Source organism: Paractinoplanes aksuensis, assembly GCF_024137025.1.
Classification (GTDB): Bacteria; Actinomycetota; Actinomycetes; order Mycobacteriales; family Micromonosporaceae; genus Actinoplanes; species Actinoplanes aksuensis.
In genome coordinates, this window is the sequence record NZ_JAMYJR010000051.1 from 55413 (window position 1) to 112858 (window position 57446).

At 70.0% G+C, this 57446-nt stretch carries 53 protein-coding genes (2 of these 53 cut by a window edge); 26 read left to right on the plus strand and 27 right to left on the minus strand.

Translation table 11 applies throughout. The features are described 5' to 3' along the window. Positions 1-3177 carry the 3' portion of a S8 family serine peptidase gene (locus M1L60_RS40235; protein WP_253242851.1) on the plus strand. It extends 2892 nt beyond the left edge of the window, so 3177 of the gene's 6069 nt are visible here — the last part of the coding sequence; its start codon lies beyond the left edge, outside the window; the stop codon is at positions 3175-3177. A gap of 51 nt (positions 3178-3228) precedes the next feature. Here the strand turns inward: M1L60_RS40235 and M1L60_RS40240 are convergent, their stop codons facing one another. Next, complete coding sequence (locus tag M1L60_RS40240) at positions 3229-3549, minus strand: SAM-dependent methyltransferase (RefSeq protein WP_308208610.1); 321 nt, start codon at positions 3547-3549, stop codon at positions 3229-3231. Here M1L60_RS40240 and M1L60_RS40245 point away from each other — a divergent pair. Next, on the plus strand, positions 3519-4034 hold the full coding sequence (locus M1L60_RS40245) for a GNAT family N-acetyltransferase (RefSeq protein ID WP_253242853.1): 516 nt from the start codon (positions 3519-3521) through the stop codon (positions 4032-4034). The genes M1L60_RS40240 and M1L60_RS40245 overlap by 31 nt on opposite strands. Here the strand turns inward: M1L60_RS40245 and M1L60_RS40250 are convergent. The 6 genes from M1L60_RS40250 to M1L60_RS40275 all read right to left on the minus strand — a co-directional run bounded on the left by M1L60_RS40250 (position 4024) and on the right by M1L60_RS40275 (position 9802). Next, positions 4024-4776 carry an RlpA-like double-psi beta-barrel domain-containing protein gene (locus tag M1L60_RS40250; protein ID WP_253242854.1) on the minus strand — a complete coding sequence of 251 codons (753 nt, stop codon included), beginning with the start codon at positions 4774-4776 and terminating at the stop codon, positions 4024-4026. The genes M1L60_RS40245 and M1L60_RS40250 overlap by 11 nt on opposite strands. 382 nt (positions 4777-5158) lie before the next feature. Beyond that, positions 5159-5767, minus strand: coding sequence for an alpha/beta fold hydrolase (locus tag M1L60_RS40255; RefSeq protein WP_253242855.1), 609 nt, complete (start codon positions 5765-5767; stop codon positions 5159-5161). 303 nt (positions 5768-6070) lie between these two features. After that, positions 6071-6703, minus strand: a complete 633-nt coding sequence (locus M1L60_RS40260; protein ID WP_308208611.1) for a DedA family protein — start codon at positions 6701-6703, stop codon at positions 6071-6073. Beyond that, positions 6700-7905 carry a DUF998 domain-containing protein gene (locus M1L60_RS40265; protein WP_253242856.1) on the minus strand — a complete coding sequence of 402 codons (1206 nt, stop codon included), beginning with the start codon at positions 7903-7905 and terminating at the stop codon, positions 6700-6702. Before M1L60_RS40265 ends, M1L60_RS40260 begins: the two co-directional genes overlap by 4 nt. A 164-nt stretch (positions 7906-8069) precedes the next feature. Next, positions 8070-9254: a glycosyltransferase gene (locus tag M1L60_RS40270; protein ID WP_253242857.1), complete on the minus strand. Its 1185-nt coding sequence runs from the start codon at positions 9252-9254 to the stop codon at positions 8070-8072. Continuing rightward, positions 9170-9802 (minus strand): DedA family protein, encoded by a 633-nt coding sequence (locus tag M1L60_RS40275; protein WP_253242858.1) that lies wholly within the window; start codon positions 9800-9802, stop codon positions 9170-9172. Before M1L60_RS40275 ends, M1L60_RS40270 begins: the two co-directional genes overlap by 85 nt. Before the next feature lie 133 nt (positions 9803-9935). On the opposite strand from M1L60_RS40275, the gene M1L60_RS40280 reads away from it, so the two are divergent. The 3 genes from M1L60_RS40280 to M1L60_RS40290 all read left to right on the plus strand — a co-directional run bounded on the left by M1L60_RS40280 (position 9936) and on the right by M1L60_RS40290 (position 13070). Beyond that, positions 9936-11102 (plus strand): sensor histidine kinase, encoded by a 1167-nt coding sequence (locus tag M1L60_RS40280; RefSeq protein ID WP_253242859.1) that lies wholly within the window; start codon positions 9936-9938, stop codon positions 11100-11102. After that, complete coding sequence (locus M1L60_RS40285; protein WP_253242860.1) at positions 11099-11761, plus strand: response regulator; 663 nt, start codon at positions 11099-11101, stop codon at positions 11759-11761. Before M1L60_RS40280 ends, M1L60_RS40285 begins: the two co-directional genes overlap by 4 nt. Positions 11762-12020: 259 nt before the next feature. After that, entirely contained in the window at positions 12021-13070 is a 1050-nt protein-coding gene (locus tag M1L60_RS40290) for an SGNH/GDSL hydrolase family protein (RefSeq protein ID WP_253242861.1), read from the plus strand. Between the two features lie 296 nt (positions 13071-13366). Here M1L60_RS40290 and M1L60_RS40295 read toward each other — a convergent pair whose 3' ends face one another. Further along, positions 13367-15085 (minus strand): hypothetical protein, encoded by a 1719-nt coding sequence (locus M1L60_RS40295; RefSeq protein ID WP_438862207.1) that lies wholly within the window; start codon positions 15083-15085, stop codon positions 13367-13369. A gap of 214 nt (positions 15086-15299) precedes the next feature. Further along, a complete protein-coding gene (locus M1L60_RS40300; protein ID WP_253242863.1) occupies positions 15300-16412 on the minus strand; it encodes a glycoside hydrolase family 19 protein in 1113 nt (370 codons plus the stop codon). A gap of 189 nt (positions 16413-16601) precedes the next feature. Between M1L60_RS40300 and M1L60_RS40305 the strand changes: the two genes are divergently transcribed. Together M1L60_RS40305 and M1L60_RS40310 are read left to right on the plus strand one after the other, a co-directional pair. After that, positions 16602-17312, plus strand: a complete 711-nt coding sequence (locus tag M1L60_RS40305; RefSeq protein WP_253242864.1) for an SDR family oxidoreductase — start codon at positions 16602-16604, stop codon at positions 17310-17312. A gap of 35 nt (positions 17313-17347) precedes the next feature. Next, on the plus strand, positions 17348-17521 hold the full coding sequence (locus M1L60_RS40310; RefSeq protein WP_253242865.1) for a hypothetical protein: 174 nt from the start codon (positions 17348-17350) through the stop codon (positions 17519-17521). Positions 17522-17668: 147 nt separating this feature from the next. Here the strand turns inward: M1L60_RS40310 and M1L60_RS40315 are convergent, their stop codons facing one another. Together M1L60_RS40315 and M1L60_RS40320 are read right to left on the minus strand one after the other, a co-directional pair. After that, on the minus strand, positions 17669-18205 hold the full coding sequence (locus M1L60_RS40315; RefSeq protein WP_253242866.1) for a hypothetical protein: 537 nt from the start codon (positions 18203-18205) through the stop codon (positions 17669-17671). Beyond that, positions 18198-18497, minus strand: a complete 300-nt coding sequence (locus M1L60_RS40320; protein WP_253242867.1) for a hypothetical protein — start codon at positions 18495-18497, stop codon at positions 18198-18200. Before M1L60_RS40320 ends, M1L60_RS40315 begins: the two co-directional genes overlap by 8 nt. Before the next feature lie 216 nt (positions 18498-18713). On the opposite strand from M1L60_RS40320, the gene M1L60_RS40325 reads away from it, so the two are divergent. Continuing rightward, a complete protein-coding gene (locus tag M1L60_RS40325; RefSeq protein WP_253242868.1) occupies positions 18714-21308 on the plus strand; it encodes an ATP-binding protein in 2595 nt (864 codons plus the stop codon). 287 nt (positions 21309-21595) lie between these two features. Here M1L60_RS40325 and M1L60_RS40330 read toward each other — a convergent pair whose 3' ends face one another. After that, complete coding sequence (locus tag M1L60_RS40330; protein ID WP_253242869.1) at positions 21596-22522, minus strand: hypothetical protein; 927 nt, start codon at positions 22520-22522, stop codon at positions 21596-21598. Between the two features lie 961 nt (positions 22523-23483). Here M1L60_RS40330 and M1L60_RS40340 point away from each other — a divergent pair. After that, positions 23484-24002, plus strand: a complete 519-nt coding sequence (locus M1L60_RS40340; protein WP_253242870.1) for a hypothetical protein — start codon at positions 23484-23486, stop codon at positions 24000-24002. Between the two features lie 89 nt (positions 24003-24091). Further along, positions 24092-24439 carry a hypothetical protein gene (locus M1L60_RS40345; RefSeq protein ID WP_253242871.1) on the plus strand — a complete coding sequence of 116 codons (348 nt, stop codon included), beginning with the start codon at positions 24092-24094 and terminating at the stop codon, positions 24437-24439. Between the two features lie 140 nt (positions 24440-24579). On the opposite strand, the gene M1L60_RS40350 is transcribed toward M1L60_RS40345, so the two are convergent. The 8 genes from M1L60_RS40350 to M1L60_RS40380 are packed head-to-tail and all read right to left on the minus strand — an operon-like array spanning position 24580 to position 33922. Continuing rightward, positions 24580-25956 (minus strand): S28 family serine protease, encoded by a 1377-nt coding sequence (locus tag M1L60_RS40350; RefSeq protein ID WP_253242872.1) that lies wholly within the window; start codon positions 25954-25956, stop codon positions 24580-24582. Next, positions 25868-26119 carry a hypothetical protein gene (locus M1L60_RS48420; protein ID WP_369077256.1) on the minus strand — a complete coding sequence of 84 codons (252 nt, stop codon included), beginning with the start codon at positions 26117-26119 and terminating at the stop codon, positions 25868-25870. Before M1L60_RS48420 ends, M1L60_RS40350 begins: the two co-directional genes overlap by 89 nt. A 13-nt stretch (positions 26120-26132) precedes the next feature. Continuing rightward, positions 26133-28268: a tetratricopeptide repeat protein gene (locus M1L60_RS40355; protein ID WP_253242873.1), complete on the minus strand. Its 2136-nt coding sequence runs from the start codon at positions 28266-28268 to the stop codon at positions 26133-26135. After that, positions 28265-30433 carry a helix-turn-helix domain-containing protein gene (locus M1L60_RS40360; RefSeq protein ID WP_253242874.1) on the minus strand — a complete coding sequence of 723 codons (2169 nt, stop codon included), beginning with the start codon at positions 30431-30433 and terminating at the stop codon, positions 28265-28267. Before M1L60_RS40360 ends, M1L60_RS40355 begins: the two co-directional genes overlap by 4 nt. Positions 30434-30443: 10 nt before the next feature. Further along, positions 30444-31442 (minus strand): 4-hydroxy-2-oxovalerate aldolase, encoded by a 999-nt coding sequence (gene dmpG, locus M1L60_RS40365; protein ID WP_253242875.1) that lies wholly within the window; start codon positions 31440-31442, stop codon positions 30444-30446. Continuing rightward, positions 31439-32359 (minus strand): acetaldehyde dehydrogenase (acetylating), encoded by a 921-nt coding sequence (locus M1L60_RS40370; protein WP_253242876.1) that lies wholly within the window; start codon positions 32357-32359, stop codon positions 31439-31441. Before M1L60_RS40370 ends, dmpG begins: the two co-directional genes overlap by 4 nt. Next, positions 32359-33129 carry a 2-keto-4-pentenoate hydratase gene (locus tag M1L60_RS40375; protein WP_253242877.1) on the minus strand — a complete coding sequence of 257 codons (771 nt, stop codon included), beginning with the start codon at positions 33127-33129 and terminating at the stop codon, positions 32359-32361. The genes M1L60_RS40370 and M1L60_RS40375 overlap by 1 nt, the downstream gene beginning before the upstream one ends. Positions 33130-33178: 49 nt before the next feature. Then, entirely contained in the window at positions 33179-33922 is a 744-nt protein-coding gene (locus tag M1L60_RS40380) for an IclR family transcriptional regulator (protein WP_253242878.1), read from the minus strand. 25 nt (positions 33923-33947) lie between these two features. Between M1L60_RS40380 and M1L60_RS40385 the strand changes: the two genes are divergently transcribed. Both M1L60_RS40385 and M1L60_RS40390 read left to right on the plus strand, forming a co-directional pair. Beyond that, the gene (locus tag M1L60_RS40385) at positions 33948-34358 is read left to right on the plus strand and encodes a TIGR03618 family F420-dependent PPOX class oxidoreductase (RefSeq protein WP_253242879.1); all 411 of its coding nucleotides are present in this window, start codon (positions 33948-33950) and stop codon (positions 34356-34358) included. Beyond that, positions 34358-34999 (plus strand): hypothetical protein, encoded by a 642-nt coding sequence (locus M1L60_RS40390; protein ID WP_253242880.1) that lies wholly within the window; start codon positions 34358-34360, stop codon positions 34997-34999. The genes M1L60_RS40385 and M1L60_RS40390 overlap by 1 nt, the downstream gene beginning before the upstream one ends. 40 nt (positions 35000-35039) lie before the next feature. Here M1L60_RS40390 and M1L60_RS40395 read toward each other — a convergent pair whose 3' ends face one another. Further along, a complete protein-coding gene (locus M1L60_RS40395; RefSeq protein ID WP_253242881.1) occupies positions 35040-35462 on the minus strand; it encodes a restriction system modified-DNA reader domain-containing protein in 423 nt (140 codons plus the stop codon). Between the two features lie 88 nt (positions 35463-35550). Next, positions 35551-36156: a hypothetical protein gene (locus M1L60_RS40400; protein ID WP_253242882.1), complete on the minus strand. Its 606-nt coding sequence runs from the start codon at positions 36154-36156 to the stop codon at positions 35551-35553. A 97-nt stretch (positions 36157-36253) separates the two neighbouring features. On the opposite strand from M1L60_RS40400, the gene M1L60_RS40405 reads away from it, so the two are divergent. From M1L60_RS40405 to M1L60_RS40430, 6 genes are all read left to right on the plus strand, one after another. Further along, positions 36254-37393 carry a sensor histidine kinase gene (locus M1L60_RS40405; protein ID WP_253242883.1) on the plus strand — a complete coding sequence of 380 codons (1140 nt, stop codon included), beginning with the start codon at positions 36254-36256 and terminating at the stop codon, positions 37391-37393. Next, positions 37390-38052 carry a response regulator gene (locus tag M1L60_RS40410; protein ID WP_308208612.1) on the plus strand — a complete coding sequence of 221 codons (663 nt, stop codon included), beginning with the start codon at positions 37390-37392 and terminating at the stop codon, positions 38050-38052. Before M1L60_RS40405 ends, M1L60_RS40410 begins: the two co-directional genes overlap by 4 nt. Before the next feature lie 125 nt (positions 38053-38177). Beyond that, positions 38178-38882 (plus strand): ABC transporter ATP-binding protein, encoded by a 705-nt coding sequence (locus M1L60_RS40415; protein ID WP_253242884.1) that lies wholly within the window; start codon positions 38178-38180, stop codon positions 38880-38882. Between the two features lie 5 nt (positions 38883-38887). After that, entirely contained in the window at positions 38888-41260 is a 2373-nt protein-coding gene (locus tag M1L60_RS40420) for an FtsX-like permease family protein (protein WP_253242885.1), read from the plus strand. Between the two features lie 2002 nt (positions 41261-43262). Beyond that, positions 43263-43400: a hypothetical protein gene (locus M1L60_RS40425; protein ID WP_253242886.1), complete on the plus strand. Its 138-nt coding sequence runs from the start codon at positions 43263-43265 to the stop codon at positions 43398-43400. Between the two features lie 169 nt (positions 43401-43569). Next, positions 43570-44040, plus strand: coding sequence for a hypothetical protein (locus M1L60_RS40430; RefSeq protein ID WP_253242887.1), 471 nt, complete (start codon positions 43570-43572; stop codon positions 44038-44040). Between the two features lie 31 nt (positions 44041-44071). Here the strand turns inward: M1L60_RS40430 and M1L60_RS40435 are convergent, their stop codons facing one another. Continuing rightward, positions 44072-44611 carry an AAA family ATPase gene (locus M1L60_RS40435; RefSeq protein WP_253242888.1) on the minus strand — a complete coding sequence of 180 codons (540 nt, stop codon included), beginning with the start codon at positions 44609-44611 and terminating at the stop codon, positions 44072-44074. A 114-nt stretch (positions 44612-44725) separates the two neighbouring features. Here M1L60_RS40435 and M1L60_RS40440 point away from each other — a divergent pair, with 114 nt between their 5' ends. Beyond that, a complete protein-coding gene (locus M1L60_RS40440; RefSeq protein ID WP_253242889.1) occupies positions 44726-45109 on the plus strand; it encodes a nuclear transport factor 2 family protein in 384 nt (127 codons plus the stop codon). Positions 45110-45484: 375 nt separating this feature from the next. Here M1L60_RS40440 and M1L60_RS48095 read toward each other — a convergent pair whose 3' ends face one another. Next, positions 45485-48115, minus strand: coding sequence for a glycosyl hydrolase (locus M1L60_RS48095; protein WP_253242890.1), 2631 nt, complete (start codon positions 48113-48115; stop codon positions 45485-45487). 198 nt (positions 48116-48313) lie between these two features. Between M1L60_RS48095 and M1L60_RS40450 the strand changes: the two genes are divergently transcribed. Then, a complete protein-coding gene (locus tag M1L60_RS40450) occupies positions 48314-48523 on the plus strand; it encodes a dodecin (RefSeq protein ID WP_253242891.1) in 210 nt (69 codons plus the stop codon). 30 nt (positions 48524-48553) lie between these two features. Here M1L60_RS40450 and yidC read toward each other — a convergent pair whose 3' ends face one another. Continuing rightward, positions 48554-49333 carry a membrane protein insertase YidC gene (yidC, locus tag M1L60_RS40455; RefSeq protein WP_253242892.1) on the minus strand — a complete coding sequence of 260 codons (780 nt, stop codon included), beginning with the start codon at positions 49331-49333 and terminating at the stop codon, positions 48554-48556. A gap of 163 nt (positions 49334-49496) precedes the next feature. Next, the gene (locus M1L60_RS40460) at positions 49497-49757 is read right to left on the minus strand and encodes a DUF6412 domain-containing protein (RefSeq protein WP_253242893.1); all 261 of its coding nucleotides are present in this window, start codon (positions 49755-49757) and stop codon (positions 49497-49499) included. Positions 49758-49873: 116 nt separating this feature from the next. Here M1L60_RS40460 and M1L60_RS40465 point away from each other — a divergent pair, with 116 nt between their 5' ends. Together M1L60_RS40465 and M1L60_RS40470 are read left to right on the plus strand one after the other, a co-directional pair. After that, on the plus strand, positions 49874-51016 hold the full coding sequence (locus M1L60_RS40465; RefSeq protein ID WP_253242894.1) for an endonuclease: 1143 nt from the start codon (positions 49874-49876) through the stop codon (positions 51014-51016). Between the two features lie 100 nt (positions 51017-51116). Beyond that, the gene (locus M1L60_RS40470; RefSeq protein WP_253242895.1) at positions 51117-51767 is read left to right on the plus strand and encodes an epoxide hydrolase N-terminal domain-containing protein; all 651 of its coding nucleotides are present in this window, start codon (positions 51117-51119) and stop codon (positions 51765-51767) included. Here the strand turns inward: M1L60_RS40470 and M1L60_RS40475 are convergent. Further along, the gene (locus M1L60_RS40475) at positions 51764-53314 is read right to left on the minus strand and encodes a beta-N-acetylhexosaminidase (RefSeq protein ID WP_308208613.1); all 1551 of its coding nucleotides are present in this window, start codon (positions 53312-53314) and stop codon (positions 51764-51766) included. The two genes, M1L60_RS40470 and M1L60_RS40475, sit on opposite strands and share 4 nt — an antisense overlap. A gap of 252 nt (positions 53315-53566) precedes the next feature. On the opposite strand from M1L60_RS40475, the gene ilvA reads away from it, so the two are divergent. The 4 genes from ilvA to M1L60_RS48100 form a co-directional block, all read left to right on the plus strand. Further along, complete coding sequence (ilvA, locus tag M1L60_RS40480) at positions 53567-54805, plus strand: threonine ammonia-lyase IlvA (RefSeq protein ID WP_253242897.1); 1239 nt, start codon at positions 53567-53569, stop codon at positions 54803-54805. 114 nt (positions 54806-54919) lie between these two features. Continuing rightward, positions 54920-56119, plus strand: coding sequence for an NAD(P)/FAD-dependent oxidoreductase (locus M1L60_RS40485; RefSeq protein WP_253242898.1), 1200 nt, complete (start codon positions 54920-54922; stop codon positions 56117-56119). Further along, the gene (gene sigJ, locus M1L60_RS40490) at positions 56116-57006 is read left to right on the plus strand and encodes an RNA polymerase sigma factor SigJ (RefSeq protein ID WP_253242899.1); all 891 of its coding nucleotides are present in this window, start codon (positions 56116-56118) and stop codon (positions 57004-57006) included. Before M1L60_RS40485 ends, sigJ begins: the two co-directional genes overlap by 4 nt. Positions 57007-57037: 31 nt before the next feature. Beyond that, positions 57038-57446 carry the 5' portion of an AraC family transcriptional regulator gene (locus M1L60_RS48100; RefSeq protein WP_253242900.1) on the plus strand. It continues 362 nt past the right edge of the window, so 409 of the gene's 771 nt are visible here — the first part of the coding sequence; it begins with the start codon at positions 57038-57040; its stop codon lies off the right edge, out of view.

Sequence of the window (57446 nt, forward strand, 5' to 3'; positions counted from 1 at the left end):
CATCCCGAACTCGATGCCACCGGCGCGGGTGTGGCCAAAAAGGTCGACCTCGCCGCGTGGAAGACCGGGGCGAGCGGCATGAAGCCGTCGAGCGTCGACGGCCAGCCGGCCACGTCGAGCACGGCTGAAGCCCAAGCAGCGGCCAAGGTAGGCGCCACCTCCGGTGGCGACGTCATCACCCGGATCCCGATCCCCGGCACGATCGCGGAGAAAGAGCCCTCGGGCATCGGGTACGACGGCGACGTGTGGGTCCACGACTACATCAAGCGGACCAACACGGCCTACACGGTGACGGGTAGGCGTACGGGAAAGGTCTTCGACGCGGCGTGGAACCCCGACTACCGGGCGTTCGACATGGCATTCGACACCAAGACCGGTGACATGTGCCAGATGGAGGACAGCCCGGCCAGTTACATCCACTGTTTCAACCGCGAGACCGGTAAGGAGACGCGGCAGATCAAGGGTGACTGGTCGACGCTGCAGCTGACCGGTCTCGCCTACAACCCGGCCGACGACGTCTTCTACGTCGGCGGCCGCGTCAACGGCATGATCGGGACCGTCGCCGGCACGTCGCACGACAAGCCGGGCGCGCTCCTGTCGTTCTGCAGCCCGCCGCTGCCCGAGGTGATGGGTCTGGCCTACAACCAGGCGTCGGACACGATCTGGTACACCGACCTGACCTTCAACCGGCCCACCCGCCTGTTGCAGGTCGACCCGGACGACTGCTCACTGGTCAACGCGTGGTGGTTCCCCGGTCAGAAGCCGGGCCTGGGCGGCGGCCTCGAGACCGACGCCACCGGCGCGCTGTGGGCGACCGACCAGATCGCCGACGACGTCGTGCTCGTCGACGTCGAGGACGACCTGACCACCGACCTGCCGTGGCTGTCGCTCTCGTCGGCCGGCGGCACCCTCGCCCCCGGCCAGTCCAGGACGGTCAAGGTCTCGATCACGTCGAAGGGCGCCAAGCCCGGGGTCCAGGGCGCCAACATCGTGGTCCGGTCCGACTCCGGACGGCAGCCCAAGAGCTACGTCCCGGTGACGCTGACGACCACGAAGTACCAGGTCGGTGTCAACGCCGGCGGGGCCAAGCTGACCGACGGCTCCGGCTTCACCTGGTCGGCCGACCAGGCCGCGGGCAAGAAGTCGTGGGGCTACGAGGGCAAGACCAAGGTCGCCACCACGCGGGCCCCGATCGCGGCCCTCTTCCAATCGCAGCGCACCACGGACGACAAGCGGCTGTTCTACCGCTTCCCGGATGCGCCCCAGGGCACGTACGCCATCGACTTCGGGTTTGCCGAGATCGAGAACGCGGGTCGGGGCAAGCGGGTGTTCGACGTCCTCGTGGACGGGGAGCTGACGTACTACGCCTACGACCCGGCCGCAGCGGTCGGGCCGAACACCGCCGACTGGCGTCAGGCGGTTGTGCAGCACAAGGGCGGTCCGCTGACCGTGGAACTGCGGGGCTCGAAGGGTCTGAAGGCCCCGAGCATCGCCGCGCTGCGGGTCACCCTCGATCCGCGGGCCGATCCGGCGGAACCGGAGGAGCAGCCTTCGCCGCCCGATCCGGGTCCGGTGCCGGTGGCTCCGGCCGGACGCTCGTACGAAATGAAGGTGACTGACGGCCTCTATCGCCAGGGCACGCAGGAATCCGGCTGGTTCGGCGACGAGATGTGCGGACCGCTGTATTTCGACGCCGGCTACCTGCAGCCGTTCTACGACACCGCCTGGGACGGCGTGTGCGTGACGATGAACGGGGCGCTGACCTTCGACCGCATCGGCGGATTCGGGAACAACACGGCGCTGCCGTCCCCGAGCCCCATCGACGCGATCTATCCGTTCTGGGACGACCTCGTCGTCGATGAGGAGGGCGGCATCTACTTCGGCCGGACCGAGGTGGACGGCGTAGCGGCCCAGGTCGTCGAGTGGCGAAACGTCACCTTCTACGAGGATCCGACCGCCCGGGTCAGTTTCTCGGTCACCCTGATCGCCGACGGCCGGATCCAGATCGGCTACGGCGACGGCGTCGGCGGCGACAACCCCCTCACCCAGGGCTCGTCGGCGACGGTCGGGGTGGAGAGCCTCAACCGCAACCCCGCCAGCCAGTACGCCTTCGAGCAGCCCGTCCTGAAGGCCGGCCTCGGGTTGGAATACAGCCTCCCGGCCGCGGGCACGATCGAGGGCACGGTCACCGACAAGAACGACGGCAAGCCGATCGAGGGCGCGATCGTCACCCTTCAGGGCCGTGTGCTCACGACCGACGCCAAGGGCCGGTGGAAGGCGCAGGCGCTGGTCGGCGAGAACACCGTACGGATCGAGGCGCCGAACTACGTCGCCGTGACGCACCCGGTCACCATCACCAACAAGGACCAGGCCGAGGTACGGGACACCGCGTTGACCACGGGCATCGCCACTGTCGCCGGCGGGGAGCTGGACTGGCTCCTCGACAAGAACCAGAAGGCGACGGCCAAGGTGACCGTGACCAACAGCGGCTCCGCCCCGCTCGACGTGCGGGTCAGCGAAGCCACCGAGCTCGGATGGCTGACGCTGAAGGACGCGGCCCCGGTCAGCCTCGCGCCCGGCAAGTCCACGACAGTCACGGTGACGGCCGACAACGCCGGACTCAAACCCGGCGTGCTGACCGGCGAACTGCTGGTGGCGACGAACGCCGGCAAGGGTGACACCCAGCGCGAGCCGGTCCGCCTGGCCACGTCGGCCTACTGGAAAGCCGTGGACGCCGGCGGATCCGGCTTCGCTTCCTGGTCAGCCGATCAGACGCTGGGCTCCCGCTCGTGGGGCTACGTCGGCGGTCGGGTGCGGACCACCCGGGCTGACATCGCCGGCACGCAGGACGACGCGCTGTTCCGCACCCAGCGGACCGGCGAGACGTTCAGCTACGTGTTCAAGAACGCCCCGGCCGGGACGTACCGGATCGGCCTCGACTTCGCCGAGCTCGAGAAGGTCAAGAACGGCCAGCGCGCCTTCGATGTGCTCGCCGACGGCAAAATCGCCCTCTACGACCACGACGTGCAGGCCAAGGTCGGTGCCCTGACCGCGGACACGAACACCGTCACCGTCAAGCACACCCGCGGCGACCTGAAGCTCGTGTTCACCCGGGAGAAGGGTGAAGCCGACCCGATCCTCAACGCCCTGAAGGTTCAGGAGGATCCGCGCCTCTGAGCCACCATTGATAAGAGCCTCCCCGGCGCACTGCTGGGGAGGCTCGGCCGCTCATTTGCGGGCCAGGCCGATCAGATTGTCCAGCCGCTTCGCATCACCGGCCTCGGGGCGCCACTCGGTCACATCGACCAGACCCGGCTCGACGAACTCGAGACCGTCGAAGTAGGCGGCGATCTCCGCCGGGCTCCGCATCGCGTACGGCGGATTGGCGGTGGCATTCCAGATCTCCATGACCTTGTTGAGCTCCGGGTTGGTGTTCGCGCCATCGACGACCAGCAGATAAGCCTCAGTGTCCGCTGTGGATTCACGACGGGTGGTCCCGGTCTGGTTAGCTGTCCGGCATGAGTGGACTCGGACCTGTCGCCTGGCCACCGCCCCCGATCCGCACCGAGCGGCTCGTCCTGCGTGGATCCGAGGCCCGGGACCGGCCGTCGTTCCTCGAGCTGCTGGCCTCGGCCGAGGTGCACACCTATCTGGGCGGTCCCCAGTCGGTGGACGACCTGCCCGAGGTGCCCGAGCGGTGGCCCGGAAGCTTCGTCGTGGAGCTCGACGGGGCGATGATCGGCCAGGTCCTGCTGCGGCGGGCGACCGGGACCCGCCGCCCGGCCGCCGTGGGCCGGGTCGACCTCGGTTACCTGTTCCTGCCGCGGGCGTGGGGATCCGGATACGCCACCGAGGCGTGCGCGGCTGCGCTCGACTGGTTCGACCGCGCGCTCCCCGGCGAGCCCGTGGTGCTGTTCACCCGGAGCGCCAACGTCGCCTCGATGCGGCTGGCCGCCAAGCTGGGCTTCACCGAGGTCGAGCGGTTCGAGGCGTGGGGCGCGGAACAGTGGCTGGGCGAGCGGATCAGCCGATAGTGAGCCGGGCGCCGTGCAGGGTCACGTACCAGTCCGAGTCGGTGAAGTCCGGCCCGGTCTCGGGCCCGATGTAGGCGTCGAGGTGCCGGCTGCCACCCAGCCCCGGCGTGAACTCGTCGGTGATCAGCCAGGACGCCCGGCGCAGGGCGGCACAGGTCGTACCGGGCAGGGCCGAGCCGTCGTCCTGGCGTCCGCAGGCGCTGATGGTGAAGCGGGTGCCGTAAGGCAGCACGCCGGGGTCGGCCGCCGCCGAGACGAACGGCACCAGGGCCCGCCCGTCGGCACTGCGCGGCTGCGAATCGAGCCAGAACCCGATGTCGTACGACCAATTGAGGTACCGACCGGAGGCCGTACGCCCGGTCCCCTCGTCCTCCACCGCCTGGACGAAGTCCTCCGGGTAGGTGCCGAGATCGTCGTCGCCGTTGGAGCAGTCCAGCTTGAGGCAGCCGGTGACCGCGCGCGGGTCCCCGTCGTGGAACTTCTCGACCGCCGTGTAATAGACGGTGACCTCCCAGCCGTCGCTGACCCGACCCGAGCTACGGCTGGTCGTGCGGGACGGCGACGGCGTCGGCCCGGCGCTCGTCCGGGGTGACGGCGGCAGCCCGAAGTCCGGAAAGTCCAACGCCGGCCACGACGGCCGCACCTGCGCCGCGCTCGGCGCGACGCGCGCCGACGGGCCGACCGTGACCTCGGCCGCGCCACTCCGAGCCCCCGGATCCGTACCGCAGCTGGACGCCACCACGACCAGTCCAACCCACAAAATGCGACATAGGCGCATTAAGTGAGAATGCCAGTTCTCGACCGCCCGCGCAGAACTCCCCGGCCAACGGTCGCCAGCTCTTCTCTCCGCGCACCCATGTTGGCTGGGCCGGGCGCCGGCGGAGCCGTGCGAACCGGATCCGGCGGGTGTCACCAGTGCAAGCGCTTGGCTTTCATGTCGACGCCCCGACGGGGCCCAGACGACCGGGACCGGCGCCACAGCACCCACAGGGCACCCATCGCCACACCCTGCACCACCAAGAGGAAGGTCTCCCAGCCCGGCTGACCGTCGAAAACAAAGGCGCGCAAGCCGATCGCCCCCAGCCCTACAACGGTGGCGACGGCAATCAGTGTCCGGCGGAGTTTCATGCCCGCCCCGCCCGGACCTGCCGGACGACGTCGCGGCTCACCTCGAGCACCTCGTCGGGATGCGTGAGCTGCGCGTTGTGGTCGGCCCCGGGCCACGAGACGAGCTCGACCCAGGCCGCCCGGACATCCGGCCGGGTCGCCCGCCGAAGGTGCCGGTTCACCCCGACCGCCCCGATCAGCGGCTGCACCACCCGCCCGAGCACCGGAAGCCGATGCAGCCGTTCGACGGTCCCCATGGTCTGCGTGAGCCGCCTGGCCATGACAGCATCGTTGACCGGCGACGGATCGATCAGCACAACCCCGGCCACATCCGCCGGATAGTCCCGCGCGAACAACGCCGCCACCGCTCCACCCAGACTCTGCCCGATCACCACCACCGGACCCAGCCCCGCCTCAGCCACGGTGGCATGCAGATCAGCCGCAGCCCGAGCCAGCGACCCGCCCACACCCGAAGCACCGGTCCCCGGCCGATCGTGCAGGATCACCCGGCATCCCGGATCCGCCACGAGCCCCTCAACCAGCCCCGGAAAGAACCCGGCCACCGCCGCCGCCCCACCCGGCAGCAACAGCACCCCCGGCCCGCCCACCCCACGAATGTCGAGCATCCGCCCACCCTAAAGCCTCAACACCCGCCACCAGCACCACAGCGCCCGTGCCGACGCTCAGCGCGCCGCCGAGCAACCGCGTTCGAGAGATGCGGCTGCGGCCGGCAGAATCACGGACCCACCGCAGCCGCCCCAAGCCCAGCCCACCTCAGCTCGGCACCCTCAGCCTCAGCCCCAGCGCAGCATGCCCAACGCGGCCGGCCTCGCTCGGAACACTTAGCCCCAGCCCAACGCAGCGGGCCTCGCGCAGCCGACTCTCGCGCGGTAGGCCCTCGCGCATGGGACGCAACGGCGCCGCAGAAGTCAGGCGGACCCTTGCCGGGTCAGCTCGGGAACCCCTGGAGTGGCCGGCTCGGGCGCCACGGGCCTCTTCGACGGGCGGCGGCGGATCAGCTCGCCCAGCAGGGCGACACCCAGGGCGACACCGAGACCGGCCACCAGCCCCATCGCGGGGTTGGACTCGAAGGCGGCACCACCCAGATAACCGATGATTCCCGAGTACGTGGCCCACAGCGCAGCGGCCACGGCCGCGAACCCGGAGAAGCGAGCCAACGGGTATCCCGTGGCACCCGCTCCCGTAACCACCGCCGTACGACCGCCCGGAACGAAGCGACCCGCGATGATCAGCGCACCCCCACGACGGTGCAGATGCGAAGCCATCCGATCCGCGGCCCACCCCAGACGGCCGCCACCCCGCCCGTTCCGGAGCCACCATCGACCGAGCCCATAGCCCAAGTGATCGCCGACGAAAGCGCCCACCGCAGCCAGCAAGATGATCAGCGACAACGACGGCACTCCCGAAACCGCAAACACCGCTGCCGCAATGACAACAGTCTCCGAAGGCACGGCCGGCAGCACAGCGTCGAGCATCGCCAGCACAAAGATCACGGCGTAGATCGCCGGAGAGGCCATGGCGCCCTCGATCAGCTCCATCATTCCCGTTCCACCCCCTCGACCACCCACGCACACACCCCGACCACAACCAGCACGAGCGCCAGCAAAATGCGCTCAGCCAGCCCCGCATACGGAAAGAGCTCAGCCCCGAACAACACCGCCGGCCCATGCGCCACCCCGAACGCAACACAGGCCGCCAGGGCCGCCAATCCCACCCCCCGAAGCACCCGAACCCGCCCCGCCTCCACCCACAACCCACCCACCCACTCCCGAGGACGCTCCACCTCACCCCGCCTTCCAGCTCCCACACCCAAGACGAAACGTTCCGTCTCACTCAGCCGCCTCACCGCCCGCCGCGAAACGAAACGGCTCGTCCCGCCCTGCCGACCGGCCCGCCGCCGCAGGACGACCCGTTTCGTCTCGCCCTCCTGACCAGCCGCCCAGCGCAACACGAAACGTCTCGTCCCGCCCTCTCGACCAGCCGCCTGGCGCGAGACGAAACGGCCCGTCTCGCCTTGCTGCCCGACCGCCCGGCGCAACACGAAACGGCCCGCCTCGCCTTGCTGCCCGACCACGCCACGCGAGACGAAACGGCCCGTCTCGCCTTGCTGCCCGACCACGCGACGCGAAACGAAACGGCTCGTCCCGCCCTGGTGATCGGCCCGACGGCGCGGAACGACACGTGTCGTTTCGCCTTGCTGCCCGACCGCCCGGGGCGAAACGAAACGGCTCGTTTCGGGTTGGCGGGCGGCGGCCTCGGCGAGCAGCAGCGCGATCAGCGGCGGTAGCGCGGCCATCAAGCCCGCCCCGAGCCGGTGCACCATCGCTACCCACCCCGGTTCAGTGCCGGGCAGGTTGGTGGGGAAGAACGCCACCGCCACCATGGCCGCGCACCACACGCCGAGCAGCCACTGGACCGCCCAAGCCCGGGGCAGAGCCCGCCGCACCCCCGCGAGAAGCCACATCCCGCTGAGTGCCAGACCGCACGCCGCCACTATCAGCAGCAGCGCGCCGGGCACGGTCTGCACCGCGTCACTCAGCATCTCGTTCAGCGGGTCGGCGTCCCCGACCAGGAGCAGCGCCACCCCCGCCACGGTGGCCACCGCCAGGCTCGCCTGCGCGTTCCAGAACCAGCGCCGCCGGCCCACACCCACCCCCGCCTGCCCGTTCCAGAACCAGCGCGGCCGGGCACCGCCCGCACCCGCCCGCGCATTCCAGAACCAGCGCCGCCGGCCCACACCCACCCCCGCCTGCCCGTTCCCCAACCAGCGCCGCCGGCCAACGCCCGCACCCGCCTGGCTGGACGACTTCCGCCGAGCCGGGCCACGGCCCGGCGCCGCAGGAGCGGGATCGATCTCCAAGGGAGTCGGCTGCGAAGCGGTCGTCTGGCTGTGGACGGCCGGCGCTGTCACGCGGCGACCTCGGCCGGGCGGGGGGCCTTGCGGATCGCGTACAGCTGCTCGAAAGCCGCCACAGTCCGCGACTCGTCGTGCTGCTCGGCCACCGCCCGGGCCTTGCGGCCCATCGCCTCGGCCTGTTGCGGGTCGCACAGCAGCGTCACCAACCGGTCGGCCAGCGCGTCGCTGTCGCCGGGCGGGAAGAGGTACCCCGTCACGTCGTTCTCGACCAGGTGGGGCAGGGCGGCCGCGTCCGCGCCGACGACCGGGCGGCCGCTGGCCATCGCCTCGAGCGTCACCAGGCTCTGCAATTCGGCCGTCCCGGCGTTCACGAAGACCGTCGTGGCCGCGTACGCCGAAGCCAGGTCGGTATCGGCGACGTAGCCGGTGAACGTGACGTGCTCGCCCACGCCCACCGAAGCGGCCAGGGCGGTCAGCTTGCGCCGCTCCGCGCCCGAACCCACCAGCAGCAGCTGGGCGTCGATGCTGCGGCGCACGACCGCGAACGCCCGGATCACCACGTCCAGGTTCTTCTCGGCGTCGAGCCTTCCCACGTACGTGATGGCCGGCTTGTCGGGGACGCCGTAGCGCAGCCGGAACTCCCCGGCCGCGCCCGGCTGGAACCGGGTGAGGTCGACGCCGTTCGAGATGGGGAGCACCGGCCCGGGCACGCCGGCCACCGTGGCCAGCGCCGCCGCGTACGGGGTCGGCGCCGTGACGATGTCGGCCCGGGCCAGCACCCGGGCGGCGTCACGCCAGGCCCACCCGTGCACGCTTTGCCGGGCCGCCGCGCCGATCGGCAGGTAGTGCACCAGGTTCTCGGGCATGAAGTGGTTGGTCGCCACGATCAGGATCCCGCGCGAACTCGCAACCTCGATCAGCGCGCGGCACAGCGGGAAGTGGCTCTGCACGTGCAGCACGTCCGGCTGCACCTCGTCGAGGATCCGCCGCGCCTCGGCCTTGAGCCCCAGCGGCGGGCAGAACCGGAACCCGGGGTGGCCGGGCACCGCCAGCGACCGCACCCGGTGCTCGACGACGCCGTGGCGGTTCACGACGCTGTGACTCCGCCTGTCAAGAGACGGCGCGGCGACGTGCACCGAGTGCCGGGCGGTCAGCGCCACGGCCAGGCGCTCGGCAAACGCGGCGGCTCCGTTGACGTGGGGCGAGTAGGTGTCGGCTCCGATGAGGATGCGCATTTGTTGCCCTTTCTGCGGTGAATTCGACGGACGACGAGATGGAAGAGCACGACCGGCACAGCGACGGCCGCGGTGAGCAGGAAGATGCCGCCGGGCTGGTCGAGCAGCCCGGTGAGCCGGCTGCCGAGCAGCGCGCCCAGACCGATCAGGACCAGACCGCGTACGGCCGCGGTGGCCCCGACCCAGGCCGCGAACCGGCCGTAAGGGATCCGGGCCAGCCCGGCCGAGACGAAGGCGGGCAGAGCCATGACGTCGACGAGCTTGGCCGTGATGACCAGCCGGGGCAGCGGCATCGCGGCCAGCCGGTCGACCCGCAGCTTGCGCAGCACGCGGGCCACCCACGGCCGCTGCGCCCACCGGCCGAGCAGGTAGAGCAGGCTGTCCCCGACCACCTCGGCCAGCACGACGATCGCCCAGATCGGCCAGAACACGGCCATCCCGGCCCCGACGAGCGTGCCCGCGGTGATCGTCGCGGCCGGCCCCTCGACGAGCACGAGCGGCCCGAGCACCAGGTACGGGTGCTCCAGCACGGCCTGCGTCAGATCCATGCCGAGAAGATTCAGACCCAGGTTCCGTACGGTGCGTCCGTCTGTGGGGTTCTTGGCCGTAGCTCCGTGGTAGGGGGTCGGATGGCTCGCGAGCGGGACGCCGCGACCGCTCCCGGTCGGTAACGTCGCTCGTGTGGAACCGGTGAGACGGCTGTGGGTGCTGGTCGTGGGGGCGGTGGCCGGCGTCCTGCTGGTCACCACCTCACTGCTGATGACCTCGCTGTTCGACGTGCCGCTGCTGGTGTCGTACGCCGCCGCCACCGCTCAGTGCGTGGCGCTCCCCCTGGCCCTGCGCCGGCCCTGGCTGGCGCTGGTTCTGCAGTTGGCCGGCGTGACCACGTTCGCCTGGGTGCAGCCGGACAGCACCGACCTGTGGCCGCTGCCCCTGCCGGTGATGTTCCTGCTGATCACGCACGTCGGGCTGATGGCCGCGACCCGCCCGTGGCGCGACGCCGTCATCGCCTGGTGGGCCAGCGCGCTCGCGACCATCCTGCTGGTGCTGGCCGATCCGCGCTCGCGGCCGCTCGACGACGCCGATGTCGCGCTGGTCCTGTACGCGACGACGTCGGTGCTGGTGCTGTTCGGCGCCATCGCGTGGCGGCAGCGCGACGAGGCCCGCCGTCAGCTGGCCGAGGCGTACCGCGATGTCGAGCTGGAGCAGGCGCAGCGGGCCCTCGTCGAGGAGCGCAACCGGATCGCCCGCGAACTGCACGACGTCGTGGCCCACAGCATGTCGGTCATCCACATGCAGGCCACCTCCGCGGCGTACCGAATAAAGGATCTCGACCCGGAGTCGAAGGCCGAGTTCGGGCGGATCGCCGCGGGCACCCGGGGCGCGCTGCGCGAGATGCGGCAACTGCTGGCCCTGCTGCGCGACGAGGACGCCGAGAGCGACCTGCGGCCGATGCCCGACCTCAAGCATCTGGGCGAGCTCGCCGATTCCGTACGCCGTGGGGGCGTCCCGGTCGAGCTCGAGGTGGCCGACACCGAGCTGCCCGACACCGTGGGGCTGGCCGCGTACCGGATCGTGCAGGAGTCGCTGAGCAACGTCGTGCGCCACGCCCCCGGCGCGCCGACCCGGATCAGCGTCACGGTCGACGACGGTTCCCTGGTCGTGGTCGTCGAGAACGGCCTGCCGACCGAGGTCCCGCGCTCGATCGAGGAGACTCCCGGCCCCAGCCACGGCCTGGTCGGCATGCGCGAGCGGGCCCGCCTCGCCGACGGCACACTGCAGGCCGGCCCACGCCCCGAGGGTGGCTACCGTGTCACCGCGACGTTCCCGCTGGAGGTCTCCGAATGATCCGCGTGCTCGTGGTCGACGACCAGCCGATGATCCGGGCCGGGATCCACGCGATCCTCGACTCGCAGCCCGACCTGTCGGTGATCGGCGAGGCCGAGAACGGCCGGGTGGCCATCGACAAGGCGCGCACGCTGCGGCCCGATGTGGTGCTCATGGACGTACGCATGCCTGAGCTCGACGGGTTGGCCGCCACGCGCGAACTGCTGGCCGGCTCGGGTGGGACGCCGAAGGTGCTGATGCTCACGACTTTCGACATCGACGACTACGTGTACGAGGCGTTGCGCGCCGGGGCCAGCGGTTTCCTGCTGAAGGACAGCGAACCCGAAGAGCTGATGCGAGCCGTACGAGTTGTGGCCAACAGCGAGTCGCTGCTGTCCCCCAGCATCACCCGGCGCCTGATCGAGAACTTCGTCGAGGCCCAGCCCACTCCCCCGACGACGGCCCTGAACGCGCTGACCGACCGCGAGCGCGAGGTGCTGCGGCACGTGGCGATGGGCATGTCCAACGCCGAGATCGCCCAGGAGCTGTTCATCGCCGAGCAGACCACCAAGACCCACGTGAGCCGGATCCTGCACAAGCTGAGCCTGCGCGACCGGGTCCACGCGGTCGTCTTCGGCTACGAGAACGGGCTGGTGACGCCCGGACGCCGGAAAGCTTAGGGTCGACTGCGGGTTCATCTGCCACTAACCTGACAGCCCGGGAAACGCCAGGTTACGCCATCAACCTGGGCACGCTGGTCGCCGCCTGCCAGCTCGGCGACGACCACCACGTCGCGGTGTTCCTCGACCATCCGTCGTCGGTGATCGCCGACCAGTTGCTGGCGGCCGGCGTCCCCGCCCACCGCCTGCGGCACATCAACACCTGACCCGCACCCTGGGGGCACCCGGCCGCACACCGGTGCCGGCCGAACCCCTCGACGTGACCATCCGCCGTGCCCTCGCCGCCGCTCTCGTCCTGACCGCCACGCTTTTCGCGCCGGCCACCCCGGCGTCAGCCTCGGCCCCGGCCGGGCCGCTCAAGGTGATGCCGCTCGGCGACTCGATCACCTGGGGCAGCGGCAGCGCGGACTCGCGCGTCGGCAACCGGACCGGTGCCCGCACGGCCAGCGGCTACCGCATCGACCTGCAGAAGCGGCTCGCCGCGGCCGGCCTCGACGTGGACTTCGTCGGCTCCCAGCAGGCCGGCCCGGCCGGCACCGACCGCGACAACGAGGGCCACCCCGGCTGGCGCATCGACCAGATCGCGGCCAACGTCGACAACTGGCTCGCCACCTACCAGCCCGACGTGGTGCTGCTGCACATCGGCACCAACGACATGGCCCAGAACCGGAGCGTCGCGGCCACGACGGCCGGGCTGTCCGCGCTGATCGACCGGATCCGCGCCGCCCGCCCCGACGCCGCCATCTTCGTGCAGCAGCTCGTCCAGGGCCACGGCGAGCCGTACCGCAGCCGGATCGCGGCCTACAACGCCACGATCCCCGGCCTGCTGGCAGCCAAGGACGACAACGTGTACCTGGTCGACCAGTCGTCGATCGGCGGCCTGTCGACGTTCGACAACCTGCACCCCAACGACAACGGCTACGCCAAGATGGCCTACAACCTCTACCAGGCCCTGGCCACGGTGCTGCCGGGCGGCGACACCTGGCCCACCGGCACCAACCCGTACGACGCCACCACGGCCACGCTGTGCTTCCGCATCAACCAGACCGTGGCCGGCCGGCAGACCTGGCACGCCGACTGCAGCCGCTGGACGCTGCGCACGGTCTGGCAGCGCCCCGGCACCGTCACCCAGACCTACCTGGTGCGCATCAAGGCCCGCTACGTCACCACCACCATCCGAGCCAAGGTCAAGGGCAAGCCCCAGGCCCGCCGCGTCACCCGGCTCGTCGCCGCCCGCTACATCCCGCGTACACGCCTGATCCCGACCTGGCTCTCCGACGACCCCTACCTGACCAACGCGGCCAAGTAGATTTCAACCACCTGCAAACGCGGAACGATGGACCCTGCAAATGCGGAACCCGGTGCCCTCAGAAACGTGAAGCACCCTTCCGCACGCTCCCGCCGATCGGCTGGGACGCCCTGTCATCGACTGCGACGACCCCGCCACCCGGGCCGCGGTCCGCGCCGGTCCCGGGTGCCTCAACAGCGGGCCCGGCCCGATCTTCATCGACGAGTAGCGACCTGGTGCTGTAACAGGTACGCCTTGACGTTCCGATTCGACGACGGCACCCTGGTGCGCCTGCTGGACACACTCTGGTCGAACTCTCAGCCCAGCCGGTAGAGGATTCGGCCGTCGATGTCCTCGCGGGTGATGCCGAGGCCGTCGATGGGGCGGTTCGCCATGCCCTCCCACGGGCTTCCGGGCAGCCATTCGGGCAGGACGAGGACCGACTTGATGCCGTCGGCCCGCAGCGCCGCGATGCTCGGCGCGTCCGGGAAGGTCTTGCTGGCCGCGCGGACCCGGTCCTGGCCGGTCGGGACGAAGGTGACGATGCCGTTCGTGATGCGGGGGAAGCCGTTCGTCGACCACAGCATCATCGACATCTCGAGGCTGCCGTCGCTGGGCAGAATCAGCATCGGCTCCGGCGCGACGGCCATCGCGGCCGGGTACTTCAGCACCTCGGGGTGGTCGGTCTTGTTCACCCCTTCGACGGTGACCAGCAGCAGCGGGATCAGCAGGCCGAGTCGCAGCGCGACGAACTTCGCCCGGGCCAGGGCGCCGGCCTTCGGCCAGGACGAGACACCCCGTACGGCCAGGGCGAGCGCACTGACCGCGCCGGCGGCCAGGATGGCCAGCAACAACGTGATCCAGATCTGCAGGCGCCCGGGAGTGCGCAGGGCGGCCCAGCCCGGCAGGTGCTTCGAGAACGTCAGATAACCGGGGTCGCCGTGCCAGGGCAGGTTGGAGCCGAGCGCCAGCACCACCGCCACGGCGACGCCGATGGCCAGCAGCACCCGGTGCCGCAGCCGGAAGACCGAGAAGAACACCCCCGCCGTGCCCAGCGCGATCAGGGTCACCCCGGCCAGCAGCGCCATCTCCGGCGGCCACGACAGCTCGGCCCGGACCGCGGCGTGCCGGTCGCCCCACAGCCACGACGAGTCGGGCGCGATGAAGAAACCCCGCCAGGGTGGCGAGTACGCCTCGGTCCAGTTCAGGCCCCGGTCGGCCTGCGGGTTGAGCTCCACCACGCGGGAGAAGGCCAGACCGATATAGACCGTGACCGCGCCGAAGACCAGCCCGCCGGCCAGGTCGGCCACCAGCAGCCGCCGCCCGAAGACGGGCCGGCCGCGCCGCCACCACGTCCAGCCGTACCACCCGGCCACGACCAGGCAAAGAGCGATCATGACGTACGCGAACACGAGCCCGATGGCCAGGCCGAGCGAGATCTGCCAGGCCGCGACCAGCCAGCCCGCCAGCGCCCACCCGGGCCGGTGCCGGTCGGGGCGATGGCCGCGGCGCAACGACCAGCCGTGGCCGCGAGCGATCATGGCGAGGCTGAGCGCGATGCCGCCGGTCGAGATCACGTTGAGGTGCCCGACGTGGGCGAGCCGCCACGGCGCGAACGCCCACGCGACGCCGGCCACCGCCGCGCCGAGCGGGTGCGAGCCCAGCTGGCGGGTCAGGGCGTAAGCGCCGACGAAGGCGAGCGCGTGCAGCAACACGTACAGAAGGTTGTAGCGCAGGAGGGCCGCCTCCATGCCCGAACCGATCATGCCAAGCGGCATGTACCCGAGCACGGTGTCGGTGAAGGCCAGCGAGTGCGGATCCGGGTAGAACGTGTTCGAGTCCCAGAAGTGCAACGGGTTGTGCAGCAGCGCGTGCCCGCCCCAGGCGATCTGCCAGGCGAACATGGCCGGGTCGCCGATGTCGCCGGGCACGGTGCTGAGCGGGTGCCGCAGCGTCGGCCAGGTCAGCGCGGCGGCCAGGGCCAGGCTGCCGAGGACCACCAGGATCCACTCGCGGCGCGCCCACACCCGCCGCAGCGTTCCCTTGGACTTCGGAGCACTCGCGCCCGCGTCCTTCTCGTCGCGGACGTCAGCCGTGGCGACGTCCGCTGACGGGCTCTCGATTGAGCTCACCCAAGCCCCCGGATCTCTGTGGGTCGATCGCGCAAATATTGTCACACATCGATGTCAGACCGATACGACGAGCAAAGGGCCGCCCCGCATCGCGGGACGGCCCTGACGATCGCGTCTGTCAGCAGGACAGGTTACTGCCCGGGGTCACGCCCAGGATGCCCGCGAACCTGTTGTACGCATTGATCCGGCTTTGCACCTGGTCGCGGTTGCCACCGTTGCACTCGAGCGCGCCGTTGATGCTGCGGATGGTCTCGCCGAACCCACGCCCGTTGACCATCGCCTCGTGCGGCGTCATCGTGCCCGGTCCGCGCTGGGTCATCCAGTACCAGACCGCGGTCTGGTAGGCCACGGACGCCTCGTTCTTGACCCGGTCCGGCTTGTTGAGCAGGTCGAGCCCGAGCGCGTCACCCGCCGCCTTGTAGTTGAAGTTCCAGCTCAGCTGGATCGGACCGCGCCCGTGATAGGCGCTCTGACCGGCCGGGCAGCCGTACGACTGGTTCCGGTCGCAGTACAGCGGCCAGTTGGCCTGGTTGATCTCCTCGACGTAGACCAGCCCGCCCGACTCGTGGTTGATGTTGGCCAGGAACGCCGCGGCCTCCTGCTTGCGGACCGTGTCGCTGCCGGTCTTGGTGAACGCCGGGAACTTCTTCGTGGCGTCGATCAGACCCGAGTACGAGTAGAACGGGATCCGCCCCGGGAACATCTGGTTGAACTGGGCCTCACTGACCGGGAACCCACCCGTGCTGGGCGGCGGCGGCGCCGTCGTCCCCCCACCGCCACCGCTGCAGGCGACCGGCGACCAGTACCAGGTGCTGATGACCGGGTCGTACCCCGGATTGGCGTTCGTCGCCTTGTAGTACTTGCCGTTGGTGTACCGAACGATGGCGCCGGCGTTGTAGTACTGCCCCGCCACCCAGTTCGGGTGATTGCAGGTCGTGCCGCCACCGTTGCCGGGCGGGGGCGGCGTGGTGCCACCACCGCAGGCGCCGTTGTCGGCCCAGACCCCGGAGCCCCCGGTGCTGGGTGCCTCACCCTGGGTCCACCACTTGGCGGTCCAGTTACGCCCGTTGTACGAAGCCCGCGTATTACCGGTGTAGACCGCCGAATTGTTGTACGCGGCCACACAGGCCTCGGCCGCGTTCGACGACGCCATGGGCAGGATGGCCGCAGCAGCGCCGGCCACACCGACGCTGACCACAGCCAGGATCGAAAGAAGCCTTTTTCTGGACATGACAAACCTTCCGCACGCCGGGGGAAGACGCGCTGGCATGAGGGGGAAGAGAGCGACACCGACTCAACTGCACCCGCCCGCACCCCGTCAAGGAATCTGTAAAGAAACTTGAATAATTTGCCCGCGCACCCCGTGATCTGGCTCGCAGTACTTGCCTCTGACGTCAGCGTGAGGTTTTAGCGTGGGGGCATGCAGATCAACGGCTCTAAAGTTCTCGTGACCGGCGCCAACCGCGGGCTCGGCAAGGCCTTCGCTCAGGAGCTCCTCGCCCGCGGCGCCACCGCTGTCTACGCCGGCGCCCGGCGGCTCGAGAGCATCGACATCCCTGGCGTGATCCCGCTGCAGCTGGACATCACGGACGCGGCGTCGATCGAAGCCGCGGCGGCCGAGGTGGGCGAGCTCGACATCCTGATCAACAACGCCGGGATCTCGACCGAGGCGCCGCTGCTCGGCCCGTCCGTGGACAACATCCGGCGCGAGTTCGAGACCAACTTCTGGGGCACCCTCAACGTCACCCGGGCCTTCGCGCCCCGCCTGGCCGGTGGCGCCATCCTCAACGTCATCTCGGCGCTGAGCTGGTACGCGTTCGCCCCGTCGAGCAACGGCTACGCCGCGTCCAAGGCGGCCGAATGGTCGCTCACCAACGGCGTACGCCTGGAGCTGGCCGACCAGAAGACCCAGGTCACCGCCCTGGCCCTGGCGATCGCCGACACCGACATGATGGCCGGCGTCGACATCCCCAAGCTTCCGCCGCGCGAGGTGGTCGTGCAGGCCTTGGACGGTTTGGAGGCCGGCCGGCTCGAGGTCGTCGCCGACAAGCCCACCGCCAACGTCAAGGCCTCCCTCTCCGCCGACCCGGCCGATTTCTACGCCGACATCCCGGCCGCCCTCTTCAGCTGAAGTTTCACGCGGACGGGGCCGGGAAGATCTAATTCATGTCCATCTGGAGCTGGTTCAAGAAGAGGCGCAGCGAAAAGATCGAACAGCAACGTCACGAGGCGGTGGCCCGGGCGATGGCCCGCGGCGCTACCCCGGAACAGGTGAAGGCCGCCGGGGACCGCGCCGCGAACGGCACCAACACAGCCGTGATCGGCGCCATCAACTCCTGACCTTCGGTCGCAGATAGATCGCGCATCTATCCGCAGGCCGGTTGCGCGCCATCACCGGCGCCCAACCGGCCTGCTTCACGATCGAGGGCGATCGCTACCCGGGTTGGTGAGACGCTTGAGCGGCCTCGAGACCTCTCTGACCACCGCTCACTCCGTGAGCGCGGACGATTTCTGTGGCAGGATCGTGGCGTCGACCTGGCGGAAGTCGTTGTATGCGACCGAGCAGGCGACGATGCGCTGCTGAGCCTCGGCCCGATAGTCGTCGAAGGCGTCGATCATCAGTTGTTTCCGATCGATGCCGGCGCTCGCCTTCAGAACGCGCTGCAGTTCTTCCTCGCAGCGGGGAATGGCCTCGCGGACGCGTTCCTGTTCGGCTCTCGACGGATTCGGCAATTTCAGTACGGCGTAGACCTCGTAGCGGTGCGGCGACGTGCAGGGCAGCACTCGGCGCCGCTGTCCGGAGTCAGTGGCGTCGGTCCCGTTCAGGCATGCGCCCTCGGCCATTTCCGCCGGCTCCGTCAACTGTCCCTCGGAAGCGTTCGGAACGGGGGGCAGCACCATGGGCCCGGCGTCATGATGACCTTTCTCCTCGCCGGTCGCGCACCCGAGGAGGAGCAGCAGGATGAGGAGGGCCGGCGCCGCCCCAGCAGCGCGACGCCGACCCCGGTTCAGACCCTCAAGCACAGTACGTCTCGGTGTAGAAGGTGTCGGCCGTGTCGCCGTCCCATCCACCGTTGTTGTCCGCGTACCAGCCGACGTAGCTACCCGAGCGATAACGGATGTAGTGGTTGCCGGTGGTGTGCCCGTGCCCGTAGGCATTGGACGGCGCCTCGGCGCCGCTTCCGCCGTTGATTCTGATGAGGCTTCCGGAGCAGCCGCCCGACGCCATCGCTGCGGACGCAGGTAGGCCGGCGAGTACAGCTCCGAGCATCACCGTGCCGCTCAGTGCGGCGAGTGACTTTGACACCTTCGTCATAACCCCTCCTAATGACCGTCGTGAATGTCGTGCCGGATCAGTTTCGGGTGAGGACCGGCGGCGATGGCGGATTCGGGACGACTTTGGACGCGGGTATCGCTGCCGCGTTCTGAAGGGCGCGCTCGGGCAGCGCGTGGGCTGTCATGTGACTGACATCGTCGGATGTGAGTAGCTTGCTAGCCTCGAGCACTGAGGCATCGAAATGGGTGATAAGTGATGTCGCTGTCAGGGGATCCGGTGATCACGCCGGAGGATGCCTCCGGCACGCTGCCCGATCCGGCCAGGGCCGGTAGCCTCATCGATCTCGTCGAACGGCTACGCCGGTTGAAGGCCTGGGCCGGAGATCCCTCCTACGAGACGATCAAGAACCGGATCAACGCGGCCTGGACCGCAGCCGGTCGGCCGGCCGGTGAACTGACGCGCAAGTCCACCGTTGCGTACTGCTTCCAGCCCGGCCGGCGACGCCTGGACACCGCCCTGGTGCTCGCGGTGGTCGAGGCGCTGCACCCCGATACCGGATACGTGACCGCGTGGCGTCAGGCCCTAGGTGTCGTCGGCGGGGAGATCGAGGCGGTGTCCCAGGTCCGGGTGCAGGACAGCTTGCCCCCGGATCTGACCGGGTTCACCGGCCGCACCGTCGAACTCGACCAACTCCGCCACGCCGCGCGGGCGGGCGACGCGGTCGTGATTTCCGCGATCGAGGGGATGGCCGGGATCGGCAAGACCCAACTCGCTGTGCACGCCGGACACCTACTACATCAGCAGCAGCCGTTCGAGCGGGTTTTGTTCGTCAACCTGCGCGGCTTCGATCAGGCGCAGCCGCCGGCCGACCCGGCGGCGGTCCTGGACGGATTCCTGCGCCTGCTGGGAATGCCGGGCCAGCAGATCCCTCACGACCTCGAGGCACGCGCCGCCGCCTACCGTCACCAGCTCGCCGGCACCCGGGCGCTGGTGGTGCTGGACAACGCCGCCACCGCCGAGCAGGTCCGTCCGCTGCTGCCGGCCACGCCGGGCTGCGTCACCGTGGTCACCAGCCGACGCCGCTTGGCCGACCTTCACTCCGCGACCCATCTCACCGTGGACGTGTTCACCCCCGGCGAGGCCCTGGCCTTCCTCACCCGGGCCGTACCCGAGGTTCCTGTCGGCGCGGATCCGTACGCCGCGGCGCGGATCGCCCGGCGCTGCGGCCACCTGCCCCTGGCCCTGGGCCTGGTGGCCGGCCACATCCGCAACACATCGGGCTGGACGTTGACCGACCACGCCGACCGGCTCGACGAACGCCGCCACGACCGGCGCCTGGACACCGGCGTCGAATTCGCCCTCGACCTGTCCTACCAGCACCAGCCCGCGCCGCAGCGAAGACTGCTCCGACTCGCGGCGCTGCACCCCGGTCAGGACCTCGACGCCTACGCCGCCGCGGCTCTGGCCGACACCGACCTGCCCACCGCTCAGGACCACCTGCACCACCTGCACCGCGACCGCCTCCTGCAGCAGAGCACCCCCGGCCGGTACGCCTTCCACGACCTGGTTCGCGTCTACGCCACCGTCCGGGCCGCCGACGAGGACCGCCCACCCGAGCGCCGCACCGCCCTGACCCGCTTGTTCGACTACTACCTCGCCACCACCGCCACCGCGATGGACACCCTGCACCCGCAGCGCCGGCCGGCGATCCCCCCGGTCGCCGCCCCCACCCCGGACCTGACCGATCCGGACATCGCCCGGGAGTGGTTGGACACCGAACGGCCCACCCTGGTCGCGGTCGCCGCCCACACCGCCGGTCATGGCTGGCCCACCCACACCACCCGGCTCGCCCGCACCCTGTACCGGTACCTCGACGGCGGCCACTACACCGACGCCCAGACCGTGCACGGCCACGCCTGCCACGCCGCCCGCCACAACGGCGACCCGATCGGAGAAGCCCACGCCCTGACCGACCTCGGCGGCGCCGACTATCGGCTGGGCCGGTACCAGCCCGCCGCTGAACACTTCCACCAGGCCCTGGACCTGTTCCGGCAGGTCAGCGACCCGGCCGGCCAGGCCCGCGCCCTGCACAACCTCAGCGTCATCGCGATGCGGTCGGGTCGGTACCGGACGGCCACCGAGCAGATCGAGCAGGCCCTGAACCTGTACCGGCAGGCCGGCGACCGGCCCGGCGAAGCCTGGACGCTGGCCGACCTCGGCGACCTCGATGCGCTGCTGGGCCGCCGCCGGTCGGCCGTCGAGCACTACGGGCAGGCCCTGACCCTGTGCCGGCAGGCCGGTGACCGGGTCGGCGAAGCCGACACGCTGAACAGCCTCGGCGAGGTCGAGATGCGGTCGGGCCAGTACGGCGCGGCCGGCGACCACCTCCAGCAGGCCCTGACCCTGCACCGGCAACTCGGCAACCACACCGGCGAAGCCTGGACGCTGGACAACCTCGGCACCCTCCACACCCACCTCGACCAGCTCACCCAGGCCACCGAACTCCATCAGCAGGCGCTGACCATCTTCCGCGAGACCGGCGAACGTCGCGGCGAGTCCTGGGCGCTCAACGGCCTCGGCGAAGCCGCCCACGCCGCCGGCCGCGCCGCCGACGCCCTCACCCACCACAGCGCCGCCCACACCACCGCCGCCGAGACCGGCCACCGCGATCAGCAGGCCCGCGCTCAAACCGGCCTCGGCCACGCCCACCACACCCTCGGCAACCCTGCCCTCGCCCGCCAGCACTACCAGCACGCCCTGGCCTTCTACACCGACCTCGGCCTGCCCGAGGCCGACCAGATCCGCACCCACCTCACAGCCCTCGACAACACCAGCCCCGAACAGCGGTGACGGGCCCCTTCGACCGCCGAGAAACTCGTCGATACGGGGATCACGCTTATCGACCCAAGGCAGCAGACAACCACCCGAACGTCGCCAGGCGTCGATTCAGCCGGCCGAAGGCCGCCGGCCCGACAAAGGCGCCGAAGTAGCCGAAGATCACCGCGCATGTCCCATACACGGACGCGCCGGAGACCCCTCGCGGTGCGAGGGCCTCCGGCGAGGCGGTTCCGTGCGGTGGATCAGGATCCGCTAAGGATCAGATTGCCGTTGTCCGCGGCGCCGCACTCACCGCGGCTTTATCCCGCCGGCGTTTCGTTCAGACCCAGACCACGCAGGACGTCATCACGGTTCGCGTCTCCGCGCAGCGCGGTCAAGGAATTCAAACGACCCAGCAAAGTCGTGGAAGACGCGGGGCACTTCAAATCCTGAATCGCCGACAAGGTCTTCTCAAAACGCTGGATGCGGCTTTCAAGGTCCGTCCCACTCGGAAGGTTCCCATTCTTGAGCGCCACCTGCGCGTTCACCTGGGCCTGAGTGGGCGGGCAGCGACCAGGAACATTAACCCCGGTAGGCCCCACGCGGTCGGCCGTCGCGTTCGGATCGCCCGGACTGAAACCCAGCGCCGGCACCAACGCGTTGATGTCACCGGAGCCGGCTCCGGCGTTCCCCGTCTCTCCGCTCGCACCCGCGTCACCGGATCCTGCGCCGGCGGCTTTGTCCGCCGGCGTCTCGTTCACACCCAGACCACGCAGGACATCATCACGGTTCGCGTCTCCGCGCAGCGCGGTCAAGGAATTCAAACGACCCAGCAAAGTCGTGGAAGACGCGGGGCACTTCAAATCCTGAATCGCCGACAAGGTCTTCTCAAAACGCTGGATGCGGCTTTCAAGGTCCGTCCCACTCGGAAGGTTCCCATTCTTGAGCGCCACCTGCGCGTTCACCTGGGCCTGAGTGGGCGGGCAGCGACCAGGAACATTAACCCCGGTAGGCCCCACGCGGTCGGCCGTCGCGTTCGGATCGCCCGGACTGAAACCCAGCGCCGGCACCAACGCGTTGACGTTACCGGAGCCGGCTCCGGCATTGCCCTGCTCAGAGGCCTGACTCATCCCCGTGCCGACCGCGAGAGCCGAGCCGAGCAGCGCTGCGGCGGCACCTCCAATCACCAGCTTGCGCGTCCGACTGCTGGCTCCGCGTCGATAGCTGCTGACTCCGCGTCGATACATGCACGGCTCCTCTTCGTCTCGGTACTGCCTGTCCCGAGAAATACGAGCAACGATGTGCAGCAGTTCATGACGCCGAGCAAGCCTTCCTTAAAGTTTCTTTAACGAGACACCCGGGGCGGTGCAGCCGCCAGCATCGTCCCGCCCACGTCCGCAGGCACCCGGCCGCGGGTCAGCAGCGAGCCCGCCACCATCACCGTGAACGCGAGCGGCACCGTCCACACGGCCGGCCGCGCGAGCAACTCGATCTACCAGCGGCCCGAACACCGTGACCAGCACCGCGGCCTGTCCTGGTGGGCCGAACGTTGCACCATGCGAACCTGGCCGCGGTCGTTCCGGGCAACCCGATGCCAGAACTTCCGTGCAAGTCAGCGACACCTCGCGAGGCGCGCTGAGGGGCCTGTGACCCCCTCCGTTCAGGTCCTGATCCGTACCATCCGCGCCACATCGCCTCCGAGAACACCGGTCCACGACCGTTCCGATGGACAGTAGCCACTGACGAGGTCCTCGCCCAGTCCGCCTTACCCGACGCAGCATCACGAGGGCGGGGCTCGCCGAGGCGAGTGCGAAGCGGCTCGGCCTTGTCCCCGCCTCGCCTGCCAGGTATCTCGAAGGGAACTACCGCCCGGCGCCAACCCCAGCAAATGCGCACCGGGCATCACTATTTGCATACGAACAGCGATCAAACAATGGACCTAGGCAGCAACCCACCGGCTACCGACGCACGCGGACGCGTACCGCATCGAGTACGGCGATGAAGTGCCGTACAGCCCATCGCTCCTCTGGGCTGGCCGGCGCTTCCACCGCAGCTTAGGTCGGTCCCTAGGCCTCGGCGGGATCAAGCCGGGAGGAACCATGTCATGACGCGGGTTGCTGTCCGACTAGATGGCGCAGAGCCTTGCTTGCTACCGACTTTCGGAAAAGGCCGTCATACTCGAAACATGGAGCAGCGGGAAGCGGTGCGATGAGCTACGCGGCCGACAAAGCCAAGCGACGCACAAGTCGCAAGCATCGCCGCAGGTCAAGCCGGGCTGAGGTCGAGAGGGTCCTGTCCCGGGCGGGAACTCTCGAGCGGATCGCCGGCCGGATCAGCGAAGACGACCAGAGCCGCATCGAACTCCTGCGGGTCAGCCGAGACGTGCTGGACGATCTGGACCCGGTGCCGGTGTCAGTCGCAGCTTCTTTGCTCGGAGTAAGTGAGCCCACGGTCCGGAGTTGGACGCGTCGCGGCCTACTGATCTATGCCGATGGTCAAGACAGCGGCCTCGACGTGCGCCGCCTGTACGAGGTCATCGCCTTGGTCCGCGAATTGCGGGCCGCAGGCCAAGTCCACGATTTGCTCAACAAGGTGTGGCAGCGACTCGCCGACAGCGCAGTGCTTGAACGATCAGACCTCAGGGACAGCCTGGCCCAGATGCGCCGAGGTGACGGCATACCGACAGACATCGACGACCTGGAAAGGGAACTGGGGACGGCAGACTAGTCCCATGTCAATGAAGATCTTCCGGACGACGCGCTGACCAGCAGTTGAGGGGCCGGCGTAAAGACGAGCAGAAGAAGATCATCGCCTTTTTGCGTGACCTCGAAGCGAACGGGTGCGCCGCGCTCTCCTACCGCCTCACCGGGGCGGATCCGCTTGAGAGACTGTGCGACAAACATCTGAGTGCGCGCCTTCGCGTCATCGTTGCGTTCGAGTCGCAGGAGACCGCGTGGCTTCTCCTGGTGGCCGATCACGATGACAGCGACCCTGACTTCAACATCTACGCAGAGTTGTACCGCCTGGTCGGTCACGAGCCGGAGCCATCGGAGAAGCGGACCAAACCGCCGTGTTGCGACGAGGAAGGCGCTGCTCCCGCTTTCGGCCGCGCCGCCGAGGACCTCGCGCTGAAGGCGACGGAGTTACGAAGAACCCGCCGATAGCAACGCGCCGAACAGCCGGCCGGAGGCCGCAAGCCCGACGTGGGCGCGACCGGATCGCCGGGCGCGCCCACCGTAACGTGGGGTCTGGGGGTCGCCCCCAGGCAGGCTCAGTCTGGGAGTCGCCCCCAGGCGAGCTCAGCTCAGCGGTGTTCCAGCATGTCTTCGAAAGGCAGGTTGTCGGCGGCGGGGCGCTGGGTGAGGGTGCTGTCGGGGACGCCGGCCCAGCGGCGCAGGGTGGCGGTGGCTGCGGCCGCTTCGGACGGGGTGAGGCGGGAGATGTTGGCGCCGTGGTTGGCGCCCGGGGCGACGTACAGGGCCGAGTCGCGGCGGCTCGGGGTGAAGCGTTCGGCGCCCCACGGGTCGTTCTCGCCGTAGATGAACATCATGCGCTGGGAGAGGGTTCGCACCCACAGGTCGACGTCGAGCATCGGCAGGGGGTTGTGGGGGCGGCGCAGTTCCGGCGGCAGCGACGAGTTGGCCGTGTAGAGGCCCGGGTAGCGCCGCAGGTTGCGCAGGTGGTCGAAGCGCAGCGACGGCCAGCCGAGCTGGGTCGCCGCCTGGTAGTAGTACGGCCAGTAGAACTCGAGGCCCTGGTCGGTGTAGAAACTCCAGCCGGCCACCCCGTTGATCCAGTTGTAGAGCTCGTCGTCGGTGGCCGTGGCGGGCGGCACGTCGGCGCAATCCTCGGCCAGGCTGTACTGCCAGAAGGCCCACACCGTGTCGAGCACTGTCATCTCGAACGAGCGGTCGGCCGTCCCGATCGTGCGGTTGAACGTCCAGCCGCGGGCGGCCGCCTCCGCCGTCAACCGGGGCACCAGGCGGTCGCGCCGCTTCAGCGCCTCTTTCTGTACGTTGTCGAGCGCGCTGCGACAGGCCGCGTCCCCGACCGTACGGAAAAACTTGTCGTAAGCGCCGTCGAGGTCGTTGAGCGAATCGTTGGGCGCCACGTAGGCCACGACGCCGTCGATGTCGTTCGGATAGAAGCGGCGGTGGTAGACCGACGTCATGCCGCCTTTGCTGGCCCCGGTCTGGATCCACTTGGTCGCGTAGATCGACTTGAGCGCCGTCACGATCCGGTGCTCGTCGCTGGCCTCCTGCCAGATGGTCAGATCCGACCAGTCGGCGGGGCTGGGCCGCGACGGGGTGAAGAAGCGGTGCTCGACCGAGACCTGGTTGGCGTCGAGCAGCCGGGTCGGCTCGGTGCGCCCGGGCTGCGGGTTGGCGGCCAGCCCGTACCCGCCGGTGGCCAGCACGACCGGCGCGTCGGCCGACCGGTGCAGAAGGGTCAGCCGCTGCTCGTACGTGCCCTGGCCGGGATGCCGGTGGTCGGCCGGCTGGCGGTAGCTGAGCACGAAGAACCGGTACCCGGTGGGCCGGCTCTCCGACACGACAGTGAGCCCGGGAATGGCTTTCAGCCGGTCGAGAAGATCATCCGCGGTGGAAACGGCGGCGGAGGCGATGTGGGCGGGTAGCAGCAGGGCAACGACGGAACCGAGGACCACCAGCAGTCGACGCATTGACGCATGCTAATCCATTTCGGCGAGCTCGGCGCGCACCTCTCGCCGCGAGGGCATCGACCAGCGCCACCACCGTGCGGCGCTGCGGTGTCGTGCTGTGCCCGCGTTCCAGGTCGCCGATCGCTCGCACGCTGACCCCGGACGCCGCCTCCAGCCCTTCCAGCGTTCGTCCAGTCTTATTCGGCGGGCCCCACCGAGTCGGTGTGGACCTCGGTCAGGCGGGCGCGTACCTCGTTGAGCCGCAGCTCGAGACCGAGCTCCTCGAACATGCTTTCCGCGCGCCGCAACACGGTCCGGGCCTCGTCGGTCCGGCCGGCGCCGAGCAACACGATGCCCTGGGCGTGCCAGCTCAGGGCCTGGTTCTGGGGCTGGCCGTTGCTGCCGAACATCCCGGCGGCGGCGTCCAGGTGGTCGAGCGCCTCGTCGACCCGGCCGGTCTCCCCCAGGGTCCGGCCCATCTCGTACCGGATCTGGGCCGGCAGCTGGCGGGCCGCCGCTTCCAGCATCGGGGACGTGGGGTCGTCGGCGATGCGCAGCAGGCGTTCGAGGTGTGGCACGGCTTCGGCCGCCCGGCCGGCGTGGCGCAGGGCCGCGCTCAGGCTGAGCAGAATCTGGCACAGCGCGTTGTAGTCACCGAGCTCCTCGAAGATCAGGGCTGCCCGCAGCAGGTAGCCATGCGCCTCGGGGGTGCGCATACGTTCGGCCGCGGCCGCGTAGTTCAGCGCCCATCCCTGCTGCGCCCGGTCCCCGGCCCGCTCGGCCAGAGCCAGAGCGGCCAGAGCATGGCGTACGCTCTCGTCCCGCTCCGACCGGTAGAGGTGCACCCAGGCCAGGTAGTTGGTGTGGGTCGCCTCCATGCTGAGATCGCCCAGCGTGTGGGCGGCGTCGCGACCGAGGGTGAAGACCTCCTCCCAGCCGGGCCAGTTCGCCCAGTAGTCCGAGAACCAGTGCATCGCCTCGGCCGTGTCGACCACCGGCCGCGGTTCCCCGGTACGCAGCGCGGCCAGCCAGTTCTCCGCCTCCGCCCGCAGCCATGCGGCCGCCTCGTCCGCGTCCGCGAAGTCCGGCGTCGCGCCGCCCTCGAACCACTGACCGGCCGCCTTTGCCGTGTCGAGCAACCACGCCGACAGCTCCCGCGGGTCAGCCCCGGGTTCCTCCTCGGCCAGTCGTTCCCGCGCGAACAGCCGCACCAGATCGTGGAACTGATGCCGGTCGCCGGACTCCAGCAACCCCAGTTCGGCCAGCTCGTCCAGCCCGTCCTCCACCTGGTCGGCCGGGAGGCCGGCCGCGACCACGGCCAGCGCGGTGCCCGCGTCCGGTCCCGGCACCAGCGCCAGCCGGCGGAACACGGTGGCGGCGACCGGCGACAGCTGCTGATAGGACAACGCGAACGCCGCGTCCACCCGCACATCGCCGGCCACCAGCCGGTTCAGCCGCCGTTGCTCATCAGCCAGCCGATCAGCCAGATCCCGGGCCGACCAGGCCGGACGACTACGCAACCGGTTGCCGGCGATCCGCATGGCCAGCGGCAGGTAACCGCACAACCGGGCGATGTCGGCCGCCGCCTCCTCGTCGAAGCCGGGCTCGGCCACGATGGCCCGCAACAGCTCGGCCGCCTCCTCCGGCGAAAACAGACCCAGCTGCACCTGCGACACCTCGGCCAGCCCGGCCAACCGGCGACGGCTGGTCAGGATCGTCATGCTGCGAGCACCCGGCGCCAGCAGCGGACGCACCTGCTCCTCGTCGGCCACGTCGTCGAGCACGATCAACGCCCGCTTCTCACCGAGCAGCTTCCGGTAGGCGACCGGATCCGGCCGCCCGTCCACGCCCAGCGCCGACATGATCCGCGACGCCGTCTCGTCGGTCGAGGCCGACCGTTCTGACATGCCCCGCAGCCCGGCGAACACGACACCGTCCGGGAAGTCCGCGGCCAGCGCCCGGGCGGCCTGCGTGGCCAGCATCGTCTTCCCGGTGCCGGCCGGTCCGCTGATCAGCATGGTGCCGCTCGGCTTCCGCAGTCGCGCCAGCTCCTCCGTACGCCCGACGAAGTCGTCCGGGACCCGCGGCAGCCCGACCGGTCCCGGGCGCTGCCGCCGGTGCTCGCGGGCCGCCGCCAGCAACGCCCGCAGTTCCTCCTCGTCGGCCACCAGCACGTCGGCCAAAGCCTGAATGGTGCGCCGCTGCGGTGTCCGGCTGTGTCCCCGCTCCAGATCGCCGATGGCCCGCACGCTGACCCCCGACGCCTCCTCAAGCGCCTCCAGGGTCAGGTCGGCCCGCAGCCGCCACTGCCGCAGCAACTCGTTCAGCCTCATCCGGGCGACCCGGCCTCGGCCAGCTCGGTCCGGACCTCGGCCAGCCGGATTTCGAGGCCGAGCTCCTCGTACATCTGCTCCGCCTGCGACAGCGCGATCCGAGCCTCTTCGGCCCGCCCGGCCTTGAGCAGGATTCGACCCCGCGAATGCAACGTCAGAGCGACGTTCTGCGGTTGTTCGATGTCGGCGTACAGGGTGGCCGCGATCCCCAGGTTGTCCAGCCCTTCGTCGATCTGGCCGATCTGCGCCAGCAACCGGCCCCTCTCGAACCGGATGAGGGCGGGTAGTTGGCGGGCCGCCGCCTCCAGGATCGGACGCGAGTCGTCCTCGACGAGGCCCATCAGACGTTCGAGATGGGACAGAGCCTCGTCGATCTGGCCGGTGAGGCGCAGGTTCATGCTCAGGCTCAACAGGATCTGGCACAGCGCGGTCCAGTCGCCCGTCTCCTCGAAGATCGGGACCGCCCGCCGCAAGTAGTCCTCGGCCTCGGCTCCGCTGTGGCGCAGGGCGGCGGCCGCGTAGTTCAGGGCCCACCCCTGCTGCGCCCGGTCGCCGGCCCGCTCGGCCACGGCCAGACCGGCCAGGGCATACCGTTCGGCCTCCTCGAAGCTCCCGCGGTGGAGGTGAACCCACGACAGGTAGTTGGTGTGGGTGGCCTCCATCGTGAGGTCGCCCAGGGTGCGGGCGGCGTCGCGGCCGAGGGTGAACACGTCCTCCCAGCCGTGCCAGTTCGCCCAGTAGTCGGAGAACCAGTGCATCGCCTCGGCCGCGTCGACGACCGTCCGCGGGTCGCCGCTCCGCAGGGCGGCCAGCCACGTCTCCGCTTCCGCCCGCAACCAGGCGCCCGCCTGCTCGGCGTCCGCGAAGTGGTCGTCGGGCGTGCCGTCGCCCTCGAACCACCGGCCCGCTGCTGTCGCCGTCGTGAGCAGCCACCGCGTCAGCTGCTGCGGGTCGGCCCCGGGTTCCTCGTCGGCCAGCCGTTGCTGGGCGAAGAGCCGGATCAGGTCGTGGAACCGGTGCCGGTCGTCCGCGTCCGACTCGAGCAGTCCGAGCTCGACCAGTTCGTCCAGCCCGTCCTCGACCTGTTCGGCGGGCGACCCGGCCGCGGCGGTGGCTACCAGCAGGCCGACGTCCGGCCCGGGCACCAGGGCCAGCCGCCGGAAGACCTGGGCCGCCGGCGGGGACAGCTGGCTGTACGAGAGGGCGAACGCCGCGTCGACCCGGATGTCCCCGGCCACCAGGCGGTTCAGGCGGCGTTCCTCGTCGGCGAGACGGTCGGCCAGGTCGCGCGCCGACCACGCCGGACGGCTGCGCAGCCGGTTCCCGGCCACCCGAACGGCCAGCGGCAGGTGCCCACAGAGCCGGCAGATCTCGGCCGCGGTCTCCGCGTCGAGCGCGGTCCCGTCGTCGAGGATGGCCCGCAGAAGGTCCGTGGACTCCTCCGGTGAGAACGGGGCGAGCGGCACCCGGGCGACGTCGTCCAGCTCGGTCAGCCGCCGGCGACCGGTCAGCAGCAGGGCGCCGCCGACGTCCGGCCCGAGCAACGGCCGCACCTGGTCCTCGTCAGCCACGTCGTCGAGGACCACCAGCGCTTTCTTCTCGGCGACGAGCTTGTGCCACAGCGCGAGGCGGACGGCGGGGTCGGCCGGCACGGCCTCGGGCGCGACGCCCAGACCGGGCAGCAGGCGGGCCAGCGTCTCCTGGGTCGTCGCGGGCCGGCCCGACATGCCGCGCAGCCCGGCGAACACCACGCCGTCGCGGAAGGACCCGGCCGACGATCGCGCCGTCTCCACGGCCAGAGTCGTCTTCCCGGTGCCGGCCGGCCCGCAGATCAGCGTCGTCCCGCTCAGCTTCCGCAGCCGGGCCAGTTCTTCCGTACGCCCGACGAAGTCACCCGCCACCCGCGGCAACCCGGCCGGGCCCGATTGCTGCCGGCGGCTTTCCCGGGCCGCCGCCAGCAACGCCAGCCGCTCCCCCTCATCCGCCGCCAGCACGTCAGCCAGAGCCAGAATCGTGCGCCGCTGCGGCGTCCGGCTGTGGCCCCGCTCCAGGTCGCCGATGGCCCGGACGCTGACCCCGGACGCTTCCTCGAGCCCCTCCAGGGTCAGCCCGGCTCGCTGCCGTAGGCCTTTGAGCAGGTCGTTCAGTTTTGCCGGCGCGGTCACCCAGCCATGATCACACCAGGTCGAGGGCGATATCGACGATCAGGTCCTCCTGCCCGCCGACCAGGCCTCTTTTGCCCACCTCGACGAGCAGATCGCGCACATCGACGCCGTAGCGCTCGGCCGCCACCTCGGCGTGCCGCAGGAACGAGCTGTAGACGCCCGCGTACCCGAGGGTCAGCGTCTCGCGGTCGACCCGGACCGGCCTGTCCTGCAGCGGGCGCACGAGGTCCTCGGCCGCGTCCTGCAGCGCGAACAGGTCGCAGCCGTGCTCCCACCCTTGCAGGTCGGCCACGGCGATGAACGGCTCGATCGGGCAGTTGCCGGCCCCGGCCCCCTGCCCGGCCAGCGAGGCGTCGACCCGGTAGACGCCCTCCTCGACGGCGACCATCGAGTTGGCCACCGACAGCGACAGGTTCTCGTGGGCGTGGATGCCGATCTCGGTCTCGGGGTCGAGCACCTCGCGATAGGCGCGGACCCGCTCGCGGACGCCGTCCATCATCAGCCGGCCGCCGGAGTCGGTGACGTAGACGCAGTGGGCGCCGTACGACTCCATGAGTTTCGCCTGCTCAGCCAGCTTGGGGGCGGGCGCCATGTGGCTCATCATCAGGAAGCCGCTGACGTCCATGCCCAGCTCGCGGGCGGTGGCGATGTGCTGCGCGGCCACGTCGGCCTCGGTGCAGTGGGTGGCGACCCGGACCGAGCGCACCCCCAGCTCGTACGCCTTCTTGAGCTCGGAAATAGTGCCGATGCCGGGCAGCAGCAGCGTGGTCAGGCGGGCCCGCTTGATGTTGGCCGCCGCGACCTCGAGCCACTCCCAGTCGGTGTGCGAGCCCGGCCCGTACGTGAGGCTGCCGCCGGCCAGTCCGTCGCCGTGCGAGACCTCGATGCCGTCGACCCCGGCCGCGTCCAGGGCCGAGACGATCTTGGCCACGGAGTCGAGCTGCATCCGGTGCCGGACAGCGTGCATCCCGTCCCGCAACGTCACATCCTGCACAAACACCTTGGTCATGCCGCCAGCCTCTCCGCCGCGGCAATGGCCGCCGAAGTCATGATGTCGAGATTCCCGGCGTACGCCGGAAGGTAGTGAGCGGCCCCCTCGACCTCCAGGAAGACCGACACCTGATGGGTGGCCGCGGCCGACCCGGCCAGTGTGTGCACCGGCTGGTCCTCGGGGATCGGGTTGATCTGCACCTGCTGCTTGAGCCGGTAACCCGGGACGTACCCGGAGACGACCTTTACCATCTCTTCGATCGAGGCCTTGATCTGCTCGCGCGTCTCGGCGGCGGGCGCGTCGACCAGGCACAACACGGTGTCGCGCATGATCAGCGGCGGCTCGGCCGGGTTGAGCACGATCAGCGCCTTGCCCCGACCGGCCCCGCCCACCTTCTCGATGGCATGGGCCGTCGTCTCGGTGAACTCGTCGATGTTGGCCCGGGTGCCCGGACCGGCGGACTTCGACGCGATCGAGGCGACGATCTCCGCGTACGGGACCGGGGCGACCCGCGAGACGGCGGCGACGATCGGGATCGTGGCCTGGCCGCCGCAGGTGACCATGTTGATGTTGCGCACCCCGGCCTGCAGGTCGAGGTTGACCGCGGGCACCACGAACGGCCCGATGGCGGCCGGGGTCAGATCGATCAGAATCTTCCCGTACGGGTCAAGCTTGGCCGCATTGGCCACGTGGGCCCCGGCCGAGGTGGCGTCGAAGACGATCCCGATCTCGTCGAAGCCGGGCATCTCGATCAGCCCGTCGACTCCTTCGGCCGTGGTGGCGACGCCGAGCCGGGCCGCGCGGGCCAGCCCGTCCGAGGCCGGGTCGATGCCGACCATGGCCACGATCTCGAGCTTCTCCGAGAGGCGCAGCACCTTGATCATCAGATCGGTGCCGATGTTGCCCGAACCGATGACGGCGACCTTCGTACGCATCAGACCTCCCCGAAGTTGGCCGCGACCGTGCCCAGCCCGGTCAACGTGGCCGTGACCTCCATGCCCGGCACCACCGGGACCATCGGCCCGAGCGCGCCCGACAGCACCACCTGGCCCGCCCGCAGCGGGTCGCCGTGGTCGCGGGCGGCCGCGGCCAGCCAGGCCAGCGCCGCCAGGGGGTCACCCAGGCAGGCCGCGCCCGACCCCTTGGAGACGACCTCGCCGTCCACGCTCATCTCCATCTGCACGTCGACCGGCCGCAGCGTGTCGAGCCGCACCCGCGCGTCGCCCAGCACGAACAGGGCGCTGGAGGCGTTGTCGGCGATCGTGTCGGCGATGCTGATGTCCCAGCCGGCGATGCGGCTGTCGACGATCTCGAGCGCGGGCGCCATCTCGTCGACCGCGTTCCAGACGTCGTCCGGCGTGAAGTCGCCGGTCAGGTCGGCCCGCAACAGGAAAGCGACCTCGGCCTCGATCCGCGGCTGCAGCAGGCCGCCGACCGGAATGGGGTCGAGCGCGCTGACGTCCATGTCGTCGAACAGCACCCCGAAGTCGGGCTGGTCGACGCCGAGCTGCTTCTGCACGGCGGGCGAGGTCAGGCCGACCTTGTGGCCGACGATCCGGGCCGTGCGCAGCCGCAGCTCGGTCTGTTCGCGCTGGACGGCGTACGCGGCCTCGATGTCGTCGGCGCCGATGAGGTCACGGACGGGCGGGCACGGGGTCTTGGTGCGCTGCGCGTCGAGCAGGCGTTGCGCCGCGGGAGTGGTCATGCCCCGACGATGCCTGATCCGGGCCCGCGCGGCCTACCGAAGAGTTCCGCTAGCCGGAACTTTTTCGCCGGGCCAGCGTGGCCGCGATGCCGGCCGCGGCCGCCTTGACCGACCCGGCGTGCTGCTGGGGGCGGAACCGGGTGGCCGGTCCGGCCACGCTGATGGCGGCCACGGCCACGTCGTCGGGGTCGAGCACCGGGGCGCCGACGCAGACGATGCCGACCGCCGACTCCTCGGCCTCGAAGGTCACTCGCGTCTCGGCCGCCTCGTCGAGCTGCTTGCGCAGGATCAGCGCCGACGTCACGGTCCGCGGCGCGAGGCGGGCCAGCGGCGCTGCGAGGACCTCGGCCCGTACGGGATCCGGCGCGAACGCCAGCAACGCCTTGCCGATGGCCGTGGCGTGCAGCGGCATCCGCCCGCCGAGCCGCGAGGGCGCCCGGGCCTGCCGGTGGCCGCCGATCTTGGCCACGTAGACGACCTCGGCGCCCTCCCGCAGACCCAGATGCACAGTCTCGTGCGTACGTTCGTAGAGGTCCTCGAGAAACGGCGTGGCCACCTCGATCAGGCTGCGCTCGACCGAGGCCCGCATGCCGAGCGCGAACAGGTAGCCGCTGAGGTGGAACTTGCCGTCGCCGGCCCGATCGAGCAGGCGGGCCTCGACCATCTCGCCGGTCAGCCGGTGCAGCGTCGCCTTGGCCAGGCCCGTACGCCGTTGCAGCTCGGCGAACCCGAGGCCACGGTCGTCGGCACCGAAGGCGCCGAGGATGGCCGACACCTTGGCGATCACCGTCATACCGACCAAGCCTAGGGTGGAGCCCATGTCTACGACTCCCATGCCCCAGCCGGTCATCGACATGTTGCGCCTGCCGAACCCGGCCGTGATGGCCACGGTGGCCAAGGACGGCCGCCCGGTCAGCGTCGCCACCTGGTACATCCTCGAGGACGACGGCCGCATCCTGCTCGGGCTGGACGCCAAGCGCGCCCGCATCAAGCACATGGAGCGGGACCCGCGCATCTCGCTCACGGTGCTGGCCCAGGACGACTGGTACACCCACGTCAGCCTGCAGGGCAACGTCGTCTCGATCGTCCCCGACGAGGGCCTGCGCGAGATCGACCGCCTCTCCCGCCACTACGGCGGCCAGCCCTACGCCAACCGCGAGAGCCCCCGGGTCGCCGCCCACGTCGAGATCACCCACTGGCACGTGTGGGGCAAGCTGCGCAACGCCTGATGGGCGCCGACGCCGAGATCTACGTCTTCGACTACGACCGCTACCGCGCCGAGGTGGTGCCCCGCCTGCTCGAAGTGGTCGGCGGGGCCGGCCCGACCCCGTGGTTCGAGGGCGTGTGCCGCCGCCTCGGCGAACACTTCGAGGACGAGTGGCGCGACCTGGTCGAGGAGCTGCGCGAGCGGCCCGCCGACTGGTCCCGCCACTGCACCTTTCTCGGCGACGACCTGCGCCATCTGGGTCCACGCCCTGCCAACCGCGACGCGTGGGCCCGCACCGGCCGCCGGGAAGAGACCCGCCGCCTGATGGACGACCTGCGCCACAAACGCACGACGGTGGAGCCGCCCACAGCCGCGAAATGGGGCCAGCTGCGCTGCGCGTCGGTCACCTGCCCGGAACGGACGCGCTGCCTGCTGCACGAACAGGCGGGCGAGTTCGGCCCCGACATGCTCTATTGGCTGTACGAGGCCGTGGCCGCCGAATGCTGCGTCGGTGAGCGCGAGTTCCTCGGCCGCAACGCCACCCTGCACGACTTCGTGCCCACGCTGCGCGCCCTCGGCCTGTCCCCCACCGATCCGGTGTTCACCCTGCTCGAGGCGCTCGGCGACCGCGGCGGCGCGCTCGGCCACGACGTCAGCGGCTGAGCCCCCAGCCCCGTTCGGCTCATCCGGCCCGGCTCGACGGTCAGACGCCTCCGATCTCCGAGCGCAGGGTCCGCAGCGACTTCTTGGTCGGCTCGTGGATCCAGTAGGCCCACCCGTCGATAGACGTCTCGACCAGGTCACCGAGAGCCGGAGAAGGCTCCCGGTAGCTGCCCTTGTCCGTCTTGATCCAGCCATCGTCCTCGATCACGGCCGTGAACGTGCGCCCCTTCCGCACCTGGCTGTGCCGCACGATGTCACCCGCCGCCACCTTCCCGTTGTCGAGAAGCGACCGGAGCCGTCCTGGGCTGCGCGGGCCCGCGGTGGGGGCCTCGTTCACGGCACCCGCACCTGAGGGCGGCGGGTCGAGCAGCAGACGCCGCAGGACGTCGTTCGGCTGCTCGAACCCTTTGACGTTGTTCTCCAGATGCGCATAGACCTCGTCGTCGATTTCGATGCGGCGCACGGTTCCTCCTGAGATCACCTATCTCTGCCCTCTCAGATTCTGTACGGCTAGAGATTTTCTGTCAATCGGAGAATTTCCGAGGAGGGGACTACCGCTTGCGGCAGGTCCAGGTCACCGTGCCGCTGATGGTGTCGTCGGGGGCGCTGGCCTCGTGCCGGTTCTTCACGTTGGTGAAGGTCCACGAGCCGCCGCCCTTGCTGTCGGTGCTGGCTCGGGCGGTGGCGCCCTCGGACCAGTTGCTGTAGATCGCGTCCTCGACCGCGATGTACGGGCTCGGGCCGGATGCCCCGGCGAGCTGGTTCTTGGGGTACGGGCCGGGGCCGGCGTAGCCGGAGATGAACATGTCCATGGCGACACCGACGGCGCCGACTGGTTCGTCGAGCTCGCCGGCCACCGTGTACCGCTCGGCGCTGCCCTGGGCGTACTCCGCGCACGTCTTCAGCGGGCCCCGGCCGCCGGACGGGGCGGTCGCGGTGGCCTTGCCCTTGACCGTGACGGCGCCGGTGATGTCGAACTCGAGGGTGATCTTCGGGCCCAGGGTGGCCTCGAACTCGTCGGAGATCTCGCTTCCGGGCGGGCCGGTGTCGTAGATCGGGCCGGGGCCTTCCCCGGTGATGTCGTCGCTGCACGCGGCGAGGGTCGTGATCGCGATGGCGGCCACCAGGGCCGAGGCGGTCCGTCGAGCGCTGAGCATGTGCTGTCTCTCCTTGTCTGACCTGTGCGAACAGACTGGAGGAGGCCGCCAAAGAAAGACCAAAGAGCCACCCGTACGGGGCAACTATCCTCGCGGTATGCCGACCTCGCTGCGCCGCCCGCTTCTGTTCGACGTGGCCGTGTCGGCGTCGGTCGTGGCGCTGTCGACGTGGTGGTGGCATCAGTTCCGGCTGGGTGGGCTGATCTTCGGGCTGCTGGTCGGGGTGGCCCTGCTGTGGCGCCGCCGGCGGCCGGTTCTCGTCCTCGCGCTGGTGGCCCTGCTGACGGCCGCGACCGCGCCGATCGAGGTCGACGGGACCCGTCTGCACGAGGGCATGCTGCTGGTGGCCCTGGCCGTGGCGAGCCACGCCGTCCTCGCGTACGCCGAATCGCTGCGCCTGGCCGCGGTCTGCGGGCTCGCGACCCTGGTCGGCGCGGCCCTGCTCGTCGAGCGACCGCCCGTCGAGATCGAGAACGTCGGCTCCTCGGCCGTGGGTCTGCTGGGCTTCGCCGCCGTGGTGTGGGCGGCCGCGCTGAGTGTCCGGTTCTCCCGCCAGCAGCGAGCGACCGTCGAGGACCGCCGCCGGGCCGCCGAGCGCGAACGGGAGCAACTGGCCCTGGTCGCCGTGGCCGAGGAACGGGCCCGGATCGCCCGGGAGCTGCACGACATCGTCGCCCACTCGCTCTCGGTGATCGTCTTGCAGGCCAACGGCGGTGAGTACGCGTTCGAGCGCGACCCCGCCCGGGCCCGTGCGGCCCTGCGCACGATCGGCGCGACCGGCCGCGACGCGCTGGAGGAAATCCGCCAGTTGGTGCAGATCCTGCGCGGCGACGGCGACGAGCCGACCGACCACGCCGTGACCTCGGTCGTGGAGCGGGCCCGCGCCGCCGGAGTGACAGTCGACCTGGTCGTGGACGGCGACCCGCCCGAGCTGCCGGGCGGCGTGGCGCTGGCCGTCTACCGGATCGTCCAGGAGTCGCTGACCAACACGTTGAAACATGCCGGTCCGGCCCCGTCGGCCACCGTCCGCGTCAGCTACCGGGCGGGCGCGGTCGAGCTCGAGGTCACCGACACCGGCGTCGGCGGCGTGGCCGTCCCGGGCGGCGGGCACGGGCTGGTCGGCATGCGGGAGCGGGCCACCCTCTACGGCGGGACGTTCGACGCCGGGCCGGCGCTGGGTGGCGGCTGGCGGGTCCGCGCGAGCATCCCGCTGACCGGCGCGGCGGTGCCGGCGTGATCCGGGTCGTGCTGGTCGACGATCAGCAGCTGGTGCGGGCCGGGTTCCGCATGGTGCTCGACTACCAGGACGACCTCGAGGTGGTGGGTGAGGCCGGCGACGGGGCCGAGGCGCTGCGTCTGCTGCGCACCACCGAGGCCGACGTCGTGGTGATGGACCTGCGCATGCCGGTGCTGGACGGGGTGGCCGCGACCCGGCAGATCTGCGCGGCCGGGCCGGCGCCGCGGGTGCTGGTGCTGACCACGTTCGACACCGACGAGGAGGCGTTCGCGGCTTTGCAGGCGGGGGCCAGCGGGTTCCTGCTCAAGAGCGTGCCGCCGGAGGAGCTGCTGTCGGCGATCCGGGTCGTGGCCGGGGGCGAGGCCGTGGTGGCGCCGCGGGTGACCCGGCGGCTGCTCGACCGTTTCGCCGGCCGGCTGGTGCCGCGGAGCGATGCTGCGGCGGCCGCGCCCGAGCTGACCGACCGCGAGAAAGAAGTGCTGCTGCTCATCGCCCAGGGTCTGTCGAACGTCGAGATCGGCGGGCGGCTGCAGGTGGCCGAGGCCACGGTCAAGACCCACATCGGGCGGATCCTGGCCAAGCTGGGTCTGCGCGACCGGGTCCAGGCCGTCGTTTTCGCGTACGAGTCGGGTCTGGTCCGCCCGGGCCGCGATACCTGAGTCGCAGGCCCACGGCGTCGTACGACTCAGGTCGTACGCCGGGAACCAGCACCACGACGGACGCCGGGCCGGCCGGTGCTCTTTAGCGTCGAAATCACTGATCATCGACGTACGGGAGACCCAACGTGCCCGCTCTGCAGGCCATCGGCCTACACAAGGTGTACGGCCGCGGCGACGCCGCCGTGACCGCGCTCGACGACGTGGACGTCACGTTCGAGGCGGGCCGGTTCCACGCCATCATGGGCGCGTCCGGCTCCGGCAAGTCGACGCTGCTGCACTGCCTGGCCGGCCTCGACCGGCCCACCCGGGGTGTCGTACGCCTGGGCGAAGCCGATCTGACCACGCTGACCGACGAGAAGCTGACGCTGCTGCGGCGCGACCACGTGGGTTTCGTGTTCCAGAAGTTCAACCTGCTGCCGGTGCTGTCGGCCCGCGAGAACATCCTGCTGCCGCTGGCCATCGCCGGCCGCAGACCCGACCCGCAGTGGTTCGAGCAGGTGGTGGCCGCGGTCGGGCTGGCCGACCGGCTCGGGCACCGGCCCTCGGAGCTGTCCGGCGGGCAGCAGCAGCGGGTGGCCGTGGCCCGGGCGCTGATCACCCGGCCCTGGGTGGTGTTCGCCGACGAGCCGACCGGCAACCTGGACTCGCGCTCGGGCGACGAGGTGCTCGGCCTGCTGCGCGACGCGGTGACCCAGCTCGGGCAGACCGTGGTGATGGTGACGCACGACGTGCACGCGGCCGCCCGCTGCGACCGGGTCGTGTTCCTGCAGGACGGCCGGTTCGCGTACACGGTCGAGGACCCGGCCGGGCTGCTCGAAGGGGCCCGGTGACCGGCATGTTGCGGCTTACCTTGCGTACGGCCCGGGCCAACCTGACCCGGTCGTTGCTCTCGTCGCTGGCCGTGGTGCTGGGCGTCGCCTTCGTCGCGGGCAGCCTGATGTTCACCGACGGCCTGGCCCAGGCCATGACCGGCCGGGCGGCCGACCAGTACCGGGCCGTCGACGTCGAGGTGACGTCGACCGCGCGCTGGCCCGACGACATCGTCGAGCGGGTACGGAAGATCGACGGCGTGCGGGCGGCCGAGGAAACGTGGTCGCTGTACTCGGTGGGCCTGGCCGCCGCCGACGGCCGCAAGATCGGCGGCGACCACGAGGCGGTCAGCGTGCCCAGCGCCGCGTCGTTGCAGTCTCTGGTGACCAGCCAGGGCCGGGTGCCGTCGGCGTCGGGCGAGGTCGTCATCGACGAACGCACCGCCGGCCGCGAGCGCCTGCGGATCGGCGACCGGCTGCTGATCAGCAACTTCGGCGGCGAGGCCCGCACCTACACGCTGGTCGGCCTGACCCCGGCCACGGCCGGCTCGGGCGCCCTGCTCGCCCTGACCACGGCCGACACGGAAGCCGTAGCCGGTTGGCCGTCGAGCACGATCGTCGTCGACGCCGCCGACGGCGTGAGCGACGAGGACCTCGCGGCCCGGATCGCGAGCGCGATCGGCGCCCAGGCCCTCCCCCACGACGAGTTGGTGCGCCAGGCCGAGGACGCGGCGGTCGGCGACGCCGAGACGTTCCGCAACGGGCTGCTGGCCTTCGCCGTGATCGCGGTCGGCATGGCCGCGTTCGTCATCGCCAACACGTTCACCATCCTGCTGGCCCAGCGCACCCGCGAGACCGCCCTGCTGCGCCTGGTCGGCGCCACCCGCCGCCAGGTGTTCCGCTCGGTCGTTCTCGAGGCGGCCGTGATCGGCCTCGGTGGGTCGGTGCTCGGCCTCGGCGGTGGATTCCTTCTGGCGTACGCGCTTCCGGCCGCCCTGTCCGCCCTGGGCGCACCGGCCGACGTGGCCCCGGTGGTCTCGGTCAAGACGGCGATCGTGGCTCTGGTCGTCGGGGTCGGCGTGACCGTGTTGTCGGCCCTGCTGCCGGCCCGGCGCGGCACCGCCGTCCCGCCCGTGGCCGCCCTCTCCGACGCCGCCGTGCAGGTCGCACGGCCCACCGGCCGCGGCCGAAGGATGAGCGGCATCGTCACACTCGCCGCCGGTCTGGCCGGCCTGTTCGCCGCGACAGCAGTCGGCAAGATCCAGATCGTGGCGGCCGGCACCGTGCTCACCGTCATCGGGTTCCTGCTGCTCAGCCCCGTCGTGGTGCCCGCCCTGGTGCGGCTCGTGGCCCGCCCGCTGGGCCGCGTGGGCGGGGCGACGATCGCGCTCGCCCTGCTCAACGCCGTCCGCAACCCGCGCCGCATCGCCACCACGACCAACGCGCTGGTCCTCGGCGTCACCCTGGTCGGCACGTTCACGCTCATCGCCCGCAGCGCCGAGGCTCCCGCCGAACGCCGCGCCGACGAGAAGATGGTCGCGCAGTTCCTGATCACCGACTCGGCCGACTTCAGCATCCTGCCACCCACCCTGCTCGACGCCCTGCGCGGCCAGTCGCAGATCGGCGCCCTGCACCCCAACTACGAGACCTTCGACGACCAGTCCGGCCTCGAGATCCACACCGGAGCCCCGCGTCCCGGCGCCGCGGTGGTCACCGCCGACACGGGCGTCGCGCCCGGCGGCACCATCAAAATCCACGGCCGTACGTTCGAAGTCACCTCGATCAGGCCGGGCACCCAGACCGCATGGCTGACACCCGACGACATCACTGCCGTGTTCGACGAGCCCCGCCTGGCCGAGGTGCAGGCCGACCCCGCAGCCGGAGTCTCCGCCGGCGCCGCCCGCGACGCGATCGACCGCGCGCTGGCCGCGTTCCCGGCCGCCGTCGCCTACGACCGCGACGAGTACGCCGAACGACTCAACGCCCGGCTCAACGAGGGCCTGGGCGTGGTGACGGCCCTGCTCGCGCTGGCCGTGATCATCGCCCTGGTCGGCGTGGCCAACACCCTGACCCTGTCGGTGGTCGAACGCACCCGCGAGAACGCCCTGCTACGAGCGATCGGCCTGACCCGCCGCGGCCTGCGCCTGACGCTGGCCACCGAGGCGCTGGTGATGGCCCTGACCGGCACGCTCATCGGCGTCCTCCTCAGCGTGGGCATCACGTTGTCGGCACTGGGCGCAGTCGAGGTCCACGGCTCCGGCCTGTCCCTGGCCATGCCCTGGGACCGCCTGGGTGTGCTGCTGGCGGTGGCCGCGCTGGCCTCGCTGGCCGCCTCGATCCTGCCCGCCCGCCGCGCCGTCCGCCTTCCCCTCGCCGAAAACCTGGCCGCCGACGGCTGAGCCCCGCGCCCGCCGGCAGCCGAAGGTGGCCGGCAGCCCTTCCCGCTCCTGGCCATCATGCCGCCGGTCCTGAACGGCATCGTGCTCGACTTCCTCCGGGATCACGCCCCGGCGGTGGAGCCTGAACCTACCCGTGACACAGGTACCGGCAGCCGGCCTCAACTGGCACCTGGACCCTCCGCTGCACCTCCTCGCCCGACCGAACCAGCCCACCATGCTGGACGGCATGCACAGCCTGCTCGAGGCGAGCCTGCTCGAGGCGAGCCTGGAGGGCCACAAAACCATCCTGGCCAAGAACGTGCCGACCGAACGACTGGACGACATCGCGGAGCAAAGTCCGCGTAGCCGACGCGTCCAGCTCCGTCCACACGGAGGATCGCGGCAGATGTGTGCGCTCGATGCGTCTTACGCAGCCGTTCGGTTCCGGGGCCGTGTGTTTCCCTGTTACCGGACTTCTGTCTCCGCTTTACCGCACTTTCCAGAATTGGCACGGACGTTGTTTGGCGTGCCGCGGTCCCGATTCGGGATAATGGTGCATGGCGCAATTGAGTTTATTCTCCCGGTCGGAGATCACGGCCTGGCGGGATCGGACTCGGTCGCGTCGTTATTCGCCGGGCCAAGAAGAGTTCCGGCGCGATCATGCACGTCGCCGGAATTGGGGACTGAAAAGGCGGCATGCAGCAAAGTTGTGCCGATTGCACGGTTGTTCATGGGAGTGCGGGGCGCTGGGTTTGCATGATCAGGTGGATCCGGTGCCACCGCTGATCTGGGACGACCAGACGAGCGCCACCCGACCGGTGCCCCGTGGTGGTGCACCGGCCGGTCCGCAACACCCGCCCACCGCCGCGGAACCAGCCGACCGGCCCCAGCCCGCAGGTCACGCACTACCCGCAGATCGCACTGCCGTGGCAGAGCCTGCCCCGCACAGCGGCCACGCACAGACCACGACGCCACACCCGGCAGACACGAAAGCCAGAGCCGACGAATCAGGCCACGACACCCCACGCCATCGGCACCAGAGACGGCGACACCCGACACATCGGGCCTGGCCACCGCGGCAACACCCGCGGCAGTACCGGAGGCCACGAGCACATCGAGCCCGGCCACCGAAGCAACGCCGGTGACAGGGGCGAGACCGACGGCACCTGCCCTCGACCGGCCCTCACCGACCGCCGCACGGACACGTGTCGTCCGGCCGGTATCAACCGACCAGCCGGCAGCGACCGGTCAAACATCACCTGCTCACCCGCGGCAGCGAGCCGATCGACCACAGCCGGCCAGGCCGAAACCGCATAACCCAGCGGCACCAGCCGACCGCCCCGCGCCCAGCGCCACGACACCCACCGACCGGGCCGACACCATCGAGAGCGCCCCAGCACCACCGACGACGGTCCCACCGGCGCACCGAACGGACATCAGGCTGCGTCAACAACAGGCCACCTGCTGCCAACCAGCAGAACACTGCCCGTGGGAACCGGCTGGATCAACGGCCTGCCCTATACCGAAATTCCGCCACCGGCCGGGAAACAAGCAACAATTCCAGCAACCGTTTCGCCATCTTCGACGACATGACGACGCGCACTCGTCCGCGCTAATCCATACACTGTTTCAGCGTGTCAGGTCATCTGTGCATTGTTCGAAAGTACCGCTCCAGCCGCCCTGATTGTTGCGCAATCTGCAATCTACTTTACCCGGCAGCCGCTTCACGACAGGTTGCCTCATTCGTGGACGGTTCAGGGACGCCACCGCCGACACTGTGGTGTCGCTGCGACGTGCACGGGCCCTGATCGGGTGTCCACTTCGCAGATCCGGACGCGTCTTCGCCGAAGCATCCCGCTTTCGGGTTGACGCCACACACCGGCCGGCCTCCCGCGCGGCTCAGGTCTGTTTCGGGATGGGCGGCCCCGGCTGGGTTGATCAGGTGACCGGTATCGCCCATGCCGCGGGCATCGATCACCATGTCCGCCGTGACATCGATGATGCCTGGCGTCCTCGTGCCCGAGTGCCTCTCGAACCCGCCGCGGGCCGTGGCCGCCGCAGCCCTCGTGGCTGCCCCCAGGCCCGGGCGGCCCGTCCGTCCCCCGGCCCGGAGTTCCTGCACTACCTGCGAAGTCCGGCCATCGAGCGCTGGACCACGTGAGCGAGAAACCCCATTGGCTCGCCGAACCATCGCCGACCTGCGCGCCGTCCTGGGCCCGTGGCGTCCTGTCGCCTCCCACCCACCGGACGGCCACCCTCCCGTTGCGGCGCTGACGCTCACTGTGGGGAGTATTGGCTGTTCGAAGGCATGATCACGACGGAGGTGACGGGTGTACTTGTCGACCGGCGCGCTTCGCGCGAAGCGGGTGGCCTGGCTGGCGGCCGTGGTGGTGTGGGCCAGTGTGCTGATGTTGCCGTGGTGGCCCACCGAATTCGTGGACCCGACCTTCCTCGAGTATCGCTCCAGCCCGATCGAGCAGTATCGGGAGCACGGCAACGACTGGTGGGACGTGGTTCCGTACGGCTATTTCCTGTTCGGTTTCGTGCTTCAACTGGTCGCCGCCCTGGCCCTGCCGCTGCTGGTCGGCCGCCAGGGCTGGTGGCATTGGCCGGCCGGTGTCGGCGTGCTGCTGACCACGATCTGGCAATTCATCGCGGTGGTGCCGTACGGGCTGATCAACACGACGGTGGTGCCCTACCTGGCCATGGTGGCCGGCGCGGCCCTGGTGGTGGCCTGGATCTGCGTACGCCGATGGGCCGAATCCGACGAATGGCCGCCCGCCCGCATCGAAGCGTCGTGAACCGCGACGCCTTTCCACCGCCGAGGATGGGTCAGCGAGCCGGCCCGGCCCGGCCGTGAGCCGCGCTGATCACATCGTCGAGCACCGCAGCCGCCGGGCGACCGGCGTCGATGACTGTCGCTCCGTAACCTTCGTATCGGGCCCGCATGCGAGGATTCCATTCCAGAGCGGCGGCGAGCTCCTCGGGATTCCGGCCGAAACTGTTCGTGGTACGGGTCGCGAGCCGATGGCGAAGGGCCTCGTCGTCGATAACGAGGCAAATGACGAGGTCGAAGAACTCGCGAACGTCCCTCTCGTTCTCCGCCGACCCACACAGGAAAGCGATTTGCGTACGGGACTCCCGAGCGAGCCGTTCCACGCGCTGACGGTCGATGGCCCAGGCGTGGCGGTCGAGCCAGCCCTGAGGAACGGGATCCGGCGGGTCCACGACAACTTCGCCCGTGCCCCGGTCGACCCAATGACTGAAACCGTCGTCGTCGGCGTCGAGGGCTACGTAGCCCCGTGCGCGCACCATCCCGCACAGCGTGGACTTGCCTGCGCCCGAATTGCCCGTCAGCCACACCAGCGTCACGCGATCAGCGTAGGCACCCCTCGAACGCCGAGCGTCCGGCATCCGGCGTCTGGCAGCCGGCAGCTGACCGTCGGGTTAGCCTCGGGACTGGGCATACGCGGAAGGAACGCTGCCATGGATGCCGATTCGTTGATCAGGGCCGCGATCGAGGAGCACTGGCGAGCCTCGGAGGCCGGTGAGACCGAAGCCGAGCACGCTGTCTACGCCGAGGACGCGGTTGTCGAATACCCGCAGTCGGGCGAGCGGTTCCGAAGCCGGGTCACGATCGCGGCCCAGCGCGGCGGTCACCCGGCCACCCGGCATTTCAAGGTTCTCCGCATCGTCGGCGAGGCGGACCTGTGGGTGAGCGAAGTTGTCATTACCTATGACGGTGTGCCCTCGTACTCGGTGAGCATCATGGAGTTCACCGACGGCCACGTCGTGCGGGAACGCCAGTATTTCGCCGATCCGTTCCCCGCGCCGGCTTCCCGGGCCGCCCTGGCCGAACCAATCTCCTGACCGGCCGGCCATCATCCTCCCGCAGGCTCCCCCGGCCCTCGGTCCGATGCCCTGACCGGGCCGCTCGACCATCGCCCTCCCCCACTCCCGGACCGATCTCCTGGCCAGGCCGCTCGACCAGCGCCTTCCCGCAAACACCCCCACCCTCGGACCGATCACCAGACCAGGCCGCTGGGCCGGCACCCTCCTGCGGGCTCCACGGCCGGCGCCGGGACTCGCCGGTGGCCCGCAGATCGGCCCGGGCCCTCGTCAATGTTCAGGGCGAATGCGAGATTCCGACACGGACCGGGCTACGACGATCCCCGCACGCCACTGAAACGAGGCGCTCCCCCGCCTCCGGGTCGCGGAGACGAGGGAGCGCGGGAAACTCGGTGCCTAGATGGCCGCCCACAGGGCCGGGACGATCGGGGGTTCCCAACCGGTCAGCGAGGTGTGGGCCTGGATGCAGCGGTAGCGCTTGCCGCTGTGGGTGACGACCGCGCCGATCGCGTACGGCGTGTTCGGCGCCCACGAGGCAGCGCCGGGCGGCGTCGTGGTCGGCGGGGTCGTGGTCGGCGGGGTCGTCGGCGGCCTGGTCGTCGGAGGCGTGGTGGGTGGGGTCGTGGGCGGAGTGGTCGGCGGCCGGGTCGTGGGCGGGGGCGTCGGGTTCACGCCGCCGCCGGTGGCGTTGCCGCCCGACCAGTTGGTCGCGCCGCTGGCCACCGTCTTGCCGGCCGGGACGGCAAGCGTCCGGCCGTCCGTGAACGTCACCGTGATCGCGCTGTTGGTGATGTTCGAGGCCACGTACGTCTTGGCGCCGTTCTTGCTGAACACCTTGGCCAGCGGGTGGTTGGCCGCGACCGTCGCGTCGACCTGGCCCAGCGCCTGCAGGTTGCGGATCCAGTGGAACGTGTGGGCCCGGCTCTCGCCCTCTTCCGGCGTGTAGTTGCCGGCCGCCCGCAGTTTCGACATCGCCGAGTCGGGATCGCCCAGGGCCAGGTACTGCCACAAAATGTCGCGCCACACCCCGGGTTCGCCGCCCTTGTTGCGCACCATCTCAGCGTACGTGTTGCGCACTGCCGCCGGGTATTCGCCCAGATAGAGCTGGCCGCCGGTCATCGGCAGCATGTTGATGCCGACCACCATTTCGTGCTCACCGGAGAACCAGGTCGCATACGCGCCGCCCGAGCCCCACACGATCGCCGTGTAGTTGTGGCCCCAGGTGGCCGGGAAATTCTCATTGCGTACGTCGAACCAGTACTCGTTGATGGCCGCGGCCTGCGTCGTGTGGATCCAGATGCCGGCGTCGCGCACCGCGTTGTTACCGGTCGCCTGTCCCCATTGGATGAGCGCGTTGGCGAAGTTCTGCCCCTCCGACGACGATTCCTGGTTGTTGCCCGCGCCGAACGCGCCATGACCGGACGCCCAGTCATGGCCGGCGTAGATGTCGAAGTCGCGCAGGTACGGGAATCGCGTGTCGTTGCGGTCGTAGTTGTTGGCGTCGCGGATCAGCAGATCAACCATGCCTCCGTACCTCGATGACGACGCCCACGACGGGTCGAACTTGGCCAGGGTGGCCGCGGCCGCGATGAAGTAGCCGTAGTGGAAGTGGTGGTCGTTGAGATCCTCGTCCGACGCGTACGAGGCCGGGTAGCCGATCAGCGTGCCCCAGTTGCGGTCGTAATAGAAGACCCGAGACGTCTTGCCCGACGAGGCAGTGAACCAGTCGGTCAGGCGAGTCCGGATGACGTTCAGCGCGGAGTCGCGCACCGATCCCAGACCGAGCTGGTCGGCGATCTCGGCGATCCGGGCCGCGCGGCCCAGGCCCTTTCCGGTCCAATACGTGTCGTCGCCCCGGAAATCGGCCGGGTTGTTGAGCTCATTGTTGAGCAGCGTGGTGATCTGCGACAGGTCCGAGCCGCCCGAGTCGCCGACGGCCGGCAGTTCCGGTAGCACGCCCGAGTAACGCATGGACGTCTGGAACTGCGTACCCGTGAGCACCTTCATCGCGCCGCGCGGCGAGACATACGTACGGGAAAGCGGGGTTGATCCGGTCAGATATCGCCATTGGTGCGGGTAGAGCGCGATGACCGTGCCCGCGGTGCCGCCCGCCAACTGCTGCGTGGTGAAACTGTAGGTCGTGGACACCGTGCCGTTGGCCTGGTTGTAGCTGTAATTGAGGCGGGTGCCGGTGACGTGGTTGTGCGCGTACTGCCCGAACTGGTCGGCCAGCGCGGTTTTGTCGGCCGTGCTCGCACTCGACAACGTCGGCAGCACCGCCACCGAGAAGTAGCCCTGGCCGCTGAGGTTCGAGCGCAGCGTGGTGCCCGACAGCGACCAGGTCGACCCGGCCGGCCCGTACGCCACGTAGTCGTGCCCGCCGATCGAGAACCCGACGCGACCGTTGCCGTTCTGCCAGACAGTAGGCGGTCCGGTGATCGACAGTTGAGCGTCACCACCGGTGATCCGGTAGTACGACAGCGGCAGCCCGTGGCCGATCGTGGCCTTCATCGTGCGGGCGCCGTCGCTCCAGCTCGGGGTGACGGTCCAGTCGGTCCAGCCGTCGACCAGCGCCCGCGGGGCGTTGAGGCCGGCCACCCCGACCACGACGTGCTGGGCGTACGGGAAGTGGTATTCGCCCAGGCCGGTGCCGCTGCCGCTGATCGCCGGGTCGGTCTGGTACGACAGCCCGAGGCCGCTCGCGACCGGCTTGTACGAGGCCGGGCCCGCGAACAGCGGCTGCGAGAAGTTGCACTCGTCGCCCTTCTTGAACAGCAGCGACGACCACCAGTCGTTGGTGGGCACCGCGCCGGCCGGGGCGTTCGAGGTGACGTTCTGCCGGGGGTTGGTCGAGATGCTGCCGCAGCCGCTCGGGAGTTTGGCGCCGGCGGGCAGGGTCTCGGTGTAGCTGCCGGCGCCGACGGTGGCGGCTTCGGCGGTCGAGGTCAGGGTCACAGCCAGTACGCCGGACCCGGTGGCGAGCACGGCGGCGGTCGCTATGGAGATGAGGCGTCGTCGGGGTTGCACGGGGATGGAGCCTCCGGGGATCTGGGGGCGGTGAGAGCGCTCTCACGCTAGACGCAGGTTTGACAAATGTGAATGCATGCAGCTCATGAAGGGCGCGAACGGGCAACCGGTGGATCGGCCCCTAGGATCGCTGCTCTCTCCCGCTCACTCCTCCGGTCTGGTTGAGTGAGCGGGAGATCCCTCAGCGAGGAGGCAGTCATGACCAACCACGTCTATCGGCTCACCGAGGTCGTCGGCAGCAGCCCGACCAGCATCGACGACGCGATCCGCACGGCCATCGCCAAGGCTTCCCAGACCGTCCGCAACATCGAGTGGTTCGAGTCGCAAGAGGTCCGCGGTCAGGTCGTCGACGGCGAGGTCGCCCACTTCCAGGTCAGGCTCAAGATCGGCTTCCGGGTCGAGGACTGACCCCTCCGCGAGAGGGCCGGCGCCGTCGCGTCAGCCCGCTGTAGCCGGCGCTTTGACGGGTGGGTGCCGGCGCATCAGCCACGCCTGCTGGCCCAGCGCGAACACGTTCTGGGTCGTCCAGTAGAGCAGCACGCCCACCGGGAAGATGACGCCCGAGACAAGCAGCGAGAGCGGAATCCCATAGGTCATCAGCAGCCGCACCATGCGCTGGGTCGGGTCATCGCTGGGTGGAGTGTTGGCCATGGACAGCCGCGTGGTGAGGAACGTGGTCGTCACCATGGCCGCGATCAGCACCGCGGCCACGATCATGGTGGCGCCGCCGCTGCTGAAGCTCGAGGCCAGCGGCGCCCCCAGCAGCAGCGCGTGCGAGGCGTCGTGGAACTGCGCGGCCGTCCAGCCGTAGAGCGTCTGGGTGGCCGGGTCGGTGATGGTCGGCCGCAGGTGGCGCAGCACGTGGAACAGCGCCAGGAACACCGGGATCTGCACGATCAAGGGCAGAAAGCTGGCGTACGGGCTGACTTTCTCCCGCTTGTAGAGCGCGGACATCGCGGTGCTGAGCGCCATGGCGTCGCCCTGGTGCTTCTGCTGCAGGGCCCGCATCTCGGGTTGGAGGCGCTGTATCGCCTGCTGCGAGCGGTACTGCCGGATGTAGAGGGGCAGCAACGCCACCCGGACGGTGACGACGAGGAAGACGATGCCGAGCACCCACGACCAGTCGGTGCTCAAGAGGTGCGGGGCGCCCAGCAGGGCGTCCCAGACGGAGTGCCAGAAGATCAGGAGCGCGGAGATGCCGGAATAGAAAATGGACACGACGGTACGACCCTTCGATGCGAGGAATGAGGCATCTGGGGCGGTCGTAAGTCAGAGGTCAGGCTGCTGCTCGGGACACTCAAGATCAGCGCCCCTCGAGAGCGCTCTGGATCAAGCTCTCTCGGGAACGCTCCGGATCAAGCGCTCCGCAGCCCGGCCTGGATCACACGGCCGCCAGGGGCCGTGCGGTGGGTCCTCTCGGGCGGGTGCGGCCTGGGGCGTCAGGGTCGCGATGACGGGGCACGCCCGCCCGGGCAGACCGCGTCTGCCATGCGGAAACGGACACTCTGCCGGCCGGAGCACTGCGGGCCAGCAGGATCAGCCCCGCCGCCAGCGCGGCGATGAGCATGAGCCCGGCCAGCCCGGACGGACCGGCGTCGGTCAGCAGGCTGACCACGCACCAGATCGCATCCAGCCACGTCATGCCGAAAAGGTACACCCTGCCCGCATCCCGGCCCGGGGGCAGTGGACTCCGCGAAGACACTGGGATGACAAGACCGATATGGCGGTGATTCACCCGTGACTGCCCATACTGAGCCCATGTATCGACGCGTTGCGATATCTTCCGTCGCGCTCCTGGCGCTGGCGATCACGCTCGTGCAGGTGCCGGCCGGCCTGGCCGCCACCACGCTGACGGTCGCGCAGGCGATCAGCAGTCAGAGCGGCACCGGCACGGTCCGCGGCAACGTCGTGGGCGAACCGACCGCCACCTCCACGGTGCGCACCAGCAACTTCACCGGCGACACGGCCATCGCGATCGCCGACAGCAGCGGCGAGACCGGCACCAGCCGTATGCTCTACGTGCAGGTGACCAGCGCGTACCGGTCGGCGTTCGGGCTGCGCACCAACCCCGGCCTGATGGGCGACCCGGTCACCGTGACCGGCACGCTCACGGCGTACTTCTCGCACCCGGGTCTCAAGTCGCCGACCGCGATGAGCGCGGGCGGCGGCGGAACGACCCCGCCGACCACCCCGCCGCCGACCACTCCGCCGACCGACTCGTACTACGCGGCGGCCGCGGGCAAGAGCGGCGAGCAGCTCAAGACCGCGCTGCACACGATCATCTCGCGCGGCGTGACCACGCTGTCGTACGACGCGGTATGGAACGCGCTCAAGGCCACCGACCAGGACCCGGCCAACAGCAACAACGTGATCCTGCTGTACTCGGGCACGAGCCGGTCGAAGTCGCTCAACGGCGGCAACAGCGGCAACTGGAACCGCGAGCACGTCTGGGCCAAGTCGCACGGTGACTTCGGCACCGCCGCCGGCCCCGGCACCGACCTGCACCACCTGCGCCCCGAGGACGTCGGCGTCAACTCGCTGCGCGACAACAAGGACTTCGACAACGGCGGTTCGGCGGTCGCGAGCGCGCCCGGCAACTTCACCGACGGCGACTCGTGGGAGCCCCGCAACGCGGTCAAGGGCGACGTCGCCCGCATGATCCTCTACATGGCGGTCCGTTACGAGGGCGGCGACTCGTGGCCCGACCTCGAGGTCGACAACGCCACCGGCAGCGGCACGGCCCCGCGCATCGGCCGCATCTCGGCCCTGCTGCAGTGGAACGCCCAGGATCCGCCGGATGCCTTCGAGCGCAACCGGAATCAGATCATCTACGCGTCGTATCAGCGCAACCGCAACCCGTTCATCGACCATCCCGAATGGGCGGCCTCGGTCTTCGGCTGAGGGGTCGTTGTTACCTCCGACACGGGGCGGTTCGGTCACCAAAAGTAGGCGTAGGCTCACCCGCGTCTCAGTGTCCGATCCACCCCGTCAGGGGGGAAACATGTCCGACGACAAGCAAAGCCGACCGTTCACACTAGACACACCCGAAGAGAAGATCGCCGAGCTGCACCGCCGGATCGCGGCCACCCGATGGCCGAGCCGGGAACTGGTGACCGACCGTTCCCAGGGCGTGCAACTGGCCACCGTGCAAGAGCTGGCCCGCTACTGGACCAACGACCACGACTGGCGCGCCGAACAGTCGATCCGCCCGCAGACGATCGGCTACTCGCTGCTCGACTCCCCCATCGGCCTGGCCGCCTGGATGCTCGACCACGACGCCGACAGTTACTACAAGATGTCGAAGGCCTTCGTCGACAAACAGCCGACCGGCGGCCTCACCCGCGACACCGTTCTCGACAACATCACCCTGTACTGGCTGACCGGCACCGGCGCCTCGGCCGCCCGCTGGTACTGGGAGTTCGGCCGTTTCCTGGCCGCACACGGCGGGCAGGCGCCCCCGCCGACCCGGGTCCCGGTCGCCTTCACCACGTTCCCCGACGAGATCTGGGCCGCCCCGCGCAGCTGGGCCGAGGTCGCCTACCCCGACCTGGCCTGGTTCCACGAGGCCGAACGCGGTGGCCACTTCGCCGCTTGGGAAGAGCCCGACCTGTTCGCGGCCGAGCTCCGCGCCGCCTTCCAACCTCTGCGTTAGCCGGCCCAGTCGATCTGTGGGGAGGGATAGAAGCCGACCCCGCGGGCCGTCCAGCGGGGGCCGTAGGCGCCGAGCCTCGTCCGGAAGGATTCCCAGTCTCGGGACGGGGACCAGCCGACCTCGGCGATCGCGGTCAGGCGCGGGAAGGCCATGAACTCGATGTCCTCGATGCTGCGCAAGGTCTCGGACCACAGCGGAGCCTCGACACCGAGCACAGCACTCTCGGGAACTCCGGCCACGTGGGTGCCGGGGTCCCAGTCGTACGCCGTGCGAACCTCGATGTAGCCGGCCCAGCTCAGCCCGAGCCGGGTCGACGGGTCGTACTTCATGTCGAGGTAGGCCCGATTGGCGGGCGACATGATCACCTTGGTGCCGGCCGCGACCGCCGCGGCCAGGGTCGGATCGGTCCGGCCGGTGTTCCAGTACTGCGCGATAGCGGTGTGGCTGGCCGGCGCCTGGGTGATCTCGTTCCATCCGTACGCCTTCTTGCCGTACTTGCCGACCAGCGGAAGCACCCGCTGCTGGAAGGCGACGTAGTCGGCCTGCGAGGTGGCGTGGGCCTCGTCGCCGCCGATGTGGATCAGCGGCCCCGGCGTCAGCGCGGCCAGTTCCCGAATGACGTCCTCGACGAACTGGTACGTGACCTCTTTGCCGATGCACAGCGAGCTGTAGCCCACGGCCGTGTCCGTCCGCGGCGGCGGCGCCACCCCGTCGCAGGTCAACTCGGGGTAGGCGACCTGCGCCGCGTTGACGTGCCCCGGCATGTCGATCTCGGGCACGATCGTCACGAAGCGGGCCGCCGCGTACCGCACGAGATCGCGGTACTGGGCCTTGGTCAGGAACCCACCGCCCACACCGTCCACCCCGGTGCCCGCCGCCCCACCGACCGACGTCAGCCGCGGCCACGAGTCGATCTGGATGCGCCACCCCTGATCGTCCGACAGGTGCAGATGCAGGTGGTTCACCTTGAACTGACTGATCTCGTCGATGTACTGCTTCACCTCGTCCGGCGTGTGATAGTGCCGAGCCAGATCAAGATGAACCCCCCGGTACGCGAACCGAGGCCGATCAACAATCGTGCCGCCCGCCACGATCCAGGGCGCTTCGAGCGGCAGCAGTTGACGCAGCGTCTGCACCCCGTTGAACAACCCCGAGTTGCCGCCGGACCGGATCGTGACCCCCTTACGCCCGACGCTGAGCTGGTAGTCCTCCCCACCGCTCCGATCCGGCGCGAGCGTGATCGCCGACGCGTGACGCGGTGCGTGCCTCACCACGGCGAGCCGATAGCCCGTGGCCTCCCGCACCGCCTCGACCAGCCGGTCAGCCACCGGCCGCGCCGAGGCCGGAGCCACAACGACCGTGCGCGGAGTAACCCGGAACGACGTACCGTCCGCCCGCACCTCAACCGGCGCCGGAATAACGCTACCGAGCGCAACGGCCGGCGGCGCACCCCCCGCCAATGCCGGCGCCGGCACCAGAGTCAACGGCAGCGCACAGACCAGGAGAACGGCAAGTCGGTTCCGCATACCCCGACCGTACATAGTCATGCATCGATTCGTGAAGACACTTTGCTGTTCTCATCGCCGTAGGCCGCCGACCGCTTTTGTTCCTATCGAGCCAAGGTTGGCGGTAGAACGGCCATCTCCAGCGGCGCAGTTTTCCTCGGGCCGGCGTGACGACTAATACGTATGTGGGTGAACCTTCGACCTGTCACCGTTGATGCCCCGTCGCTTGATGACGCTTACCGACCGTCCGCGAGCAGGGGCTCCGATATCGCGGGCGGTCCGGCGTTGCCGCTGATGGCCGAGGCCGTCGATCAGGCGGCGGCCCGTGTCGCCGATGTGGTCCCGAGGACTCCGTTGGAGCGCAACACGCGCCTCTCGGCTTTGACGGGTGCGGATGTATGGCTCAAGCGGGAGGACCTGCAGGCGGTTCGCTCGTACAAGGCGCGGGGGGCGTTCAATCTGATCGCCCAGCTCGGCGAAGCGGCACGCGCGGCGGGAGTGGTCGCGGCCAGCGCCGGCAACCATGCACAGGGGGTGGCGTCCGCCTGCTCGGCGCTGGGCGTGCATGGGCGGATCTACCTGCCGCGCACGACACCACGGCAGAAACGTGACCGTATCGCGGCGCTGGGCGGCGATCTGGTCGAGATGGTGCTGATCGGGGAGACTTATGACGACGCCGCCGCTGTGGCCGCAGCGCACGCCGACGCGACCGGAGCGACGATTGTTCCCGCGTTCGACGATCTGCGGACGATCGCCGGCCAGGGGACTGTCGTCCGTGAGGCGGTGACGCAGCTAGGGGGCGCTCCGGATGTGGTGATACTGCCCGTCGGCGGAGGCGGCCTGCTGGCCGGCTCGGTCGCGTGGCTGTCTCAGCGGCATCCGCGTACCCGCATCATCGGTGTGGAACCGGCTGGAGCGGCCAGCCTTGCCGCGGCGCTCGAGGCGGGCCGGCCGGTGACGCTCGGCGATCTCGACACCTTCGTCGACGGTGCCGCCGTGCGGAGGGTCGGCGATCTCACCTTCTCAATCATCGCCGGTTCGCGGCCGGAGGTGGTGGCGGTGCCCGAGGGCCGGACCTGTCAGGAGATGCTGGCCCTCTTCCAGACCGACGGGATCATCGCCGAGCCGGCCGGCGCGCTGGCCGCCTCCGCACTGGGTCTGCCGGGCCTGGCTATTTCACCGGACACCACGGTGATGTGCGTGCTCTCCGGCGGGAACAACGATGTCAGCCGCTATGCCGAAGTTGTCGAGCGGGCGCTGATGTACGAGCAGCGCAAGCATTACTTCCTCGTGGATTTCCCGCAGGAACCGGGTGCCTTGCGCCGGTTTCTCGACGAGGTTCTCGGTCCCGACGACGACATCACGCTGTTCGAGTACGTCAAGCGCAGCAACCGGGAGACCGGCCCCGCGCTGGTCGGCATCGAGCTGGCCGACCCCCGTGGCCTCGCGGGCCTGCTCGCCCGGATGGAGGCGGCTGCGCCGCGGGTCGAGCGCATCGAGGCTTCCAGTCCCCTGTTCCGTTTCCTGCTGTGAGCCTCTGCCTCGAGCCGCGGCCGGCGTATGGCGGTGATCACACCGCGTGTTCTCACATCCGCGGGCGATGGCTCGTCAATCGGGCAGAACCCACCACCGATTGAAGGACGCCTCATGAAGCCCACCACAGAGCAGATCGACATCGTGGTCGTCGGCGCCGGTTACGCCGGTGTGATCGCCACCAACCGGCTCCTCGCCTCGCTGACCGAGGCCGAGGTGCGGCGGGTGCGCCTCACCGTGATCAACCCGACCGACCAGTTCGTCGAGCGGATCCGGTTCCACGAGCTGGCCGCCGGAACCCGCCGGTCGGCATTCGTTCCCCTGACCGAGCTCCTGCACCAGGCGGCCCAGCTGCTAGTGGGACGAGTCGAGGTCATCGACCCCGACGCCCGGACGGTGCATGTCTCCCGACCCGGCCGGACGGAGATCGTCATGCCGTGGGACCACCTCATCTACGCGGTCGGCAGCACAGCCGCCACGACGATCCCGGGCAGCCGGGAGCACGGCTTCCTGCTGGGAGACCTCGACGGCGCAGAAAGCGCGGCCGCCGCGGTCCGCGGGGCCGGGCCCGGCGCACGCATCGTCGTGATCGGCGGCGGCTTCACCGGGGTCGAGGCGGCCGGCGAGATCGCTGAACAGCACCCGGGTGCCTCGGTGGTGTTGATGTGCGCGGGCACCCTGGTTCCAGCGATGCGGGCCGCTGCCCGCCGGTCGCTGACCAGATCGCTGAACAAGCTGGGCGTGCAAATCCAGGAGCAGCAGCCGGTCGCACGGATCGAGCCCGGCCAGGTCGTGCTGGCCGACGGCCGCATCGAGAAGGCCGACGTCTGCATCGTCGCCGCCTCCTTCACCGTTCCCGACCTCGCCCGCACGAGCGGACTGGCGGTAGCGGCCGACGGGCGCATGCGCGTCGACACCGGGCTGCGCAGCCTCGACACGCCCGGCATCGTCGGGGCGGGCGACGCGATCGTGATGTCGGGCCCGGCCGGTGAGCATCTGCGGATGGGATGCGCCATCGCCCTGCCCCTGGGCGGGAAGGCGGCGGAGACCGTGCTGGCTCAGATCCGCGGGCAGGAGCCGGAGCCGGTCTCGATCGGATTCCAGGCCCAGTGCATCAGCCTCGGCCGCAAGCGCGGCTACATCCAGCTCGTGCACGCCGACGACCGCCCGCGTCCGCTGCACATCGGTGGACGGCTCGGGGCCCGGGTCAAGGAGTCGGTCTGCAAGATGTCGGTCTCCCTGCCGGCCAAGGAACGGACGAAGCCCGGCGCCTACCCGACGCCGAAGGGTCCCACCCCCAAGAGTGGATCATGACAATCAACATCACCGACGCCGTACGCCGCCGCCTGTTCGCGGTCGCGTACCGTCTGCTGGGCTCGGTCCATGACGCGGAGGACGCCGTAGGCGAGGGCGTGCTTCGCTGGCAGCAACTGAGCGAGGAGAACCGGGCGCGGGTGCGGGAACCGCTGGCCTGGCTGACCCGGGTCGTCAGCCGCGTCTGTCTCGACCAGCTGAAGTCGGCCCGCGTGCGGCGCGAGCGCTATCAGGGTGTCTGGCTGCCGGAGCCGGTACTCGGCGCCGGCGGGCCGGCCGATGACTCGATGACCGTGGACCCGGCGGACCGGGTCACCCTGGACGACTCGGTGTCGTACGCGTTCATGGTGGCGCTGGAGCGGTTGTCGCCCGCCGAGCGCGTCAGCTTCATCCTGCACGACGTGTTCGGTGTGCCGTTCGACGAAGTCGCCGAAACGGTCGGGCGCAGCCCGGCCGCTTGCCGGCAGTCCGCTGTCTCGGCCCGCCGTCACCTGCGTCTGGAGCGCCGCTTCGACGTCACGACCGTTGACCGGGACCACGTCGTGGCGGCTTTCTTGGACGCCTGCCGGGGCGGTGACCTGGCCGCCCTGGTCAAGGTTCTGCACCCGGACGTGGAAGCAGTGGCCGACGGCGGTGGCGTCGTGCACGCCGCGCTGAAGCCGGTGGTGGGCAGCACGGCCGTCGCCAAGTACCTGCTCGGCTCGATGCGGCTGCAGGAGAACAACTCCGCTGTCCCGCCGGCGTACGCGATCCGAGCCTTGAACGGGCGGAACGGGATCGTCGTATCGATCGGCGGCCACATCGTCGGGACTGTCGACGTGTCGATCACCGACGGGGTCATCACCCGCATCCTCATGCAGGTGAACCCGGATAAATTACACCTCTGACCGCGACTCGTTCTCGATAAGATGCGCCCTTGTGACGGAATCGAGCCATCGGTGGGACACCGCGACATTGGTGCTCCGGCTGGCACCGGGCGCCGTGGTCCACCACCACGCCCACGACGAGCACCAACTGGTGTACGCCAGCACCGGAGTGATATCCGTCAGCACGACGGCAGGCAGCTGGATCGCTGCGGCCAACCGGGCGATCTGGGTTCCCGCCGATGCGCCTCACCAGCATCGGGTGCACGGCCCGACCACCCTGCACGGCGTCGGACTGCCCCGATCGAGCAACCCGCTCGGCATCGACGTGCCCGCCGTGGTCGAGGTGAGCCCGCTGCTGCGGGAATTGATCATCCATTACACCGAGCAGACCGCCGGCGCCGGGCAATCCCGGCGCCGGCGGCTGTTGTCCGTGCTGATCGACCAGTTGTCCGTCTCGGATC

Excerpts from the sequence above, each read along its gene's own strand:
- M1L60_RS40255 (WP_253242855.1), bottom strand. The coding sequence starts at position 5,767 with ATGCTCGACATTCGTGGGGTGGGCGGGCCGGGGGTGCTGTTGCTGCCG.
- M1L60_RS40355 (WP_253242873.1), bottom strand. The coding sequence starts at position 28,268 with ATGAGGCTGAACGAGTTGCTGCGGCAGTGGCGGCTGCGGGCCGACCTG.
- dmpG (WP_253242875.1), bottom strand. The coding sequence starts at position 31,442 with ATGACCAAGGTGTTTGTGCAGGATGTGACGTTGCGGGACGGGATGCAC.
- M1L60_RS40310 (WP_253242865.1), top strand. The coding sequence starts at position 17,348 with ATGTCCATCTGGAGCTGGTTCAAGAAGAGGCGCAGCGAAAAGATCGAA.
- ilvA (WP_253242897.1), top strand. The coding sequence starts at position 53,567 with ATGGCCGAGGCCGTCGATCAGGCGGCGGCCCGTGTCGCCGATGTGGTC.
- M1L60_RS40350 (WP_253242872.1), bottom strand. The coding sequence starts at position 25,956 with ATGCGTCGACTGCTGGTGGTCCTCGGTTCCGTCGTTGCCCTGCTGCTA.
- M1L60_RS40275 (WP_253242858.1), bottom strand. The coding sequence starts at position 9,802 with ATGGATCTGACGCAGGCCGTGCTGGAGCACCCGTACCTGGTGCTCGGG.
- M1L60_RS40385 (WP_253242879.1), top strand. The coding sequence starts at position 33,948 with ATGTCTACGACTCCCATGCCCCAGCCGGTCATCGACATGTTGCGCCTG.
- M1L60_RS40300 (WP_253242863.1), bottom strand. The coding sequence starts at position 16,412 with ATGTCCAGAAAAAGGCTTCTTTCGATCCTGGCTGTGGTCAGCGTCGGT.
- M1L60_RS40465 (WP_253242894.1), top strand. The coding sequence starts at position 49,874 with ATGTATCGACGCGTTGCGATATCTTCCGTCGCGCTCCTGGCGCTGGCG.
- M1L60_RS40440 (WP_253242889.1), top strand. The coding sequence starts at position 44,726 with ATGGATGCCGATTCGTTGATCAGGGCCGCGATCGAGGAGCACTGGCGA.
- M1L60_RS40485 (WP_253242898.1), top strand. The coding sequence starts at position 54,920 with ATGAAGCCCACCACAGAGCAGATCGACATCGTGGTCGTCGGCGCCGGT.
- M1L60_RS40450 (WP_253242891.1), top strand. The coding sequence starts at position 48,314 with ATGACCAACCACGTCTATCGGCTCACCGAGGTCGTCGGCAGCAGCCCG.
- M1L60_RS40270 (WP_253242857.1), bottom strand. The coding sequence starts at position 9,254 with ATGCGCATCCTCATCGGAGCCGACACCTACTCGCCCCACGTCAACGGA.
- M1L60_RS40420 (WP_253242885.1), top strand. The coding sequence starts at position 38,888 with ATGTTGCGGCTTACCTTGCGTACGGCCCGGGCCAACCTGACCCGGTCG.
- M1L60_RS40460 (WP_253242893.1), bottom strand. The coding sequence starts at position 49,757 with ATGACGTGGCTGGATGCGATCTGGTGCGTGGTCAGCCTGCTGACCGAC.
- M1L60_RS40470 (WP_253242895.1), top strand. The coding sequence starts at position 51,117 with ATGTCCGACGACAAGCAAAGCCGACCGTTCACACTAGACACACCCGAA.
- M1L60_RS40475 (WP_308208613.1), bottom strand. The coding sequence starts at position 53,314 with ATGACTATGTACGGTCGGGGTATGCGGAACCGACTTGCCGTTCTCCTG.
- M1L60_RS40390 (WP_253242880.1), top strand. The coding sequence starts at position 34,358 with ATGGGCGCCGACGCCGAGATCTACGTCTTCGACTACGACCGCTACCGC.
- M1L60_RS40400 (WP_253242882.1), bottom strand. The coding sequence starts at position 36,156 with ATGCTCAGCGCTCGACGGACCGCCTCGGCCCTGGTGGCCGCCATCGCG.
- sigJ (WP_253242899.1), top strand. The coding sequence starts at position 56,116 with ATGACAATCAACATCACCGACGCCGTACGCCGCCGCCTGTTCGCGGTC.
- M1L60_RS40305 (WP_253242864.1), top strand. The coding sequence starts at position 16,602 with ATGCAGATCAACGGCTCTAAAGTTCTCGTGACCGGCGCCAACCGCGGG.
- M1L60_RS40320 (WP_253242867.1), bottom strand. The coding sequence starts at position 18,497 with ATGACGAAGGTGTCAAAGTCACTCGCCGCACTGAGCGGCACGGTGATG.
- M1L60_RS40370 (WP_253242876.1), bottom strand. The coding sequence starts at position 32,359 with ATGCGTACGAAGGTCGCCGTCATCGGTTCGGGCAACATCGGCACCGAT.
- M1L60_RS40260 (WP_308208611.1), bottom strand. The coding sequence starts at position 6,703 with ATGATGGAGCTGATCGAGGGCGCCATGGCCTCTCCGGCGATCTACGCC.
- M1L60_RS40340 (WP_253242870.1), top strand. The coding sequence starts at position 23,484 with ATGAGCTACGCGGCCGACAAAGCCAAGCGACGCACAAGTCGCAAGCAT.
- M1L60_RS40405 (WP_253242883.1), top strand. The coding sequence starts at position 36,254 with ATGCCGACCTCGCTGCGCCGCCCGCTTCTGTTCGACGTGGCCGTGTCG.
- M1L60_RS40285 (WP_253242860.1), top strand. The coding sequence starts at position 11,099 with ATGATCCGCGTGCTCGTGGTCGACGACCAGCCGATGATCCGGGCCGGG.
- M1L60_RS40325 (WP_253242868.1), top strand. The coding sequence starts at position 18,714 with ATGTCGCTGTCAGGGGATCCGGTGATCACGCCGGAGGATGCCTCCGGC.
- M1L60_RS40375 (WP_253242877.1), bottom strand. The coding sequence starts at position 33,129 with ATGACCACTCCCGCGGCGCAACGCCTGCTCGACGCGCAGCGCACCAAG.
- M1L60_RS40245 (WP_253242853.1), top strand. The coding sequence starts at position 3,519 with ATGAGTGGACTCGGACCTGTCGCCTGGCCACCGCCCCCGATCCGCACC.
- M1L60_RS40380 (WP_253242878.1), bottom strand. The coding sequence starts at position 33,922 with ATGACGGTGATCGCCAAGGTGTCGGCCATCCTCGGCGCCTTCGGTGCC.
- M1L60_RS40330 (WP_253242869.1), bottom strand. The coding sequence starts at position 22,522 with ATGTATCGACGCGGAGTCAGCAGCTATCGACGCGGAGCCAGCAGTCGG.